The 57142-nt window shown below is 53.5% G+C and carries 55 protein-coding genes, 2 tRNA genes, 1 other RNA gene, 2 pseudogenes and 1 riboswitch (1 of these 61 cut by a window edge); of the genes and pseudogenes, 36 read left to right on the top strand and 24 right to left on the bottom strand.

Going from position 1 to position 57142, the window contains the following annotated elements; translation table 11 throughout:
- Positions 1-471: the 5' portion of a sodium-potassium/proton antiporter ChaA gene (gene chaA, locus WFK85_RS10425; RefSeq protein WP_166873271.1), read on the bottom strand. It extends 633 nt beyond the left edge of the window; the window shows 471 of its 1104 coding nt (coding positions 1-471); it begins with the start codon at positions 469-471; the stop codon falls past the left edge of the window.
- A gap of 572 nt (positions 472-1043) precedes the next feature.
- Here chaA and WFK85_RS10420 point away from each other — a divergent pair.
- Positions 1044-1739, top strand: a complete 696-nt coding sequence (locus tag WFK85_RS10420; RefSeq protein WP_336708131.1) for a gamma-glutamylcyclotransferase — start codon at positions 1044-1046, stop codon at positions 1737-1739.
- A gap of 35 nt (positions 1740-1774) precedes the next feature.
- On the opposite strand, the gene WFK85_RS10415 is transcribed toward WFK85_RS10420, so the two are convergent.
- The 3 genes from WFK85_RS10415 to WFK85_RS10405 all read right to left on the bottom strand — a co-directional run bounded on the left by WFK85_RS10415 (position 1775) and on the right by WFK85_RS10405 (position 4494).
- A complete protein-coding gene (locus tag WFK85_RS10415) occupies positions 1775-2020 on the bottom strand; it encodes a DUF1883 domain-containing protein (protein WP_166991992.1) in 246 nt (81 codons plus the stop codon).
- Between the two features lie 222 nt (positions 2021-2242).
- Entirely contained in the window at positions 2243-4030 is a 1788-nt protein-coding gene (locus WFK85_RS10410; protein WP_336708130.1) for a methyl-accepting chemotaxis protein, read from the bottom strand.
- Between the two features lie 110 nt (positions 4031-4140).
- Positions 4141-4494, bottom strand: coding sequence for a DsrE/DsrF/TusD sulfur relay family protein (locus tag WFK85_RS10405; protein WP_336708128.1), 354 nt, complete (start codon positions 4492-4494; stop codon positions 4141-4143).
- 161 nt (positions 4495-4655) lie between these two features.
- Between WFK85_RS10405 and WFK85_RS10400 the strand changes: the two genes are divergently transcribed.
- Positions 4656-6056 (top strand): YchO/YchP family invasin, encoded by a 1401-nt coding sequence (locus tag WFK85_RS10400; protein WP_166992001.1) that lies wholly within the window; start codon positions 4656-4658, stop codon positions 6054-6056.
- A 6-nt stretch (positions 6057-6062) separates the two neighbouring features.
- On the opposite strand, the gene narL is transcribed toward WFK85_RS10400, so the two are convergent.
- Both narL and narX read right to left on the bottom strand, forming a co-directional pair.
- Positions 6063-6713: a two-component system response regulator NarL gene (narL, locus tag WFK85_RS10395; RefSeq protein WP_008454210.1), complete on the bottom strand. Its 651-nt coding sequence runs from the start codon at positions 6711-6713 to the stop codon at positions 6063-6065.
- Positions 6710-8503: a nitrate/nitrite two-component system sensor histidine kinase NarX gene (narX, locus tag WFK85_RS10390; RefSeq protein WP_166992004.1), complete on the bottom strand. Its 1794-nt coding sequence runs from the start codon at positions 8501-8503 to the stop codon at positions 6710-6712. Before narX ends, narL begins: the two co-directional genes overlap by 4 nt.
- A 307-nt stretch (positions 8504-8810) precedes the next feature.
- Here narX and WFK85_RS10385 point away from each other — a divergent pair, with 307 nt between their 5' ends.
- From WFK85_RS10385 to crcB, 11 genes and pseudogenes are all read left to right on the top strand, one after another.
- Positions 8811-10202, top strand: a complete 1392-nt coding sequence (locus WFK85_RS10385) for a NarK family nitrate/nitrite MFS transporter (RefSeq protein ID WP_166992007.1) — start codon at positions 8811-8813, stop codon at positions 10200-10202.
- Between the two features lie 347 nt (positions 10203-10549).
- Positions 10550-14296, top strand: a complete 3747-nt coding sequence (locus WFK85_RS10380) for a nitrate reductase subunit alpha (RefSeq protein WP_336708127.1) — start codon at positions 10550-10552, stop codon at positions 14294-14296.
- Entirely contained in the window at positions 14293-15831 is a 1539-nt protein-coding gene (narH, locus tag WFK85_RS10375; protein ID WP_336708125.1) for a nitrate reductase subunit beta, read from the top strand. Before WFK85_RS10380 ends, narH begins: the two co-directional genes overlap by 4 nt.
- A complete protein-coding gene (gene narJ, locus WFK85_RS10370; RefSeq protein ID WP_008454216.1) occupies positions 15828-16532 on the top strand; it encodes a nitrate reductase molybdenum cofactor assembly chaperone in 705 nt (234 codons plus the stop codon). Before narH ends, narJ begins: the two co-directional genes overlap by 4 nt.
- On the top strand, positions 16532-17209 hold the full coding sequence (gene narI / locus WFK85_RS10365; protein ID WP_008454218.1) for a respiratory nitrate reductase subunit gamma: 678 nt from the start codon (positions 16532-16534) through the stop codon (positions 17207-17209). Before narJ ends, narI begins: the two co-directional genes overlap by 1 nt.
- A 133-nt stretch (positions 17210-17342) precedes the next feature.
- On the top strand, positions 17343-17684 hold the full coding sequence (locus tag WFK85_RS10360; protein ID WP_166992013.1) for a metalloregulator ArsR/SmtB family transcription factor: 342 nt from the start codon (positions 17343-17345) through the stop codon (positions 17682-17684).
- A gap of 96 nt (positions 17685-17780) precedes the next feature.
- Positions 17781-18059: pseudogene (locus WFK85_RS10355) on the top strand (ArsC/Spx/MgsR family protein); the annotation flags it as partial.
- Positions 18060-18095: 36 nt separating this feature from the next.
- A riboswitch (Fluoride riboswitch) is annotated at positions 18096-18166 on the top strand.
- Positions 18167-18246: 80 nt separating this feature from the next.
- Complete coding sequence (locus WFK85_RS10350; protein ID WP_336708123.1) at positions 18247-19158, top strand: DHH family phosphoesterase; 912 nt, start codon at positions 18247-18249, stop codon at positions 19156-19158.
- Positions 19155-19586, top strand: coding sequence for a universal stress protein (locus WFK85_RS10345; RefSeq protein ID WP_008454225.1), 432 nt, complete (start codon positions 19155-19157; stop codon positions 19584-19586). Before WFK85_RS10350 ends, WFK85_RS10345 begins: the two co-directional genes overlap by 4 nt.
- Before the next feature lie 10 nt (positions 19587-19596).
- Positions 19597-20886, top strand: a complete 1290-nt coding sequence (eno, locus tag WFK85_RS10340) for a phosphopyruvate hydratase (protein WP_336708121.1) — start codon at positions 19597-19599, stop codon at positions 20884-20886.
- Positions 20887-20940: 54 nt separating this feature from the next.
- The gene (gene crcB / locus WFK85_RS10335) at positions 20941-21318 is read left to right on the top strand and encodes a fluoride efflux transporter CrcB (protein ID WP_008454228.1); all 378 of its coding nucleotides are present in this window, start codon (positions 20941-20943) and stop codon (positions 21316-21318) included.
- Positions 21319-21831: 513 nt separating this feature from the next.
- Here crcB and WFK85_RS10330 read toward each other — a convergent pair.
- The 5 genes from WFK85_RS10330 to WFK85_RS10310 all read right to left on the bottom strand — a co-directional run bounded on the left by WFK85_RS10330 (position 21832) and on the right by WFK85_RS10310 (position 23720).
- A tRNA-Tyr gene (locus WFK85_RS10330) sits at positions 21832-21916 on the bottom strand.
- Between the two features lie 26 nt (positions 21917-21942).
- A non-coding RNA gene (locus WFK85_RS10325) (RtT sRNA) lies at positions 21943-22073 on the bottom strand.
- Positions 22074-22116: 43 nt separating this feature from the next.
- Positions 22117-22201 (bottom strand) — tRNA-Tyr (locus tag WFK85_RS10320).
- Between the two features lie 157 nt (positions 22202-22358).
- Positions 22359-23201, bottom strand: a complete 843-nt coding sequence (purU, locus tag WFK85_RS10315) for a formyltetrahydrofolate deformylase (RefSeq protein WP_008454230.1) — start codon at positions 23199-23201, stop codon at positions 22359-22361.
- 63 nt (positions 23202-23264) lie between these two features.
- Positions 23265-23720 (bottom strand): YchJ family metal-binding protein, encoded by a 456-nt coding sequence (locus tag WFK85_RS10310; RefSeq protein WP_166992025.1) that lies wholly within the window; start codon positions 23718-23720, stop codon positions 23265-23267.
- A gap of 113 nt (positions 23721-23833) precedes the next feature.
- On the opposite strand from WFK85_RS10310, the gene rssA reads away from it, so the two are divergent.
- The 4 genes from rssA (at position 23834) to WFK85_RS10290 (ending at position 28313) form a co-directional block, all read left to right on the top strand.
- Positions 23834-24742 carry a patatin-like phospholipase RssA gene (gene rssA, locus WFK85_RS10305; protein ID WP_336709743.1) on the top strand — a complete coding sequence of 303 codons (909 nt, stop codon included), beginning with the start codon at positions 23834-23836 and terminating at the stop codon, positions 24740-24742.
- Positions 24743-24823: 81 nt separating this feature from the next.
- Positions 24824-25837, top strand: coding sequence for a two-component system response regulator RssB (gene rssB, locus WFK85_RS10300; RefSeq protein ID WP_008454235.1), 1014 nt, complete (start codon positions 24824-24826; stop codon positions 25835-25837).
- A 202-nt stretch (positions 25838-26039) separates the two neighbouring features.
- Complete coding sequence (galU, locus tag WFK85_RS10295) at positions 26040-26948, top strand: UTP--glucose-1-phosphate uridylyltransferase GalU (protein WP_008454237.1); 909 nt, start codon at positions 26040-26042, stop codon at positions 26946-26948.
- Positions 26949-26972: 24 nt separating this feature from the next.
- Entirely contained in the window at positions 26973-28313 is a 1341-nt protein-coding gene (locus tag WFK85_RS10290) for a UDP-glucose dehydrogenase family protein (protein ID WP_336709742.1), read from the top strand.
- A 756-nt stretch (positions 28314-29069) separates the two neighbouring features.
- On the opposite strand, the gene hns is transcribed toward WFK85_RS10290, so the two are convergent.
- Positions 29070-29477: a histone-like nucleoid-structuring protein H-NS gene (gene hns, locus WFK85_RS10285; protein ID WP_008454242.1), complete on the bottom strand. Its 408-nt coding sequence runs from the start codon at positions 29475-29477 to the stop codon at positions 29070-29072.
- 554 nt (positions 29478-30031) lie between these two features.
- On the opposite strand from hns, the gene tdk reads away from it, so the two are divergent.
- Positions 30032-30637, top strand: a complete 606-nt coding sequence (gene tdk / locus WFK85_RS10280; RefSeq protein ID WP_039303730.1) for a thymidine kinase — start codon at positions 30032-30034, stop codon at positions 30635-30637.
- A 119-nt stretch (positions 30638-30756) separates the two neighbouring features.
- Here tdk and adhE read toward each other — a convergent pair whose 3' ends face one another.
- Positions 30757-33429: a bifunctional acetaldehyde-CoA/alcohol dehydrogenase gene (gene adhE / locus WFK85_RS10275; RefSeq protein ID WP_166992030.1), complete on the bottom strand. Its 2673-nt coding sequence runs from the start codon at positions 33427-33429 to the stop codon at positions 30757-30759.
- A 476-nt stretch (positions 33430-33905) separates the two neighbouring features.
- Here adhE and WFK85_RS10270 point away from each other — a divergent pair, with 476 nt between their 5' ends.
- The 7 genes from WFK85_RS10270 to WFK85_RS10240 all read left to right on the top strand — a co-directional run bounded on the left by WFK85_RS10270 (position 33906) and on the right by WFK85_RS10240 (position 41860).
- Positions 33906-34553 carry a YchE family NAAT transporter gene (locus WFK85_RS10270; RefSeq protein ID WP_008454247.1) on the top strand — a complete coding sequence of 216 codons (648 nt, stop codon included), beginning with the start codon at positions 33906-33908 and terminating at the stop codon, positions 34551-34553.
- A gap of 802 nt (positions 34554-35355) precedes the next feature.
- Complete coding sequence (gene oppA / locus WFK85_RS10265) at positions 35356-36987, top strand: oligopeptide ABC transporter substrate-binding protein OppA (RefSeq protein ID WP_008454249.1); 1632 nt, start codon at positions 35356-35358, stop codon at positions 36985-36987.
- A 108-nt stretch (positions 36988-37095) separates the two neighbouring features.
- Positions 37096-38016, top strand: coding sequence for an oligopeptide ABC transporter permease OppB (gene oppB / locus WFK85_RS10260; protein WP_008454251.1), 921 nt, complete (start codon positions 37096-37098; stop codon positions 38014-38016).
- 12 nt (positions 38017-38028) lie between these two features.
- On the top strand, positions 38029-38937 hold the full coding sequence (gene oppC / locus WFK85_RS10255; RefSeq protein ID WP_034807489.1) for an oligopeptide ABC transporter permease OppC: 909 nt from the start codon (positions 38029-38031) through the stop codon (positions 38935-38937).
- A gap of 11 nt (positions 38938-38948) precedes the next feature.
- Positions 38949-39962, top strand: a complete 1014-nt coding sequence (locus WFK85_RS10250) for an ABC transporter ATP-binding protein (protein ID WP_039303721.1) — start codon at positions 38949-38951, stop codon at positions 39960-39962.
- Positions 39959-40963: a murein tripeptide/oligopeptide ABC transporter ATP binding protein OppF gene (oppF, locus tag WFK85_RS10245; RefSeq protein WP_166992036.1), complete on the top strand. Its 1005-nt coding sequence runs from the start codon at positions 39959-39961 to the stop codon at positions 40961-40963. The genes WFK85_RS10250 and oppF overlap by 4 nt, the downstream gene beginning before the upstream one ends.
- 51 nt (positions 40964-41014) lie before the next feature.
- Positions 41015-41860, top strand: coding sequence for an ion transporter (locus WFK85_RS10240; RefSeq protein ID WP_008454256.1), 846 nt, complete (start codon positions 41015-41017; stop codon positions 41858-41860).
- A 33-nt stretch (positions 41861-41893) separates the two neighbouring features.
- Here WFK85_RS10240 and WFK85_RS10235 read toward each other — a convergent pair whose 3' ends face one another.
- Positions 41894-42223 carry an HI1450 family dsDNA-mimic protein gene (locus WFK85_RS10235; RefSeq protein ID WP_008454257.1) on the bottom strand — a complete coding sequence of 110 codons (330 nt, stop codon included), beginning with the start codon at positions 42221-42223 and terminating at the stop codon, positions 41894-41896.
- Positions 42224-42260: 37 nt separating this feature from the next.
- The gene (gene cls / locus WFK85_RS10230) at positions 42261-43721 is read right to left on the bottom strand and encodes a cardiolipin synthase (RefSeq protein WP_336709740.1); all 1461 of its coding nucleotides are present in this window, start codon (positions 43719-43721) and stop codon (positions 42261-42263) included.
- A 146-nt stretch (positions 43722-43867) separates the two neighbouring features.
- On the opposite strand from cls, the gene WFK85_RS10225 reads away from it, so the two are divergent.
- The 4 genes from WFK85_RS10225 to WFK85_RS10210 all read left to right on the top strand — a co-directional run bounded on the left by WFK85_RS10225 (position 43868) and on the right by WFK85_RS10210 (position 47985).
- Positions 43868-44047 carry a YciY family protein gene (locus WFK85_RS10225; protein ID WP_008454259.1) on the top strand — a complete coding sequence of 60 codons (180 nt, stop codon included), beginning with the start codon at positions 43868-43870 and terminating at the stop codon, positions 44045-44047.
- A 179-nt stretch (positions 44048-44226) separates the two neighbouring features.
- On the top strand, positions 44227-45756 hold the full coding sequence (locus tag WFK85_RS10220) for a sensor domain-containing diguanylate cyclase (protein ID WP_336709738.1): 1530 nt from the start codon (positions 44227-44229) through the stop codon (positions 45754-45756).
- A gap of 26 nt (positions 45757-45782) precedes the next feature.
- Positions 45783-46544 carry an EAL domain-containing protein gene (locus tag WFK85_RS10215; protein WP_336709737.1) on the top strand — a complete coding sequence of 254 codons (762 nt, stop codon included), beginning with the start codon at positions 45783-45785 and terminating at the stop codon, positions 46542-46544.
- A 247-nt stretch (positions 46545-46791) separates the two neighbouring features.
- The gene (locus WFK85_RS10210; RefSeq protein ID WP_336709736.1) at positions 46792-47985 is read left to right on the top strand and encodes a tyrosine-type recombinase/integrase; all 1194 of its coding nucleotides are present in this window, start codon (positions 46792-46794) and stop codon (positions 47983-47985) included.
- A gap of 234 nt (positions 47986-48219) precedes the next feature.
- Here the strand turns inward: WFK85_RS10210 and WFK85_RS10205 are convergent, their stop codons facing one another.
- The 9 genes from WFK85_RS10205 to WFK85_RS10165 all read right to left on the bottom strand — a co-directional run bounded on the left by WFK85_RS10205 (position 48220) and on the right by WFK85_RS10165 (position 53008).
- Positions 48220-48837 carry an MT-A70 family methyltransferase gene (locus WFK85_RS10205; protein ID WP_336709735.1) on the bottom strand — a complete coding sequence of 206 codons (618 nt, stop codon included), beginning with the start codon at positions 48835-48837 and terminating at the stop codon, positions 48220-48222.
- Positions 48830-49078: a hypothetical protein gene (locus tag WFK85_RS10200; RefSeq protein WP_336710402.1), complete on the bottom strand. Its 249-nt coding sequence runs from the start codon at positions 49076-49078 to the stop codon at positions 48830-48832. The genes WFK85_RS10205 and WFK85_RS10200 overlap by 8 nt, the downstream gene beginning before the upstream one ends.
- A gap of 50 nt (positions 49079-49128) precedes the next feature.
- A complete protein-coding gene (locus WFK85_RS10195; RefSeq protein ID WP_442892340.1) occupies positions 49129-49422 on the bottom strand; it encodes a PerC family transcriptional regulator in 294 nt (97 codons plus the stop codon).
- A gap of 121 nt (positions 49423-49543) precedes the next feature.
- Positions 49544-49891 (bottom strand): hypothetical protein, encoded by a 348-nt coding sequence (locus WFK85_RS10190; protein WP_336709730.1) that lies wholly within the window; start codon positions 49889-49891, stop codon positions 49544-49546.
- 65 nt (positions 49892-49956) lie between these two features.
- Positions 49957-50907 carry a RecT family recombinase gene (locus WFK85_RS10185; protein WP_336709744.1) on the bottom strand — a complete coding sequence of 317 codons (951 nt, stop codon included), beginning with the start codon at positions 50905-50907 and terminating at the stop codon, positions 49957-49959.
- The gene (locus WFK85_RS10180) at positions 50904-51725 is read right to left on the bottom strand and encodes a PD-(D/E)XK nuclease-like domain-containing protein (RefSeq protein ID WP_336709728.1); all 822 of its coding nucleotides are present in this window, start codon (positions 51723-51725) and stop codon (positions 50904-50906) included. The genes WFK85_RS10185 and WFK85_RS10180 overlap by 4 nt, the downstream gene beginning before the upstream one ends.
- Entirely contained in the window at positions 51722-52021 is a 300-nt protein-coding gene (locus WFK85_RS10175) for a hypothetical protein (RefSeq protein WP_336709726.1), read from the bottom strand. Before WFK85_RS10175 ends, WFK85_RS10180 begins: the two co-directional genes overlap by 4 nt.
- Positions 52018-52170 (bottom strand): hypothetical protein, encoded by a 153-nt coding sequence (locus tag WFK85_RS10170; protein WP_336709725.1) that lies wholly within the window; start codon positions 52168-52170, stop codon positions 52018-52020. The genes WFK85_RS10175 and WFK85_RS10170 overlap by 4 nt, the downstream gene beginning before the upstream one ends.
- 253 nt (positions 52171-52423) lie before the next feature.
- Entirely contained in the window at positions 52424-53008 is a 585-nt protein-coding gene (locus tag WFK85_RS10165; protein WP_336709724.1) for a helix-turn-helix transcriptional regulator, read from the bottom strand.
- A 154-nt stretch (positions 53009-53162) separates the two neighbouring features.
- Between WFK85_RS10165 and WFK85_RS10160 the strand changes: the two genes are divergently transcribed.
- The 7 genes and pseudogenes from WFK85_RS10160 to WFK85_RS10130 all read left to right on the top strand — a co-directional run.
- On the top strand, positions 53163-53381 hold the full coding sequence (locus WFK85_RS10160) for a hypothetical protein (protein WP_336709723.1): 219 nt from the start codon (positions 53163-53165) through the stop codon (positions 53379-53381).
- A gap of 151 nt (positions 53382-53532) precedes the next feature.
- Positions 53533-53727 carry a hypothetical protein gene (locus tag WFK85_RS10155; protein ID WP_336709722.1) on the top strand — a complete coding sequence of 65 codons (195 nt, stop codon included), beginning with the start codon at positions 53533-53535 and terminating at the stop codon, positions 53725-53727.
- Positions 53724-54818 carry a DNA cytosine methyltransferase gene (locus WFK85_RS10150; protein ID WP_336709720.1) on the top strand — a complete coding sequence of 365 codons (1095 nt, stop codon included), beginning with the start codon at positions 53724-53726 and terminating at the stop codon, positions 54816-54818. The genes WFK85_RS10155 and WFK85_RS10150 overlap by 4 nt, the downstream gene beginning before the upstream one ends.
- Positions 54796-55731, top strand: coding sequence for a DnaT-like ssDNA-binding domain-containing protein (locus WFK85_RS10145; RefSeq protein ID WP_336709718.1), 936 nt, complete (start codon positions 54796-54798; stop codon positions 55729-55731). The genes WFK85_RS10150 and WFK85_RS10145 overlap by 23 nt, the downstream gene beginning before the upstream one ends.
- Positions 55688-56176 (top strand): replication protein P, encoded by a 489-nt coding sequence (locus WFK85_RS10140; protein WP_336709717.1) that lies wholly within the window; start codon positions 55688-55690, stop codon positions 56174-56176. Before WFK85_RS10145 ends, WFK85_RS10140 begins: the two co-directional genes overlap by 44 nt.
- A 197-nt stretch (positions 56177-56373) precedes the next feature.
- Complete coding sequence (locus tag WFK85_RS10135; protein ID WP_336709715.1) at positions 56374-56718, top strand: DUF1064 domain-containing protein; 345 nt, start codon at positions 56374-56376, stop codon at positions 56716-56718.
- 54 nt (positions 56719-56772) lie between these two features.
- Positions 56773-57142, top strand: a pseudogene (locus WFK85_RS10130) (hypothetical protein); the annotation flags it as partial.

The raw sequence follows: 57142 nt of genomic DNA, 5'->3' as shown, positions 1-57142 counted from the left end.
CACCAGCACGATCACCGCCAGCGGGAAGAGCGCGATCAGGTACTGTTTAATACCAAACAGGTTCATGTACTGCGTGGCAAATTTGCGGCCGCCCATCAACAGGGAGAAGCCCACAAGGCCGCCGGTCACAATCATGATGATGGAATAGAGCGTGTCGCGCATCAGCGTTGGGGCTGCATCGCCGGTGGCCATCAGCGCGGAAATCAGACTAACTTCAAGAATAACGACCGACAGGCTCAGAATCAGTGAGCCGTAGGGTTCACCCAGACGGTGCGCCAGCACGTCCGCGTGGCGAACAACGCTAAAGGCACTGCCCAGAATGGCGACCAGCGCCAAAATATTGATGCCGACAACCACCGGCAGGGACTGGCTTGACCCCCACATCGCCAGTACCGCCAGTGCCAGTACCGGGAAAATGAGAGAACTCTCCTTGTGGCGGGTTTTTACCGCCTCATGTTGTGTTTTTGTCATTCAACTTCTCCATCTCTGCAGGCGATAACCTGTTTTGATCATTATAGTCAGGTTTTTGAAGTCATATAAACTAGCAAAAAACCGTTACTTTTAGTTAAAAATTTACTTATTTTTACGGCATTTATTTGAATTTAAGTCTGGCGCACCGAAATGGCGTGTATTCTTTATTTAATTTAAATAAAACATATTGATATGAATTGCATTCATTCAAATAACCACTGTTTTTGACGGTGTTAGTCCCGGGTATTGGCATAAAAATCACAACCTGGGCGCGAAATCAGTATGTTAGCGATAGAGTAACGGGCGAGTGCATTGTTTACAAAAAGAAGTGTTATGAAAATTAACCCTCCATTATGTGTGACTAATTTATTGGCGACAGGGTAACACACATCAGTCTGGCAAGAAAAAATGACAATTTATCTGTTTTGTGATCGCTATCATGCTTGCCAGCGCGCGGTGAATTGCTTATGGTCTTGATATATTGCTCTATTAGTAGGCAAAAGTTGTCAATAAATGCCGGGAAGGCGCAGCGTGTGCAGTCGCACGGAAGCAAGCAGTGGCGGAGGTATATCGTGTTAACGCGTGATTTCTTAATGAAAGCGGATTGTAAGACGGCTTTTGGTGCCATTGAGGAATCGTTACTGTGGTCCCCTGAGCAGCGTTCGGCGTCTCTTGCCGCCACGCTCGCTTGTCGCCCAGACCAAAGTCCGGTATGGCTCTTTGGTTACGGTTCACTGATGTGGAACCCGGCTTTTGAATTTGAAGAGTCAGCCCCCGGCATGCTGGTGGGCTGGCATCGTGCATTTTGCCTGCGGTTGACGGCGGGGCGTGGAACCGCCTGCCGCCCTGGACGTATGCTCGCGCTTAAAGAGGGCGGCAGAACGACCGGGCTGGCTTACCGGTTGCCGGAGGCTTGCCTGGAAGACGAGCTGACGCTGGTCTGGAAGCGGGAGATGATTACCGGCTGCTATTTGCCAACCTGGTGCAAACTCGAGTTGGACGATGGGCGAACGGTCAACGCGGTGGTGTTCATTATGGACCCGCGTCACCCGCTTTATGAGGCGGATACCCGGGCAGAAACCATCGCGCCGCTGATCGCTTCTGCCAGCGGGCCGCTGGGCACCAATGCTCAGTATCTTTTTTCGCTCGAGCAGGAAATGAAAAAGCACGGGATGAAGGACGATTGTATGTCCGAACTGGCAAACCAGGTGCGGGCCTGGCTGAGCGGGCATGAGGATAACAGCGGGCTGCAGCCTGGTTTTGCATAGTAAGAAAAAGGCCACCGAAAGGTGGCCTCAGTGTTTTATGCCGGAACAAAACTGATGGAGTGCTCCAGCGACTGGGTATGACTGTCGATCAGCACCTTCCAGGTCCCGCTGTAGGGCACGGCGATATAGGCCGACTGGCGATTTTGTACGCTTAGCACGTCGGCCTCCGAGCTACCGCGCCTGTCTGAGTCGCACATCAAATGGATATGACAGTTATTCGAACAGCGAACCACCACGGTATCGCCACCAAAAAGTTTTAGACTGGCTTTTACTACTGGCATTTTTCACTCCACTTCCGCATCAAACATGGCCTGCTGGCCCCCAAAGGTGCTGTCCTGGTTCGTGATGTTGTTCACAAATCACTCGTGGCATCACACCAGAGCCGAGAGGGGTAAATGCTGATGTTGATCAAAAAATGCCGCAACGATTAAACAATAATCATATTGTGCCTGAAACCTTTCAGCTGGCGGGCGTTTCGTTGGCAAACGTCCGCCCGCGCATCATTAAATACGGAAATGCCCCGCGGTTTCCGCTAACTCTCCAGCCTGGCTTTGCAATGCACCCGCCGCCGCCGCAGATTCCACTACCAGTTCAGCATTCTGCTGTACCATATTGTCCAGATGGGTCACCGCGTGATTAATCTCCTGAATCCCTTTCATCTGTTCGTCGGTTGAGAGGGTTATCTCGCGCATGATGACCAAAACGCTGCCGACGCTTTGTTCTATTTTGTCCATCGCCTCACCGGCCTGGCGCACGTAAAGCGAGCCATCGGCAACGCTTGCGGTGGTGGAGTCGATCAGGCTTTTGATCTCCTTCGCCGCCTGTGCGCTGCGGCTGGCGAGGTTGCGCACTTCGCCAGCGACTACGGCAAATCCCCGGCCTTGTTCACCGGCGCGGGCAGCCTCAACGGCGGCATTTAGCGCCAGGATGTTGGTCTGGAAAGCGATGCTGTCAATGACGCCGGTAATATCGCCAATCTTGCCGGAGGCCAGCTCAATGGCCTGCATGGTGGTAATAACCTTCGAGACCACTTCACCCCCGCGTTCAGCGGCTTCACCGGCGCTGTGGGCTTGAGCGTTGGCCTGAGCGGCAGAAGCGGTAGAATTTGCGACAGAGGCGGTGATCTGCTCTACGGCGCTGGCTGTTTCTCGCAGGCTGGAGGCGGCCCGCTCGGTGCGGGCAGAAAGCTCCTGATTGCCTGCAGCAATTTCGTTGGCGGCGACTTTCACCGAGGCGCTTGAATCCCTGAGCTGGGTCATGACTACGCCCAACTTGTCGCTGAAGGCGTTAAAGGCGTGGGCGATTTCCGTCACTTCATCGTGACCCGTTTCCGGCAACCGCTGAGATAGATCATTTGTGCCGTTGCTGATGGCGCGCATCCCGTCGCGAATTGTCCCGAGGCGGCTCATCACCTTACCGATCAGCAGATGCACAATTGCACCAGAAATCAGCACCAACACCAGCAGGGCGATGGCGGAAGCCTTCAGTAAAGCGCGCATCCCGGAGGTGGCATCATGCTCGTCGAGGGCCACGACCAGATACCAATGCGTGCCGCTAATCGGCGTAGCCATCAGCTGTTTACTTTGCCCGCTGATTATGCCGACGGCGCGATGTGTATCGCCGAGTAGCTGAGGTAAATCAGCCTGTTGAACGGCATCAGAAAAGGCTTTCAGCGTCAGGGTCGGATCCTGAGCGGCAATCAATGTCCCATCGCTGTTGATTAGCAGCCCGCTGCTGGCGGGCGTTGGGTGAATGCTGCGCACGTTCGCCACCACGCTGTCCATCGCCACATCCCCCGCGACGACGGCTTTAAGGCTGCCATTTTGCTTAATGGGCACGGCAAAAGTCACGACCAGCTTACCGGTACCGGCATCCACGTAAGGAGCGGTGACGACGGGAGCGTCGTCTTTCACCACCTGCTGATACCACGGTCGCCGGGTGGGGTCGAAGTCGGCCGGTACCCCCGTTGGGTCAGAAAATTTTGCGGTTTTATTCGCATAACCGACGTAGATATTGGTGAAGCCGCCGGCTTTGGCCAGTTGAGTGAAGACCGGGATGGGATCTTCGCTCAGCGCGGTGTTTTCCAGGGAGCTAACGATCGCCATTTTACCGCTGACCCAGTCGCCGATAGCGACGGAATGGCTCAGGCTGGTGCTGGTTAGTGTGTCGGTGATGGCACGTTGGTTATCGCGGCTGGTGACGGCGTAATTAATGAAGGTGTTGAGACATAGAGCTGAGACCAGGCAAATTGCCGTGACTAAAAGAAGACGTGTACGAAGAGATTTAACCATAATTATTATCCTGCTGCTGTGTTGTCCTAAGCAAAATATCGGCAACAAATGCAGGTAACTTGATGGCGCGGGAGAGGGTATAAGCAAATAATATTCCCGCGCTGAAATAATTAGAAAGTGAGGATTTTGTCCGACGCTAACGTCCATTCGGCAAGTTCAACGAGCGTGCCGATGGCAACGCCTTCAATGAGCGGCAGGCTGGTGATCCCGCGCCCGTCGGTACAGGTTTTACAGAGCTTCACCAGCACACCTTGCGCGGTGAGAATCTCGAGCATCTGCTGAATGTTGTATCCCTCGGCGGGCTTCTGGCCGCGCAGGCCAGCGGTCACCGCATCGGACATCAGGAACAGTTTTACTTCTGGCTGCGGCTCCTGGTCGCGCAGGGCGATGGCCAGCCGCAAACTGTTAAAAAGCGATTCGCTGCCGTACGCCGCCCCGTTGGCAATAATGACTATCTTCTGCATGGGTTTCTCCTTGATGATAACGTTGAGCGTGAGAAGCAGTGTATCGCCCTGAGTTATCGCTGGGTATGATTTGTGCCCGGAAAAGCAGGATTAATCCTGGAGTCGTACATGCAAGTCTCCCCGGTGGGTTAAGAGCAAAACCAGTGTGTTATCATTAATCAATGCGTAGATTTGCCGTTCCGCTTTTAACCTTGTGTTGTTTGCTCCCTCGTCCGGGAGGGGCAATGAGTACCTCAAACAACGTTGTTCCCGCGGCCCAAAACCCTTTCTCTTCTCCCGCTGATGACCTGCCGAACATGGGCCTCGCGCCTGAAACCGATGCTGCCGCGCGCAGGATTGCCGCAGTGGCGAAGAAGTTTGGCGAAGACAGCATGGTGGACAACGGGCTGGATACCGGCGAGCAGGCGCGACTGTTCGCTTTTACCAGCCTGAGAGATTTACTGGCCGACAAAGTGACCGATGAAACCCAGGCTTTGCTTTCGCCCTGGGGCAAAGCCAGCGTCAATTTGCGGGTGGATGAACACGGGAGCTGGAAGGGCAGCAATGGTTCGCTTTTCACGCCCTGGCAGGACAACAGCCGCTATCTGACCTGGAGCCAGCTCGGCTTTAGCCAGCAAAAATACGGCACCACCGGTAACCTCGGGCTGGGGCAGCGCTGGGTCGCCGGAAGCTGGCTACTGGGCTACAACTCGTTCTACGATAATCAGCTGACTACGCAGCTACAGCGGGCGGGATTTGGCGCCGAAGCCTGGGGCGAATACCTGCGGCTTTCGGCCAATTATTACCAGCCGCTGAACGGCTGGCGCGGGCAAACCGACACGCTTGAGCAGCGCCTGGCCCGGGGCTATGACGTCACGGCGCAGGCCTGGCTGCCGTTTTATCGGCATATTGCGACCAGTCTTAGCTTCGAACAATACTTTGGTGACAACGTCACGCTCTTCGACAGCGATAGCGGATATCGAAACCCAGTCGCGGTGACGATGGGCATTAACTATACGCCCGTGCCGCTGATCACGCTCACGGCCCAGCACAAGCAGGGTGAAAGCGGCGTCGCGCAGGAAAATCTGGGGCTCAAGCTGAATTATCGTTTCGGGGTGCCGCTGCAGAAGCAGCTCTCGGCGGACGAAGTGGCCGCGACCAGCTCCCTGCGCGGCAGCCGCTACGATAGCGTTGAGCGCGAGTCCGCCCCGGTGATGCAGTTCCGTCAGCGTAAAACGTTGTCAGTATTCCTGGCCACGCCGCCGTGGCAGCTGCAGCCGGGAGAAACGGTTTTGCTTAAGCTGCAGGTGAAAGCGACGCATGGCATCCGGCGGCTGGTATGGCAGGGAGATACCCAGGTGCTCAGCCTGACGCCGCCGGCACGGCCGCTCAGCACCGACGGCTGGAGCATTATTTTGCCTGCGTGGCAGGCAGGTGCCGCAAATGAATATCACCTGTCGGTCACCGTGGAAGACGAAAAGGGGCAGCGCGTCTCGTCGAATGAGATTGTGCTCCAGCCTGCCGCACCGCTGCTGATTGCCCCCGAAAGTGACCCGCGTTACTCCTTGCTGCCGGAGGAGTAACCGGCGCTAAAAAATACGATCCTGGTGAACCCAAACGGCCGCTTCCACTCGGGACTTGAGCTTCATTTTCTTCAGCAGATGTTTGACGTGCACTTTCACCGTACTTTCGGTGATGTCCAGGCGACGGGCGATCATCTTGTTCGGCAGCCCCTGGGCTATCAGCTTCAGGATATCGCGTTCCCGCGGAGTAAGCTGATTGACGTCACGATCTGAGGTTGCACGGTTGGCCCGCAGGCTGGCCGCCAGCACGGGGGTCAGCGCTTCGCTGAGTACCATTTCTCCCGCTGCGGCCTGCTGCAGGGCTTTGAGCAAATCTTCCGGCTCCATGTCTTTCAGCAAATAGCCATCCGCACCGCGCTTAAGGGCGGTGACCACATCTTCTTCATGGTTCGAAACGGTAAACACCACAATGCGTCCTGACAGCGCTTTTTCGCGCAGGCAGTCGAGCGTTTCCAGCCCGTTCATGCCCGGCATGTTCAGGTCGAGCAGGATCAGGTCTGGATCGAGCGCTTCGGCAAGCTGCACGCCCTGTTCGCCGCTGCCGGCCTCTCCGACGACGGCCAGCTCTGGCGCCATGCTGATCAGCTGCTTAACGCCGGTACGCATCATGGGGTGATCGTCTATCAGCAAAATGGTTGCTGCTTCCTGATGACTCATTCTTCGCTCCTTATTACGGAAGAAAGCGGTGCTTCGGGGATAAAATTGACGACCACTTCGGTGCCGCCGCAGGGACGGGGGCGAACCTGGCAGTCACCCTGCAAGGTTTGGGCGCGGTCGCGCATGATAATAAGGCCGTAATGGTTGCTGCGCTCGCCGCTGCCGGAAATACCGCGCCCGTTGTCCCACACCGCAAGGCGTACCTGATTTCCGTGACGGGTAACGCTGATACCGCAGGCGCTGGCTTCCGCGTGTTTCAGGCTGTTGTTCAGCGCCTCACGCGCAATCTGCACCAAATGAATGGCCTGATGAGAAGGCACTAAGCGCGGCGGGAGCTGGTAGTCCAGCATCACCGGGAAGCCAAGTTTGTCGCTGAACTCCTGGCAACTGGCCTCAAGCGCCGGGCGCAAACCAGGCTCGGTGAGCTTAAGGCGGAAGGTGGTCAGCAATTCTCTCAACTGCCGCCAGGAGGTGTTCAACTCGCCGCGTATTTGCTCCAGCAGCGTCCGGCTCTCCTCCGGCAGCGTTTTGCCCTGCATTTGCAGGCAGCTGACCTGCATCTTCATACAGGAAAGTGACTGGGCGATGGAGTCATGCAATTCCCTGGCAATGGCAGATCGCTCCTCCATCACCACTAACTGCTGCTGGTGTTCATACTGACGCTCCATGGCGAGCGTGGCGGTGAGCTGCTCCATTAGCGTGGCAATAAGCTGCAGCTGGTCTTCGGTCAGCGTTTTGCCCAACGGAAGCTGGGCCAGCACCAGACCGTAATGAAGATGGTTATCGGTGAGGCGCCATTTCAGCGTCGTGGTGTCCTGCGGTAGCGCTGCCCCGGCATCCGGGCACAGCTGGCAGCCCCGGGCATCGCAGTGCGCGTCCGGCTGGAACGTGTATTCCTGATAATTCTCTTCATCTTCGTACTCGTACACCCGGAGCACGATGCCCAGCAGCGGGGTTAAAATCTGGAGTTCGCTCAGTACAGGGGAAATACGCTGGCACAGCGGAGCCTGCGCGTGCAGGCGGCGGTTAGCCTCGTAGAGGAAGGTGAGCATCTGGTTTTTTTGCTCAAGCCCGGCGGTTTTCTCCCGGACCCGCCGCTCGAGCACGGCGTAGCTTTGCGCCAGTTCGCTGGACATGCTGTTTAGCGCGCTCCCAAGCGTGGCCATTTCGTCGCGGCCGCGAAAATTCACCCGTTGGGTGAAGTCTCGCTGACCAATGGCGGTGGCCATCGCCAGTAGCTGACGCCACGGGCGGAGTAATCTTTTGCGTAACCAAATCAGGGTAAAGACGATCAACAGCCCGAGTAACACCGCCATACCCTGCTGCAGCAAAATCACGTGATGCAGACGCATCTCGGTGGTGCGGTCGAAGGAGCTGACCAGTTCATCAATGCTGGCGACAAAATGGGCGACGGCGGGTTTTACCTGCTGCGGCGTTTGGGCGGCAATCAGCGCGGGTTCAAGCGTGCTGCGCCAGTAATCTTGTAGCTGTTGAAGCCTGGCCTGCTGCCCGTCGCGCTCGGCGGCAAGGCGGAGATCGTCGCTCCATGTGGTTTGCTCCATTTCTCGCAGCAGCATCTTGTCCTGCTCCGTCAGCGGAATGGCTGCCAGCAGGCGGTAGCTCTGCATGCGCATGGAGCCCGTTTTGTTGATCGCGTGGGCATTGCCCGAAATCCCCTGGGCCAGCCAGCCGGCCATCGCCATTCCCACCACGCTTAACATCGCCAGCAGCATGACAACCAGCGCGAGCTGATTGACCAGCGAAAGGGGAGAAAACAGGCGTTTTAGCATTGGCAAACGGGCTCCTGAGTGGGAAAAGTGACGAGTGGCGCTATTTTCAGTCAACAGCTGGAGTATACCCATACCTCCAAAGGATTACCCCCAAATTGCCAGAGGAGGCAGGGCAATGGGAGCGGTCAGCAGCAAGTCCCGCAGGGGTGTGATAAATCACGTTATTTTTTTGCCAGAAGATTACTCACAAAGAATGAGGGGGCTTTTTTGCCCGCCGGAGAGATAGATTATCCCTTGATTTACATCAACTAATCTCGACACAGGAACCCTAAGGTTGCGGCATTTACTCACACGAAATGAGGTGTTTATGTCACAGTCTCCCGTTCCCGAGAAGCCGTCGGGCGCACTGATTACCGACTGGCGGCCGGAAGATCCACAGTTCTGGCAGCAAAAAGGTCATCGGATCGCCAGCCGCAACCTGTGGATTTCCGTCCCAAGCCTGCTGCTGGCCTTCTGCGTCTGGATGCTGTTCAGCGCGGTGGCGGTGAATTTGAATAAGGTCGGCTTTACCTTCACCACCGATCAGCTGTTTATGCTCACGGCGTTACCTTCCGTTTCCGGCGCGCTGCTGCGCGTCCCGTATTCGTTCATGGTGCCGGTCTTTGGCGGCCGCCGCTGGACGGCGTTCAGCACGGGGATCTTGATTATTCCGTGCGTCTGGCTGGGCTTTGCCGTGCAGGATACCAGCACCTCGTTTAACACCTTCATCTGTATCTCTCTGCTGTGCGGCTTTGCCGGGGCGAACTTTGCCTCCAGCATGGCAAACATCAGCTTCTTCTTCCCGAAGGCAAAGCAGGGCGGCGCGCTGGGGATTAACGGCGGGCTGGGGAATATGGGCGTGAGCGTGATGCAGCTGGTGGCCCCGCTGGCTATCTCCCTGTCGATGTTTGCCATTTTTGGCGGCAAAGGCGTGGCACAGGGCGACGGCACGATGCTGTTCCTGGAAAATGCCGCGTGGATCTGGGTGCCGTTTCTGGCGGTATTCACCTTAGCGGCCTGGTTCGGAATGAACGATCTCTCGGCGTCGAAAGCCTCCCTGCGTGAGCAGCTGCCGGTGCTTAAGCGCGGCCATCTCTGGATTCTGGGGCTGCTCTACCTGGCGACATTTGGCTCGTTCATCGGCTTTTCTGCCGGGTTTGCGATGCTGTCTAAAACCCAGTTCCCGGACGTCAACATTCTGCATTTTGCCTTCTTTGGCCCGCTGTTTGGCGCCCTGGCACGTTCTGCAGGTGGGGCGATTTCCGACCGCTGGGGCGGCACCCGAGTTTCGCTGTATAACTTCATGCTGATGGCCATTTTCAGCGCGCTGCTGTTCACCACGCTGCCAACGAACGGACAGGGCGGGAACTTCATCGCCTTCTTCGGGGTGTTCCTGATGCTTTTCCTGACGGCGGGGCTGGGCAGTGGCTCGACCTTCCAGATGATTTCCGTGATTTTCCGTAAGCTGACAATGGACAGAGTAAAAGCCGCCGGTGGCAGCGATGAAGTCGCCCTGCGCGAGGCCGCCACGGATACCGCCGCAGCGCTGGGCTTTATTTCGGCCATTGGCGCCATCGGGGGGTTCTTTATCCCTAAAGCCTTCGGCACTTCCCTGGCGTTGACCGGCTCGCCTGCCGGGGCGATGAAGCTGTTCCTCGTCTTTTACATTGTATGTGTGGTTATTACCTGGGCCGTTTATGGCCGGAAATCCTCTCGCTAATGCATTGACCTTTTTGGTTATCCCTTTGCGCGGCTTCGTCCGCGCTTTTTTTTGCCCGCTACGCTTTCAGCGCTGGTTAATTCGCCGCCTACCCCTTAATACCCAAACCCGGCTTGCCGCTACCCCTTCCCCGATGGGTTTTGATTTTTTTGTATTTATATTCAGTTGGTTAGTGATTGTTAAGGTCTTACACTTTGGTGGTAGTGGCCGCCGGGCGCCCAAAAACCACACCAGAAGCAGTTGATCGTTATCAAAAATCCCCAGCTTTCGAGGCGTTACCGTCTCGGGCATCAAGCAATGTCGATTTCACCAGAAGAGCCACCAGGCTCCACATCAGGAGTATCCCGATGAGCAAGTTCCTCGACCGGTTTCGTTATTTCAGGCAGAAGGGAGAAACCTTCGCCAATGGACACGGCCAGCTACTCGATACCAATCGCGACTGGGAAGAAGGGTATCGCCAGCGCTGGCAGCATGACAAAGTGGTGCGCTCCACGCACGGCGTGAACTGTACCGGCTCCTGCAGCTGGAAGATTTATGTCAAAAGCGGCCTGGTGACCTGGGAAACCCAGCAAACGGACTACCCTCGTACCCGCCCGGATATGCCGAACCACGAACCTCGCGGCTGCCCGCGCGGGGCAAGCTACTCATGGTATCTCTACAGCGCCAACCGTTTGAAGTACCCTCAGATGCGTAAACGTCTGATCAAGCTTTGGCGCGAAGCGAAAACGCAGTATAACGATCCGGTTGAAGCCTGGGCATCGATCATTAACGATCCCGACAAAGCCAAAAGTTACAAACAGGCGCGTGGCCGCGGGGGATTTGTTCGTTCGACCTGGGAAGAGGTTAACGAGCTGATCGCGGCGGCGAACGTCTATACCGCAAAAACCTACGGTCCGGACCGCATCACCGGCTTCTCGCCGATCCCGGCCATGTCGATGGTTTCTTACGCCGCAGGCACCCGCTATCTGTCGCTTATCGGCGGCACCTGCATGAGCTTCTACGACTGGTACTGCGACCTGCCGCCAGCGTCTCCGCAAACCTGGGGCGAGCAGACTGACGTACCGGAGTCCGCGGACTGGTACAACGCCGGTTACATCATCGCCTGGGGCTCTAACGTCCCGCAGACGCGTACCCCGGACGCCCACTTCTTCACCGAAGTCCGCTACAAAGGCACCAAAACGGTTGCCGTCACGCCGGACTATGCGGAAATCTCCAAGCTGTGCGACCAGTGGCTGGCGCCGAAGCAGGGGACGGATGCCGCGATGGCGATGGCAATGGGCCACGTTATGCTGCGGGAATTCCATCTCGACAAACCAAGCCAGTACTTCACCGACTACGTTCGTCGCTACACCGATATGCCGATGCTGGTGACGCTGGAAGCCCGTGACGGCTTCTATGCCCCAGCGAATTTGCTGCGTGCGGCAGACCTGGTCGACAGTCTCGGCCAGGAAAATAATCCGCAGTGGAAAACCGTTGCGCTGGCTGATCAGTCCGGCGAGCTGGTTGCACCTAACGGATCCATTGGCTTCCGCTGGGGTGAAAAAGGCAAGTGGAACCTCGAGCAGCGTGACGGCAGCACCGGGGAAGAAACCGCGCTGCGCCTGAGCCTGCTGGGCAGCCACGATGAAGTTGCCGAGGTGGGGTTCCCGTACTTTGGCGGTGAGAGCACCGAGCATTTCGACAACGTCAAACTGAAAGACGTACTGCTGCATAAGCTGCCGGTTAAACGCCTGCAGCTGGCGGACGGCTCAAGCGTGCTGGTGGCAACGGTCTACGATCTCACCCTGGCTAACTACGGTCTGGATCGCGGCCTGAACGATGATAACTGCGCCAGCAGCTACGATGAAATGAAGGCTTATACACCAGCCTGGGCCGAGCAGATCACCGGTGTGCCTCGCCAGGATATCGTGCGCATTGCCCGTGAGTTCGCGGATAACGCGGACAAAACCCACGGCCGCTCGATGATTATCGTTGGCGCAGGCGTGAACCACTGGTTCCATATGGATATGGCCTACCGTGGGCTTATCAATATGCTGATCTTCTGCGGCAGCATCGGGCAGAGCGGCGGCGGCTGGGGCCACTACGTCGGTCAGGAAAAACTGCGTCCGCAGACCGGCTGGATGCCGCTGGCGTTTGCCCTCGACTGGCAGCGCCCGCCGCGCCACATGAACAGCACCTCCTACTTCTATAACCACTCCAGCCAGTGGCGCTATGAGACGGTGACGGCGGATGAGTTCCTGTCCCCGCTGGCGGATAAGTCCCGCTACACCGGCCACCTGATCGACTTCAACGTGCGCGCCGAACGCATGGGCTGGCTGCCTTCTGCACCGCAGCTTGGCACTAACCCGCTGCGCATTGCTGACCGGGCGAAAGGGGCCGGAATGTCGCCGGTGGATTACACCGTTGAACAACTTAAATCCGGCGGCATCCGCTTTGCGGCGGAGCAGCCGGACTCCGGCTATAACCACCCGCGCAACATGTTTATCTGGCGTTCGAACCTGCTGGGCTCTTCCGGGAAGGGGCATGAATTTATGCTCAAATACCTGCTGGGCACCGAGCACGGCATTCAGGGGAAAGATCTGGGCCAGGAAGGTGGGCTGATGCCGGAGGAGGTGGAATGGGTCGATAACGGCCTGGACGGCAAGCTGGATCTGGTGGTCACCCTGGACTTCCGCCTGTCTAGCACCTGCCTGTATTCCGACATTGTGCTGCCGACCGCCACCTGGTATGAGAAAGAAGATCTGAACACTTCGGATATGCATCCGTTTATTCACCCGTTCTCCGCCGCCGTGGATCCTTGCTGGGAATCGAAAAGCGACTGGGAAATCTACAAAAGCATCGCGAAGAAGTTCTCCGAAGTTTGCGTTGGCCACCTCGGTAAAGAGACCGATGTTGTGACGCTGCCGATTCAGCACGACTCGGCCGCCGAACTGGCTCAGCCGTATGGCGTGATGGACTGGAAGAAAGGCGAATGTGACCTGATCCCAGGCAAAACCGCGCCGCACATTATTGCCGTTGAGCGCGACTATCCGGCGACGTACGAACGCTTTACCTCCGTCGGACCGCTGTTGGAGAAAATGGGCAACGGCGGGAAAGGCATTAGCTGGAATACCGAAAAAGAAGTCGAGTTCCTGCGCAAGCTCAACTACGTGAAGACCGACGGCCCGGCTAAAGGCCAGCCTATGATCAACACGGCCATTGATGCCGCCGAGGTTGTGCTCAGCCTGGCGCCGGAAACCAACGGCCAGGTGGCGGTGAAAGCCTGGGCCGCGCTCGGTGAATTTACCGGTCGCGATCACACGCACCTCGCATTGCCGAAAGAAGAAGAGAAGATTCGCTTCCGCGACATTCAGGTTCAGCCGCGCAAAATCATCTCCAGCCCGACCTGGTCCGGGCTGGAGGACGAACATGTCTCTTATAACGCGGGCTATACCAACGTACACGAGCTGATCCCGTGGCGCACACTGTCTGGCCGCCAGCAGCTTTATCAGGATCACCAGTGGATGCGCGACTTTGGCGAGAGCCTAGTGGTGTACCGTCCGCCGATTGATACCCGTTCCGTGGACGGCATGATGGGCCACAAGTCTAACGGCAACCCGGAAAAAGCGCTTAACTTCCTGACCCCGCATCAGAAGTGGGGCATCCACTCCACCTACAGCGACAACCTGTTGATGCTGACGCTGGGGCGCGGGGGGCCAATTATCTGGCTGTGTGAAGCAGACGCCAAAGAAATCGGCATCGCCGATAACGACTGGGTTGAAGTGTTTAACAAAAACGGGGCGCTGACGGCGCGCGCGGTAGTGAGCCAGCGCGTTCCGGCCGGGATGACGATGATGTACCACGCGCAGGAACGCATCATGAACCTGCCGGGCTCTGAAATCACCGGCCAGCGCGGCGGCATTCATAACTCGGTGACCCGCATCACGCTGAAGCCAACCCACATGATTGGCGGCTACGCCCAGCTGGCCTACAGCTTTAACTATTACGGTACGGTCGGCTCTAACCGCGATGAGTTCGTGGTGGTTCGCAAAATGAAAGAGATTAACTGGTTAGACGGCGAAGGCAATGACCAGGTACAGGAGAGCGTAAAATGAAAATTCGTTCACAAATTGGCATGGTGCTGAATCTGGACAAATGCATCGGCTGCCATACCTGCTCGGTGACCTGCAAAAACGTCTGGACCAGCCGCGAAGGAACGGAATACGCGTGGTTTAACAACGTGGAAACCAAGCCTGGCCTGGGCTACCCAAACGACTGGGAAAACCAGGACAAATGGAAGGGGGGCTGGATCCGCAAAATCAACGGCAAGCTGCAGCCCCGCATGGGCAACCGCGCGATGCTGCTGGGTAAAATCTTCGCTAACCCGCATTTACCGGGGATCGATGATTATTACGAGCCGTTTGACTACGACTACCAGAACCTGCACACCGCGCCGGAGGGCAGCAAAGCGCAGCCCGTGGCCCGGCCTCGCTCGCTGATTACCGGCCAGCGGATGAACAAAATCGAAGCTGGCCCGAACTGGGAAGAGCTGCTTGGCGGCGAATTTGAAAAACGCGCGCAGGACCAGAATTTCGTCAATATGCAAAAGGCGATGTACGGTCAGTTCGAAAACACCTTCATGATGTACCTGCCGCGCCTGTGCGAGCACTGCCTGAACCCGGCCTGCGTCGCCACCTGTCCGAGCGGGGCCATCTACAAGCGCGAAGAAGACGGCATTGTGCTGATTGATCAGGATAAATGCCGCGGCTGGCGGATGTGCATCACCGGCTGCCCGTACAAAAAAATCTACTTCAACTGGAAAAGTGGCAAGTCCGAGAAGTGCATCTTCTGCTACCCGCGCATTGAAGCGGGGATGCCGACGGTCTGCTCAGAAACCTGCGTAGGACGTATTCGCTATCTCGGCGTGCTGCTGTATGACGCCGATGCGATTGAGCAGGCGGCCAGCACGGAAAACGAGAAAGATCTGTATCAGCGCCAGCTGGACGTATTCCTGGATCCGAACGATCCGGCAGTCATTGCGCAAGCGCTGAAAGACGGTATCCCGCAGGGAGTGATTACGGCGGCTCAGCAGTCGCCGGTGTACAAAATGGCGATGGACTGGAAGCTGGCTCTGCCGCTGCACCCGGAATATCGCACGCTGCCGATGGTCTGGTACGTGCCGCCGCTGTCGCCGATTCAGTCCGCGAGCGATGCGGGCCAGCTGCCGCACACCGGTATTCTGCCTGATGTCGAAAGCCTGCGTATTCCGGTGGAGTACCTGGCCAACCTGCTGACCGCCGGGGACACCGCGCCGGTGCTGCGGGCGCTGAAGCGCATGATGGCGATGCGTCACTACAAACGTGCTGAAACCGTTGAAGGCGTGATCGACACGCGTGCGCTGGAAGAGGTGGGGCTAACCGAAGCTCAGGCGCAGGAAATGTACCACTACCTGGCTATCGCTAACTACGAAGATCGTTTTGTGGTGCCGACCAGCCATCGCGAACTGGCCGAGAACTCTTTCCCTGAGCACAGCGGCTGCGGCTTTAGCTTTGGCGACGGCTGTCACGGCAGCGACACCAAATTCAATCTGTTCAACAGCCGTCGGATTGACGCTATCGACGTCTCGAGCAAAACGGAGCCGCATCCATGATTGAACTACTGATTATCTCCCGCCTGCTGGAGTACCCGGATGCTGCCCTGTGGCAGCATCATCAGGAGCTGCATGAGGCGCTGGCCCAAAGCGAGACATTGACGAAAATGCAGCGCGCCAGTCTGGATGGGTTTATCGACTCACTCTGCCAGCGGGAGCTGCTGGACGCGCAATCCAGCTACAGCGAGCTATTCGACCGGGGCAGAGCCACTTCGCTGTTGCTCTTCGAGCACGTTCACGGTGAATCGCGCGATCGGGGCCAGGCGATGGTTAACCTGATGAACCAGTATCAACAGGCCGGGCTGGAAATTGACAGCCGCGAGCTGCCGGACCATCTGCCGCTTTATCTGGAATACCTGTCCCAGCGCACGCGGGCAGAAGCGCAGGGCGGGCTGCAGGACATCGCGCCGATCCTGGCTTTGCTCAGCGCGCGTCTGAAACAGCGTGAGAGCGACTATGCGCTACTCTTCGACCTGCTGATTGCTCTGGCTGAAAGCGACGTCAGCGTCGAAACGGTCCGCCAGCAAATTGCCAACGAAGCGCGCGACGACACGCCTCAGGCGCTGGATGCGGTGTGGGAAGAGGAGCAGGTGAAATTCATGGCCGATGACAGCTGCGGAGAGACCGACATTACCGCACACCAGCGCCGTTTTGCCGGGGCGGTGGCTCCACAGTACCTGAATATAGCAGGAGGGAAATAATGCATTTTCTCAACGTCTTCTTCTTTGATATCTACCCGTACCTTTGCGGTGCCGTGTTCCTGATTGGCAGCTGGCTGCGCTATGACTACGGGCAGTACACCTGGCGTGCAGCGTCCAGCCAGATGCTGGATCGCAAGGGCATGAACCTGGCCTCAAACCTGTTTCATTTCGGTATTCTTGGGATCTTTGCCGGACACTTCCTTGGCATGCTGACGCCGCACTGGATGTACGAGGCGTTTTTGCCGCTAGAAATTAAACAGAAAATGGCCATGTTTGCCGGGGGAGCCAGCGGCGTGATGACGCTGGTGGGCGGCCTGCTGCTGCTGAAGCGTCGCCTGTTCAGCCCACGCGTGCGCGCCACCACCACTGGGGCCGATATCCTGATCCTTAGCCTGCTGATGCTCCAGTGTGCGCTGGGCCTCGGCACTATTCCGTTCTCCGCCCAGCATATGGACGGCAGCGAAATGATGAAGCTGGTGAACTGGGCGCAGCACGTGGTCACCTTCCGCGGTGGCGCATCTGACTACCTCGACGGCGTGGCGTTTATTTTCCGCGTTCATCTGGTGCTGGGCATGACGCTGTTCCTGCTGTTCCCGTTCTCGCGCCTCGTGCATATCTGGAGCGCGCCGGTGGAATATCTGACACGCAAATACCAGATTGTTCGCGCTCGCCGCTAGTCTGCATGAACGATCACAAGCCCGGTATATGCCGGGCTTTTTACACAATAAACAAATTCGTTTTTCCGGATATGAACGTTGACTTTAACGCCGTGAGCTTTACTATGGCAGCGTCTATTCAAGAGATCTCACCATGACTGCCCTGGCGCCTTTACAGCTTTTTAAACATTTGTCGGAAGAAACCCGGCTGGCTATCACTCTGCTGCTAAGAGCGAAAAGCGAGCTTTGCGTCTGCGAACTAACTGCTGTGCTGGATCTGCCGCAGCCTAAGGTCTCCCGGCATTTGGCGATGCTGCGCGAGGGCGGTTTGCTGCAGGACAGAAGAGAGGGGAAATGGGTTTATTATCGCCTTTCACCCCACATGCCCGCGTGGGCGGCGGCGGTCATTGAGCAGGCCTGGCAAAGCCAGGGCCATGAAGTGCTGGAGCGCTTGAAACGCATCGAGGCGAGTGGGGCTATGGCGCTTTGCCAGTAAAAAAATTTAACTTAACACATTCGTTTTTTCAGATATGATGGCGTTGTTTTACTGAAGTGGGAGTGAACATGTTTTTAGCAGGAACGCTATTTCTTCATGGCAATCGGCGCCCGTGAACTGCTGCGCAAAAACGTTGAGCCTTATGAAGTTTTAGGGCTGGAGAAAGGGCAATTCAGCGAGGAGCGACTCATTGAGTTGATGGTGCAGTACCCGCTGTTAATTAACCGCCCGATTGTGGTGACTGAGCGGGGGACGAGATTTTGCCGCCCTTCGGAACGCGTGCTGGATATCCTGCCTGAAGGGCAGCAGGGTGCGTTCAGTAAAGAGGACGGCGAGCCGGTTGTGGATGAGCAGGGCCAGCGCTTGAAACCGTAAAACCCGCTTGAAACCCTGAGGGGAAGGGTTCACAATACTTCGCAAGGTGATGGCGTTCCACCTTCCCCCAACCGCCTCGTTCAGAGGCTGATGACGCCTGGTATGACTCTTTTAATCCAAGAGGCATGTCAGGCTGGTCAACGTTTACCCCCCGGCTCTGCATGCTTCCCTTAACGGGGCTCGAGCCATGATACATGTTATTGGTCACCTTCATCCCGACAGCGATGCCGTTTGCAGCGCCGTGATGGTTGCTCGCTGGTTAACGCTGCGGGGCCGCACGGCACAGGCGTGGCGCTGCGGCGAGGTTAACCGTGAAACTGAACTGATTTTCTCCCGTGCCGCTCTTCCTCTGCCCGGGCTTCTCTCGTCTTCTCTGAGCAACAAAGACATCTGGCTGGTGGATTTTAACGAGCCGGGGCAAGGGCCAGACTCGCTTATCACCGGCAATATTGTTGGGATCATCGATCATCACCGTTTGGGCGGGCTGATTACCCGGTTGCCGCCGGAGGTGTGCATCAAACCCGTAGGCAGCACGGCCACGGTGATCTGGCAGCTTATGGACGCCCGACTTCGGGCCGGGATCTCTGCCAGCGAGGCTATTTTGCTCCTGGGCGCGCTGCTCAGTGACACCGTCGCGCTACGTTCGCCCACGACCACACCTGAGGATAGGCTGGCGGCGGATGAGCTGGCCGGGCGCATCGGTATCGATTATGAAGAGTTTATTGCCGACCTGCTCACGGCCAAGACCTCTGTGGCCGGGCAGAGCGCGAGGGAACTGCTGCACAAAGATCTCAAGCGTTTTGACATCAACGGTGTTCGGCTAAAAATTGCGCAGCTGGAACTCTACTCTCTAACGCAACTTGCTCCTCAACTGGATGCTCTGCTGGAAGAAATGAATCTGCATGCGGCCGACGCCGATGTCGATCTTGTCGTGTTGATGGTGACCGATATTAATGCTTGTGAATCTGAACTCTATTTCTCCACCTCTTCATTGATGCCTGGGGCGCAGCCCCGCGTGATGCCGGGCATGATGAGTCGCAAAAAACAGCTTCTCCCCTGGCTGCAAAGCCAGCTCAATCCCGCCAGGAGCCCGCTATGAACCTCTACTCCCACGTTCTCGTACTTATTCAGGGCAAGACCGACGGGCAGGTGCTGATTCAACATGCCGCTCGCCTTGCCGGGGCGCTGCCCGTCCAAATCACCCTCGTCCACATCAGCGAAGACTACCGGGAGATGAATTACGTCTCCGATGCGCGAATGGATGACAACGTTTCTGCCGACCTGATTCAGGCGAAAGCGTTGTTTAGCGAGCTGGTGCGCTCGGTCAACGTGCCGGTAAAAACGCGGGAGCTGGTGACGTTGAACCGCTTTGAAGACGTTGAAAAATGCATTTCTTCACTGGATGTGGACCTGGTGCTGGCCGGGCACCGCAACCGCTGGCTGGGGCAGATCGCTTCTGACTCGATGGAATACGTTAATCATCTGAATGTTGACGTGCTGATTAAACATATCGATGGCAAACAATGAGGTAATCACCATGAATTTTACGCTGGATAAAATAGTTGCTCGTGAAATTTTGGATTCTCGTGGGAACCCAACCGTTGAAGTTGATGCTTATACCACAGAGGGGGTTATGGCCCGGGCCTCGGTTCCGTCCGGTGCCAGCACGGGTTCAAGGGAGGCCATAGAGCGACGGGATGGCGATAAACAGCGCTACAACGGTAAGGGGGTGCAGAACGCAGTGCATTCGATCAATACCGAGATTCATCAGGCACTTGTGGGCGTTGATGGCCGTGAACAGCGGCGGGTGGATGATATTCTGCTGGCGCTGGACGGCACGGAAAACAAGGCACGGTTGGGGGCTAACGCCATTCTCGGTGTTTCTTTGGCCGTCGCGCGGCTTGCAGCTCAGGTAACCGGCCAGCCGCTGTTTCGCTATCTCGGTGGGCTGAGGGCGAACCTGCTGCCGGTTCCCTGCATGAATATTGTTAACGGCGGGGTGCATGCCCGGGGGCAGGGAGCGGATTTTCAGGAGTTTATGATTGCGCCACATGGTGCGGCCAGCCTGACCGAAGCCGTGCGCCAGGGGAGCGAAGTCTACCAGGCGCTTCGCCAGATCCTGCTGGATAACAATCTTTCTACAGCCGTGGGTGATGAAGGCGGATTTGCCCCGGCGGTGTCCTCTAATAAACAACCTTTGCAGTTTATCGTGCAGGCGATTGAGAAAGCGGGCTACCGGCCAGGGGAAGATATCAGCATCTGTATCGATCCCGCTTCCAGCGAATTCTATACCGAGGGTAAATACCACCTAAGAACGGAAAAAAGCACGCTTAGCGCCGAAGAGATGACGGGCAATTATGCCGATCTGCTGGGCCAGTTTCCTATTGTGCTGCTTGAAGATGGGCTGGCCGAGAATGACTGGGCAGGCTGGAAGCACCTGAACCAAAAATTGGGCAACAGGGTCGAGCTGGTGGGCGACGATCTCTTCGTGACTAACGTGAAATACATCCGACGTGGCATAGAAGAGAACCTGGCTAACGCGGCGCTGATCAAGCTGAACCAGATAGGCACCCTGAGCGAAACCTTCGACGCGGTGGCACTTTGCCAGCAGCACGGCTGGGGAACGTTTATTTCTCACCGCAGCGGTGAAACGACGGACAGCTTTATTGCGGACATGACGGTTGCCCTGCGTGCGGGGCACCTGAAAACCGGCGCGCCTTGTCGGGGCGAAAGGGTAGAAAAATATAATCAGTTGATGCGAATTGAACAGGCGCTAGGCGCAGATGCACATTTTGCCGGACGTAGCGCTTTTATTCATAAAAGCTAAAAGCAAAGTTCTTATTTAACAACACCGTATCGTTTAGATCTTTTTGAGGGAAATATGGTTAAACCACTGTTTGCAGTTATTGTTGGCGGCTCGGCTGGGTGTGTTATTCGCTGGCTCCTTGCGTTACGTCTGAATGGCCTTTTCCCTCATTTGCCCCTCGGTACGCTGGCGGTCAACCTGTTGGCTGGGTTGATTATCGGTGGCGCAATGGCTTTCTTTCTGCGTCAGCCGCAGCTCGATCCCGGCTGGAAGTTGTTGATTACCACCGGCCTGTGCGGCGGCATGAGTACTTTTTCAACGTTCTCTGTTGAGCTGTTTTCGCTGCTGCAGGGGGGGAATTATGCCTGGGCGATGGCGTCCGTTTTCGCTCACGTACTGGGTTCACTGTTAATGACTGCGGTCGGTTTCTTTGTCATAAATGCAGTGATGTAATAGGGCTGTGCAACCGGCGGGCCTGAGTTTGGCTCGCCTTTTTTATTCTTAGAGAACAACAGCGAAAGGCGTTTTATAAGAGTATTAGCCCTAGTGCCAGGAATAGGGAGGCGGGGGAAGGATGACCGCGCAAGCGCGTTCTCACTGCCGTGAGTCGAACCTTAATCGAAGCTTCTCATCCTTCCCCAATGGGAATCTGGATGATTGTGCGAGTTCTGAAGTTGGGATTTGTTCTGGAAGATGGTGGCGGGGGAAGGATGACCGCGCAAGCGCGTTCTCACTGACGTGAGTCGAACCTTAATCGAAGCTTCTCGTCCTTCCCCAACGGGAATCTGGATGATTGTGCAAGTTCTTAAGTTGGGGTTTGTTCTGGAAGATGGTGGCGGGGGAAGGATGACCGCGCAAGCGCGTTCTCACTGACGTGAGTCGAACCTTAATCGAAGCTTCTCGTCCTTCCCCAACGGGAATCTGGATGATTGTGCAAGTTCTTAAGTTGGGGTTTGTTCTGGAATATGGTGGCGGGGGAAGGATTCGAACCTTCGAAGTCGATGACGGCAGATTTACAGTCTGCTCCCTTTGGCCGCTCGGGAACCCCGCCAGGGGTTAATGCTTTGAATTTTTAGATGGTGGTGGGGGAAGGATTATTCGTCGCTTCACTCCTCACCCTTCGGGCCGCTGCTTTAGCAGCGTTATTTCGCTTTCGCTCGATTCGAACCTTGGTCGAAGATTCTCACCCTTCCCGATAAGCGAAAACTTTGTCTCATCTCATCGGTATTACCACATCACTGTGGTGAATAATGGTGGTGGGGGAAGGATTCGAACCTTCGAAGTCGATGACGGCAGATTTACAGTCTGCTCCCTTTGGCCGCTCGGGAACCCCACCACGGGGTAATGCTTGTTACTGGCCTGCTTCGCTGTGGAAGCGGGGCGCATCATATCAAATGAAGCGCCGCTGTAAAGCATTCACTTGAGGAAAATGAATCGTTTGCCGCTTTTTTACGCTGAGCGCCGCAAAGCTAACCAATTCATTTTCTGAGTGATTAGAGAATAATCGTACGGTTGCCGTAAACGAAGACTCGCTGGGCCAACACTTCGTAGAGCGCCCGGCTTAGCACATTTTTCTCTACGTCACGCCCGGCACGCATCATGTCGTCGGCGGTGTAGGTGTGATCGACGTGGATCACGTCCTGCATGATGATCGGGCCTTCGTCCAGATTATCATTAACATAATGCGCGGTGGCGCCGATAATCTTCACGCCGCGTTCGTAGGCCTGGTGGTAAGGGCGTGCGCCGATAAACGCCGGCAGGAACGAGTGATGGATGTTGATTATCTGGTTCGGGAAGCGGGCGACAAACTCAGGCGTCAATACGCGCATGTATTTGGCCAGCACGACGTAGTCTGGTTTATGTGCTTCGATAGCATCGGCCATTTGCATGTCGTGCTCTTCGCGCGTCATCCCTTCGTGGCTGACTAACTGGAACGGAATGTCGAAACGCTCCACTAAGGTACGTAGGGTTTCGTGATTGCCGATGACGGCAGCGATTTCTACGTCCAGGCCGCCATAGGTGGATTTCATCAGCAAATCGCCGAGGCAATGGGCTTCTTTGGTGACCAGAATAACAATGCGACGGCGGCCCGCAGGCGTCAATTCACGAATTGAGCCTTCCGGCAGCGCGCTGTCCAGGTCGGCCATCAGCGTAGTGTCGTTAAAAATGCCTTCAAGCTCGGTACGCATAAAGAAGCGGCCGGTACGATGATCGACAAATTCGTTGTTCTGAACAATATTGAGTTCGTGTTTGTAGCAAATGTTAGTGATTCGCGCGATGAGACCCTTCTGATCGGGGCAGATTGTGCGGAGAACTTTACGTTGTAATGCCTGCATGAAGAGATAAATCCTGTTGAACGGTGTTTGCGAAACAATAATGCTGTTATGCAGCGAAGGCTATCATCCGCAGCATTTTTTATATTTTTTTCCAGAACCGCAAGGGCAGGGGTCATTACGACCGAACTGCGGGCGGAGGCCGTCGATATAGTACCATTGACCGCTTTCCCTGACGAAACGAGAGCGTTCGATTATCGCGCTTTGCTTGCCGTTTTCCTGAAAACGGGCCACAAAGCTGACAAATCCTTCGTTGACATCTTTGCCTTCGGCTTCTTCATATATCGTCAGGCCGAGCCATTCCGTGTCGCCGAAGCCGCTGGATATTTCTGATTTTAACGACGGACGGCGGCAGCTCTCATGCCAGCTTGCAACAAGATAATCAGCATCCTGCTTCACAAAAGCGGTGTAACGAGAGCGCATAAGCTGTGACGGGCGTTGCGGATGCTGGGCCGCGCTTAGGTAAGGCTGGCAACATAAGCTATACTCCAAACCGCTGCCACAGGGACAAAGTTGCAACATAATATCTCCAGGAAAAATAAACGACGCCAATAATACGACGGCAGCACTTATGTTAACTGAGCGGTGGCGTTGGCGTCACGGAGTGATTACCGGGGAAGATTGACCGAGGCGTGATGAGACAGGTAAAGATCGGCCTGGCATTAGGGTCGGGTGCGGCCAAAGGATGGGCGCACATTGGCGTTATCAATGCGTTAAAAAAAGCAGGGATTCAGATTGATATCGTGGCAGGGTGTTCCGTCGGCGCGCTGGTCGGTGCCGCCTGTGCCAGCCAGCGGTTGCCGGTGATGGAGCGATGGGTGCGATCATTCAGCTACTGGGATGTCCTGCGTCTGATGGATCTTTCCTGGCGTCGCGGCGGGCTGCTCCGCGGTGAACGCGTGTTTAACAATATTCGCAAAATCATTCCAGAAACCGCTATTGAGGGCTGTGGCATGAGATTTGGTGCCGTGGCCACCAACCTGAGTACCGGGCGAGAGCTGTGGTTTACCGACGGCGACCTCCATCAGGCTATTCGCGCCTCCTGCAGCATGCCGGGGCTGCTGTCTCCCGTTGCACACAACGGTTACTGGCTGGTGGATGGCGCAATTGTCAATCCGGTGCCGATCTCGCTCACTCGTGCGCTGGGGGCGGATATCGTCATTGCGGTGGACTTGCAGCACGATGCGCACCTGATGCAGCAGGATCTGCTGTCGGTGAATATGACGCCTGCCGGGGAGGAGAATCTGGCGCAGCCTGCGTCCTGGCGCAGTCGTTTACGGGAGCGTTTGGGAAAAATGACCCACCGCCGGGCCACTGTTACGCCGACGGCGATGGAAATTATGACGACCTCGATTCAGGTGCTGGAAAACCGCCTCAAGCGTAACCGCATGGCGGGCGATCCTCCCGATATTCTTCTGCAGCCCTTTTGCCCGCAAATTTCCACCCTCGACTTTCATCGTGCGTCCGAAGCTATCGCGGCAGGCTACCTTGCGGTTGAGAAAAAAATGGATGAGCTACTGCCGCTGGTTCGTACTCATGATTAAGTTAATACTTAACCCGTTTCTGACAGGCGCTCGTTGCGATACCGTGCCACTATTGAAATATTGCCAGGCAGAGGAAAGCGCATGAGTTACCCGCTGGAAGGAAAGCAGATCCTCATTGTTGAAGACGAGCCCGTTTTCCGCTCTCTGCTGGACAGCTATTTGACGTCGCTTGGCGCGGGCACGCTGCTTGCCTGGGACGGCATGGATGCGCTTGAGAAGCTGGGGCAATTTACGCCGGATCTGCTGATTTGTGACCTGGCGATGCCACGAATGAATGGTCTTGAACTGGTGGAACATATCCGTAACGAAGGTAATCAAACGCCCATTTTAGTTATTTCAGCGACGGAAAATATGTCTGACATAGCCCAGGCTTTACGGCTCGGTGTGCAGGATGTGTTGCTGAAACCCATTAAAGATCTTAATCGATTAAAAGAGACCGTATTGTCCTGTATCTACCCCACAATGTTTAATTCCCGGGTAGAAGAGGAGGAGCGGCTGTTTCAGGATTGGGATGCGCTGGCACGGGATCCTCAGGCTGCATCCAAGCTGCTGCAAGAACTGCAACCGCCGGTCCAGCAGGTTATGTCGCGCTGCCGAATAAATTATCGCCAGTTAATTGCGGTCGATCAGCCTGGTCTGGTGCTCGATATTGCGCCACTTTCAGATAATGATCTGGCTTTTTATTGTTTAGACGTTACCCGTGCTGGCGATAACGGTGTATTAGCCGCGCTGTTGCTCAGAGCGTTATTCAACGGATTATTACAGGAACAACTTTCGCATCAGGGCCAGCGTTTACCTGAACTGGGTAATTTACTAAAACAGGTCAATCAACTATTGCGTCAGGCAAACCTGAACGGACAATTTCCGCTCATTGTGGGTTATTATCACAGCGGATTAAAAAACCTCATTCTGGTCTCCGCCGGGCTTAATGCCACATTAAATACCGGCGAGCACCAAATCCAGGTCAGCAACGGCGTGCCGTTGGGGACGCTGGGCAATGCCTACCTCAATCAAATCAGCCAGCGGTGCGAAGCCTGGCAATGCCAGGTGTGGGGCTCCGGTGGGCGTTTACGGCTGATGTTGTCTGCAGAATAAACAACGGAACAACTGATTACATTTAGCTTTTTTCCTGGAACCCGGGCGGTGGTAATATCGCGTCCAACCTAATCGTATTTGTCTTAAATTAGCCGCTGCCGGAGTAAACGGGGGGCGGTTTTCGTTTTTAAGCTGATATACTCAACCGCGTTTTTAAATTGACGACAAGTGTGAAACTTGAACAGTCCTGGAGGTTTTTTCAATGGCTGCCATTAATTCTAAAGTAAGAAAAGCTGTTATCCCGGTTGCGGGGTTGGGAACGCGTATGTTGCCGGCAACAAAGGCAATTCCAAAAGAGATGCTGCCGCTGGTTGATAAACCGCTGATTCAGTATGTCGTTAATGAGTGTATCGCTGCCGGTATTACCGAGATTGTACTGGTTACCCACTCTTCTAAAAATTCCATCGAGAACCACTTCGACACCAGTTTTGAACTGGAAGCCATGCTTGAGAAGCGCGTTAAGCGTCAGCTTCTGGAAGAAGTGCAGTCTATTTGCCCGCCGCACGTCACCATTATGCAGGTGCGTCAGGGGCTGGCGAAAGGGCTGGGCCACGCCGTGATGTGTGCGCATCCTGTCGTCGGTGATGAGCCGGTTGCGGTGATCCTGCCGGACGTGATTCTGGATGAGTTCGAATCCGACCTTTCTCAGGACAACCTGGCCGAAATGATCCGCCGCTTTGACGAAACCGGACACAGCCAAATCATGGTTGAACCTGTTGCGGATGTAACCGCTTATGGCGTGGTTGACTGCAAAGGCGCTGCGCTTTCTGCGGGCGACAGCGTGCCAATGGTCGGGATTGTTGAGAAACCTAAAGCTGACGTTGCGCCATCCAATCTGGCCGTTGTCGGACGCTATGTGCTGAGCGCGGATATCTGGCCGCTGCTGGCGAAAACCCCTCCAGGTGCCGGGGATGAAATTCAGCTCACCGATTCTATCGCAATGCTGATGGAAAAAGAGACCGTTGAAGCCTACCACATGAAAGGCGTGAGCCACGACTGCGGCAACAAGCTGGGCTATATGCAGGCGTTTGTTGAGTACGGTATTCGTCATAACACGCTGGGTGCAGACTTTAAAACCTGGCTTGAAGCCACCGTTGGCGCGAAGAAATAAGTTAATTCAACGCAGGATGGTAAGATGAAAGTTACCGTATTTGGTATTGGCTACGTTGGTTTAGTCCAGGCCGCCGTGCTCGCTGATGTTGGGCATGACGTCATGTGCATCGACGTAGACGCAAAGAAAGTGGAAAACCTGAAAAAAGGTGAAATCCCTATCTTTGAGCCAGGCCTTGCGCCGTTGGTGAAGAAAAATTATGAAGAAGGGCGCCTGCAGTTCAGCACCAATGCTGAAGAGGGCGTCAACCATGGCGAAATGCACTATATCGCCGTGGGGACTCCGCCGGATGAAGACGGTTCCGCTGACCTGAAATACGTGACTTCCGTTGCGCGTACCATTGCGCAGTACATGGATTCACATAAAGTCGTCATCGACAAGTCAACGGTACCCGTTGGCACGGCAGACAAAGTCCGTGCGGTGATGGAAGAAACCCTGAAATCTCGCGGTCTGGAGATTAACTTTGATGTGGTTTCTAACCCCGAGTTCCTGAAAGAAGGTGCCGCGGTTACCGACTGCATGCGCCCTGAGCGTATCGTCATCGGGACGGATAACGAAGAGGTTATTGACCTGCTTCGTGAGCTGTACGAGCCGTTCAACCGTAATCACGATCGCATGATTCTGATGGATATCCGCAGCGCCGAGCTGACTAAATACGCCGCTAACTGCATGCTGGCGACCAAAATCAGCTTCATGAACGAGATTGCTAACCTGGCCGAACGTCTCGGGGCTGACATCGAGAAAGTGCGAATGGGTATCGGGTCCGATTCCCGGATTGGCTACAGTTTCATTTATCCAGGCTGCGGCTACGGTGGCTCCTGCTTCCCGAAAGATGTTCAGGCGCTGATTCGCACCGCAGAGCAGATTGGCTACACGCCAAAAATTCTGCAGGCGGTCGAAGAGGTTAACTATGCTCAGAAGCAAAAACTGCCTGAATTCGTGACCCGCCACTTTGGCCAGGATCTGAAAGGCAAAACCTTTGCGCTTTGGGGACTGTCTTTCAAGCCTAATACAGACGATATGCGTGAAGCCTCCAGCCGGGTGCTGATTGAGGCACTGTGGGAACGAGGCGCAGAGATTCAGGCTTTCGATCCAGAAGCCATGGATGAAACTCAGCGTATTTACGGCCACCGCAGTGATTTAAGGCTGATGGGAACCAAAGAAGCGGCCCTGCAGGGCGCTGATGCGCTTGTGGTTTGTACCGAGTGGCAGAGCTTTAAGGCTCCGGATTTCGATCTGATGAAGAAATCCCTGAAGCAGCCGGTCATCTTCGATGGTCGTAATCTGTATGATCCAGAAAGACTGAATAAGCGTGGTTTTGTTTATTACGCAATCGGCCGCGGTGCTTCCATTAATATTGTTTAAATAACGCCCGTCTGTTGTTATTTATCGTGACCGGCACGACAGCGCACCAGAGAGCCTGTACGCTGCCGGTCACGTTCTCCTTCTTCGCACCACTCCTAAGATTTTAAATCCCCGCTATTAGGCTCCTACAGGGCTTTTCAGCCGTGTTCCTGCAATATTCTGCCGTGCTCGACGGACAAAACCTTTATAGGGGTTAAGGTAAAGGGTTGTGTTCGTTATTTGAACATCAGGGTGCATTTGAAGCAGAAAGATAAGCGAGCGACTAAACGCTGATAACAATGGGCCGTGTAAATATGAGCGATAAAAGTGGCAGTAATATACTTCACGGCGCGTATGTGGGGCGAACCAGTCTCGGCGTCAGCGAGATAAATGCAACGTATGGGATACTCAATAATCTCTCGGCATGAGATCTTCAGGCAGGATTCCCCACTTTGTTCAGGCAAGGATTCAACTCTATGTAGTAACGCCACATTTTTAGTTGATAACGCTTATGGAGTATATCAACCCGAGAAATGGATTACCTTAACGCCAGATAAATCTGCGTCAGGCTTAACCTGATGATTAGCGGGAGAAATTAACTGTACTAAAGGACAGGTATTGTATCTAAAGATATTAAATACGATTCATTAATAAAGAAACGTAAGCTGTTATAGGATTGTTTTACTAAAGTGGTTCATGCCGGGGGCATTAAAATGAAGTGCGTCACAAATAAAAAATCCCGCCGGAGCGGGATCTTAATAAGCAGCACTGAGGGGATTACAGCAGGAAGTCTTCCAGTTTCTTACCTTGCTCATCCATTGCTTTCTTGATAACTGCTGGCGTACGGCCCTGGCCAGTCCAGGTTTTAGTTTCGCCGTTTTCGTCGATGTACTGGTATTTAGCAGGACGCGCAGCGCGTTTCGCTTTACCTGCAGATTTAACAGCAGCAATGCTGTTCAGCAGTTCGTTAGGGTCGATGCCGTCAGCAATCAGCATTTCACGGTATTGCTGCAGTTTACGAGTGCGCTCTTCAACTTCAGCCGCCGCCGCGTTTTCTTCTTCACGACGTTCGTTAACGACAACTTCTAATTTCTCCAGCATCTCTTCCAGAGTTTCCAGGGTGCATTCTCTTGCCTGGGCACGAAGAGTACGGATGTTGTTCAGAATTTTAAGTGCTTCGCTCATTGTAGTAATCTCAAACTTATTATTGGGGGGTGACGTTTGAGCTAATAATAGAGCGTTATATTAGGTTCTGCAATAGCCGTGAATGTAAGTAATTCAAAATTTGCTGATATATAAGTGGCAGTTTAAATACTGTTAACTTAATTCCTGGCCGCTAAACCACGTGAAATGGCACTTCAAGACTCAATTTTTAGACAACAACCCTGCCATCAAAAGGGTTTGTCATGATGAGGGAAAGATAAAAATTTCGCATTAATCATCAAATATCAAGCGCGGGTATTTAGGCATAGGATGGATAGCGGTCGTTTACAATTTATAATAATTGAGCAGGTGAAGCATTTCATTAGAGGCGATAACCCATCTGGATCGGCGATCCGTCATAGCTGTTTCATGTATCCGGCGTACCGCTATTACTCAATGTATAAGCGTGATTTATTAATATATCGGATACAATTAACCTTGATGTTTAGCGAGGTAATCCGCCATCCACCGCACGTTACAGTGTGGTACAATCCGCCGAAACATAATTTACACTTTTGATTCAGGCAACGGGTGCAATGGCTCAACTCTATTTTTACTACTCAGCAATGAATGCGGGAAAATCGACGGCGCTACTTCAGTCATCCTGGAATTACCAGGAAAGAGGGATGCGTACGCTGGTCTACACCGCCGAAATTGATAATCGCTTTGGTGTGGGTAAGGTCAGTTCGCGTATTGGTCTGTCTTCCCCGGCCCGGCTTTATAATCCGACAACGGACCTGCTGGCCGACATCCGCGCCGAACAGCAATCTGCCCCGATACACTGCGTTCTGGTGGACGAAAGCCAATTTTTATCTAAAGAGCAGGTTTATGCTTTATCTGATGTTGTCGATGAGCTGGATATTCCTGTTTTATGCTACGGGCTGCGAACGGATTTTCGCGGGGAGTTATTCAGCGGAAGTCAGTACCTGCTGGCGCTGTCAGACAAATTGGTTGAGCTGAAAACGATTTGTTTCTGTGGCCGTAAAGCCAGTATGGTGCTGCGTCTCGATCAGGAAGGTCGGCCTTATAATGAGGGTGAACAGGTGGTGATAGGCGGGAATGAGCGCTATGTTTCGGTCTGCCGTAAGCATTACAAAGAAGCATTGCTTAAAGGCTCTCTACAGGCCATTCAGGGCAACTGATTCACCGACCATAACTTCCTGTGACGTTTCTACATTAAACATGCTGTGCAGGCCTGAGTGACGTATTCAGACAGAAAAAACCCGCCAAAAGGCGGGTTTTGCATTTTAAGGGCTAACGATTAAGCCGTTTTCTTGGCTTTTTTGTCAGCTTTTGCCGCTGGTGCAGCTTCTTTAGCCGCAGCACCTTCAACAAACGGACGGCCGTAGTAGGTATCCAGCAGAATCTGTTTCAGTTCAGAAATCAGCGGATAGCGTGGGTTAGCGCCGGTGCACTGGTCATCAAAGGCATCTTCGGACAGTTTATCCACGTGGGCCAGGAAGTCTGCTTCCTGCACGCCTGCTTCGCGGATGGACTTAGGAATACCCAGTTCAGCTTTGATTGATTCCAGCCATGCCAGCAGTTTCTCAATCTTAGCCGCGGTACGGTCGCCCGCTGCGGTCAGACCCAGATGGTCGGCGATTTCAGCGTAGCGGCGACGAGCCTGTGGGCGGTCGTACTGGCTGAAAGCCGTCTGCTTGGTTGGGTTGTCGTTCGCGTTATAGCGAATAACGTTGGAGATCAGCAGGGCGTTCGCCAGACCGTGAGGAATGTGGAACTGAGAACCCAGTTTGTGAGCCATGGAGTGGCACACGCCCAGGAAGGCGTTAGCAAACGCGATACCGGCGATAGTCGCTGCGTTGTGAACACGTTCACGTGCAACCGGATTTTTAGACCCTTCATTATAGGAAGCTGGCAGGTTTTCTTTCAGCAGTTTGAGTGCCTGCAGAGCCTGGCCGTCAGAGAATTCGCTTGCCAGGACGGAAACGTAAGCTTCTAGCGCGTGGGTCACGGCATCCAGACCACCAAAGGCGCAGAGCGACTTAGGCATATCCATCACCAGGTTAGCATCAACAATTGCCATGTCCGGGGTCAGCGCGTAGTCAGCCAGCGGGTATTTCTGGCCGGTTGCATCGTCGGTAACAACCGCAAACGGTGTAACTTCAGAACCGGTACCGGACGTGGTAGTGACCGCAATCATCTTCGCTTTCACGCCCATTTTCGGGAACTTGTAGATACGTTTACGGATATCCATAAAGCGCAGCGCCAGTTCTTCGAAGTGGGTTTCTGGGTGTTCGTACATGACCCACATGATTTTGGCTGCATCCATTGGGGAGCCGCCGCCCAGCGCAATGATCACGTCTGGTTTGAAGGAGTTTGCCAGTTCAGCACCCTTGCGAACAACGGTCAGCGTAGGGTCAGCTTCAACTTCGAAGAAGACTTCGGTTTCTACGCCAGCGGCTTTCAGCACGGAGGTGATTTGATCGGCATAGCCATTATTGAACAGGAAACGGTCGGTCACAATCAGCGCACGTTTGTGGCCATCAGTAATCACTTCATCCAGCGCAATTGGCAGAGAGCCACGGCGGAAGTAGATAGATTTCGGAAGTTTATGCCACAGCATGTTCTCAGCTCGCTTAGCAACGGTTTTCTTGTTGATCAGGTGCTTAGGACCCACGTTTTCGGAGATGGAGTTACCGCCCCATGAACCACAACCCAGCGTCAGAGACGGCGCAAGTTTGAAGTTATACAGGTCACCGATACCCCCCTGAGAAGCCGGAGTGTTAATCAGGATACGTGCGGTCTTCATTTTGTCGCCGAAGAACTTAACGCGCGCAGGCTGGTTGTCCTGGTCGGTATAAAGGCAAGAGGTATGGCCGATACCGCCCATCTCAACCAGTTTTTCTGCTTTTACTACCGCGTCTTCAAAGTTTTTAGCGCGGTACATGGCAAGGGTAGGGGACAGTTTTTCATGAGCAAACGGCTCGGACTCATCGACTACGGACACTTCACCGATCAGGATTTTGGTGTCTGCTGGTACGGTGAAGCCTGCCAGTTCTGCAATTTTGGCTGCCGGCTGGCCCACAATCGCGGCGTTAAGCGCGCCATTCTTCAGGATGATGTCCTGAACGGCTTTCAGCTCTTTGCCCTGCAGCAGGTAACCGCCGTGGCTGGCGAAACGTTCGCGAACGGCGTTGTATACAGAATCAACAACGATGACGGACTGTTCAGACGCACAGATAACGCCGTTGTCGAAGGTTTTTGACATCAAAATAGACGCGACAGCACGTTTAACGTCGGCAGTTTCGTCTACCACTACAGGTGTGTTACCTGCGCCTACGCCGATAGCCGGTTTACCGGAGCTGTAAGCCGCTTTAACCATGCCAGGGCCACCGGTCGCCAGAATCATGTTGATGTCCGGGTGGTGCATCAGGGCGTTAGACAGCTCGACGGAAGGTTGATCAATCCAGCCGATCAGATCTTTTGGTGCGCCCGCCGCGATTGCAGCCTGCAGAACAATGTCCGCTGCTTTGTTGGTTGCATCTTTAGCGCGTGGGTGCGGGGAGAAGATGATCGCGTTACGGGTTTTCAGGCTGATCAGCGATTTGAAAATGGCGGTTGAAGTTGGGTTAGTGGTTGGCACGATACCGCAGATGATACCGACAGGTTCGGCAATCGTGATGGTACCGAAGGTGTCGTCTTCAGACAGCACACCGCAGGTTTTCTCATCTTTATAAGCGTTATAGATATATTCAGAAGCGAAGTGGTTTTTAATCACTTTATCTTCGACGATACCCATACCGGATTCAGCGACGGCTAATTTAGCCAGGGGGATTCGAGCGTCGGCAGCGGCCAGGGCGGCAGCACGGAAAATCTTATCGACTTGCTCTTGAGTAAAGTTGGCATATTCACGCTGGGCTTTCTTTACGCGCTCTACGAGGGCGTTCAGTTCCGCGACATTAGTTACAGCCATAATGCTCTCCTGATAATGTTAAACTCTTTTAGTAAATAAGCTGCGCGAGTCGACAGTATAGCCAGCAGCCACCGAATGCGTGTTTAAGACAAAAAACTGTCATAAAAATGACCTGGATTCATGCGCTGATTTACTAAAAGAGCCTCATCTGAATAAGCCGTGTTAGTGGAGAAACCTGCTTTTCAGATGTGTCCAAGAGTACTCACTTCTGAGTAGGTTTTTCGTGATCTAAATCACAACTAATCGATGCTGACACCATTCAGCAGGCGGTATCCAGGTGATTGATAAATCTTTAAAAATTTAGTCACAGCAATGTCAAAACAAAGTATCACAAATTCAACATTCGGGTAACAGTTCGCCATGATGCTAAAATAAGTTGTTGCAGGCATCGATTAAGCAGGGAAATAGCGTAGCGGCAGGGGTGTTTTTCCATTACATTACGCCTGCTTTTGCTTTGTTCATTTGCGGAGTTTTGTGTGGCTCAATCCTTTTTCGACCTGCCAACCTATATTAAGTTTTTTATCGGGATGTTTGCTCTGGTCAACCCGGTAGGGATCATTCCCGTATTTATTAGTATGACCAGTTACCAGAGTGCCGCAGCAAGAAATAAAACCAACCTCACGGCCAACCTCTCGGTGGCGATTATTCTCTGGACCTCACTTTTTTTGGGTGACGGTATTTTGCAAGTTTTTGGTATTTCAATTGATTCATTCCGCATTGCCGGCGGCATTCTTGTTGTGACCATTGCTATGTCAATGATCAGCGGCAAGCTGGGTGAAGATAAACAGAATAAGCAAGAGAAATCGGAGAGCGCGATACGCGAAAGCGTGGGGGTTGTTCCCCTGGCATTGCCGTTGATGGCGGGGCCGGGTGCCATCAGTTCAACGATTGTCTGGGGAAGTCGCTATCACAGCTGGGGGCACCTGCTGGGATTCTCCCTGGCCATTGCGCTGTTTGCATTTTGCTGTTGGCTGCTGTTCCGCATTGCACCGTGGCTGGTGCGCATACTGGGGCAAACCGGGATCAACGTGATTACCCGTATTATGGGCCTGCTTCTGATGTCTCTGGGGATCGAATTTATTGTCACCGGGGTCAGGGCTATCTTCCCGGGCCTGACAAGTTAATTTCGCTGCCGCTTTCAAATGAAAAAGCAGAATCTCTATTCTGCTTTTTTTCTTTCCGTAGAAGAAAATTTTACCTGCCCGCTATCCCCATTATTGCAAAAGTAAATGCGAATCTTTCATAAGAAAATGCTTTGGAAAACCGTGTATTAGAGGTTGACGTTGTAACAAGCTGTACAGAAAAGTGGCGATCGAAATGATATTTAGCATCCGTTATGCAATCAGGCTTGCTGCGGGTTTATTGAGATGATATTAGTAATTCATGCCTTCCCGCAGAGGAATGTGCTAAAAAATAATCAATTGTTAATTTTTTGTGAGTGATGAAGCAGGCGATAAACCGACCTCCTCTCTAATGCAGTGATAGTATACTAACCCCATGATAATAAAGATTATGATTGGGTTTTTATAAACATCCTTCCTGCATGACGCTCCCCACAATCTCTCCATAAAAGAGAAATGGTTAACAAATTTGCAAATTGTATTGGCGGGTATCTGAAGCTTTTGATACTTTCCGGGCAAAACAATTCGCTGAAAAATGTTTCTTTTCTAGATGAGAATGATTTCGCAGCGTAATCATGTCCTGCGAACCACTAAATCATGGCCGTCGACCACGCAATCGGCGGCAAAAGAATCGACGTAATGAGGTCGCCGAATCGAGCGGCCCGAAAATAAAGTCGGTGATAGCGAAGTAGTAAGGAAAGCAGTATCCCGTACGGACGTTTAACGCTCCTGCGCTGTAAGGGACCCCTGAGGGGAAGAGGCCGACTTTCGGGTCGGTAATTATAATGAGTGGAGTACCAACACAATGACAAATATCACTAAAAAAAGCCTGATTGCAGCGGGCATTTTAACTGCGCTGATTGCTGGCAATGTCGCGATGGCGGCAGATGTTCCGGCGGGTGTGCAATTGGCAGAGAAACAAGATCTGGTTCGTAACAACGGCTCAGAACCTCAATCTCTTGATCCGCACAAAATCGAAGGCGTGCCAGAGTCCAATATCAGCCGAGACCTGTTCGAAGGTCTGCTGGTAAGCGATCTGCAGGGCCACCCGTCTCCGGGTGTCGCAGAGTCCTGGGACAATAAAGATTTTAAAGTCTGGACTTTCCACCTGCGTAAAGACGCGAAATGGTCCAACGGCGAACCTGTCACCGCGCAGGACTTTGTTTACAGCTGGCAGCGCCTGGCTGACCCGAAAACCGCCTCTCCTTATTCCAGCTACCTGCAATACGGTCACCTGACCAATATCGACGATATCATTGCCGGTAAAAAGCCGACCAGCGATCTGGGCGTGAAAGCCATCGATGACCACACTCTGGAAGTCACCCTGAGCGAGCCGGTGCCGTACTTCTACAAGCTGCTGGTTCACCCATCCGTTTCTCCGGTACCGAAAGCGACCGTTGAGAAATTCGGCGACAAGTGGACCCAGCCTGCCAACATCGTGACCAACGGTGCTTACAAATTAAAAGATTGGGTGGTGAACGAGCGTATCGTTCTGGTGCGTAACACCAACTACTGGAATAACGCGAAAACCGTGATTAACCAGGTGACCTACCTGCCAATCTCTTCTGAAGTAACAGACGTTAACCGCTACCGCAGCGGTGAAATCGACATGACGTATAACAACCTGCCGATTGAGCTGTTCCAGAAACTGAAAAAAGAAATTCCAACTGAAGTTCACGCCGATCCGTACCTGTGTACTTATTACTACGAGATCAACAACCAGAAAGCACCATTTACCGATCCTCGCGTTCGTGCGGCGCTGAAACTGGGCCTGGATCGCGACATCATCGTGAACAAAGTGAAAAACCAGGGCGATCTGCCGGCTTATGGTTATACCCCGCCGTATACCGATGGCGCGAAACTGACCCCGCCAGAGTGGTTCACCTGGTCTCAGGACAAGCGTAACGAAGAAGCCAAAAAACTGCTGGCTGAAGCAGGTTACACCAAAGACAAGCCGCTGACCTTCAACCTGCTGTACAACACCTCCGATCTGCACAAGAAGCTGGCTATCGCCGTGGCGTCTATCTGGCAGAAAAACCTGGGCGTGAACGTCAAGCTGGAGAACCAGGAGTGGAAAACCTTCCTGGATACCCGTCATCAGGGGACCTTCGACGTGGCGCGTGCGGGCTGGTGTGCGGACTATAACGAACCGACTTCCTTCCTGAACACTATGCTGTCCGACAGCTCTAACAACACCGCGCACTATAAGAGCCCGGCGTTCGACAAGATTATTGCCGACACCCTGAAAGTGACCGACGAAGCCCAGCGTACCGCGCTGTATGAGAAAGCTGAGCAGCAGCTTGATAAAGACTCAGCCATCGTCCCGGTTTACTACTACGTTAACGCCCGTCTGGTTAAGCCGTGGGTGGGTGGTTACACCGGTAAAGACCCGATGGATAATGTCTACGTAAGAGACTTGTACATTATCAAACATTAATGGCAATTCGTGGGGCAGGACCCACCGGTTTCGGCCGGTGGATAGATTCTGCCCCATCGTGTCTTATTTACATCGCACTGCAAAGGCACAGGCCAGAAGGTACGGGCAATGTTGAAATTTATTCTACGTCGTTGTCTGGAAGCAATTCCGACACTCTTTATTCTTATCACTATTTCCTTCTTTATGATGCGTCTCGCACCGGGGAGTCCTTTTACCGGCGAACGTACGCTGCCGCCAGAAGTCATGGCGAACATCGAAGCGAAGTATCACCTTAACGATCCGATCACCACGCAGTATTTCAGCTATTTAAAACAGCTGGCGCATGGGGATTTTGGGCCGTCATTTAAATACAAAGACTATTCGGTCAATGACCTGGTGGCCTCCAGCTTCCCGGTATCCGCAAAATTAGGTGCAGCGGCTTTCATCTTTGCCATTGTGCTGGGTGTGACGGCGGGCGTGGTTGCGGCGCTGAATCAAAACACCAAATGGGATTACACGGTAATGGGCTTTGCCATGACGGGGGTGGTTATCCCCAGCTTCGTGGTGGCGCCGTTGCTGGTACTGATCTTCGCTATCACCCTTAAATGGCTGCCCGGTGGCGGCTGGAACGGGGGAGCGCCGAAGTACATGATACTGCCGATGATAGCCCTGTCTTTGGCGTACATCGCGAGCATCGCGCGTATTACCCGCGGCTCAATGATTGAAGTCCTGCACTCTAACTTTATCCGCACCGCACGTGCCAAAGGCCTGCCGATGCGTCGTATCGTGCTGCGCCATGCCCTGAAACCTGCGCTGCTGCCGGTCCTGTCATACCTCGGACCAGCGTTTGTGGGCATCATCACGGGCTCCATGGTGATTGAAACAATTTATGGCCTGCCGGGCATCGGTCAGCTGTTTGTTAACGGGGCGCTGAACCGTGACTACTCACTGGTTCTCAGCCTGACCATTCTGGTCGGCGCGCTGACGATTCTGTTCAACGCGGTCGTTGACGTGCTGTATGCCGTTATCGACCCGAAAATCCGTTACTAAGCTGGAGTGGCCATAATGTTGACTAAGAAAAACAGCGAGGCGCTGGAAAACTTCAGTGAAAAACTGGAAGTTGAAGGTCGCAGCCTGTGGCAGGATGCGCGTCGCCGTTTTATCCATAACCGCGCGGCGATCACCAGCCTGTTTGTCCTGGCTCTGATTGCGCTGTTCGTGGCTTTTGCGCCAGTTCTGTCGCAGTTTACCTACTTTGATACCGACTGGGGCATGATGTCGGCGGCCCCTGATATGGCATCCGGTCACTATTTCGGGACCGATTCGTCCGGTCGCGATCTGCTGGTGCGTGTTGCCATTGGGGGACGTATCTCCCTTATGGTGGGTATTTCTGCTGCGCTGGTGGCGGTTATTGTTGGGACGCTGTACGGCTGCCTGGCGGGCTATCTCGGCGGCAAAATCGACTCCGTGATGATGCGTCTGCTGGAGATCCTGAACTCCTTCCCGTTCATGTTCTTCGTGATCCTGCTGGTGACCTTCTTCGGGCAAAACATCCTGCTGATCTTCGTGGCTATCGGCATGGTGTCCTGGCTGGACATGGCGCGTATCGTGCGCGGCCAGACCCTGAGCCTGAAACGCAAAGAGTTCATCGAAGCGGCACACGTAGGCGGTGTTTCGACCATTAACATCGTTCTGCGCCATATTGTGCCGAACGTGTTGGGCGTGGTGGTGGTTTACGCCTCACTGCTGGTACCTAGCATGATCCTGTTCGAATCTTTCCTGAGTTTCCTGGGCCTCGGCACGCAGGAGCCTCTGAGCAGCTGGGGAGCGCTGTTAAGCGACGGTGCAAACTCCATGGAGGTATCACCGTGGCTTCTGCTGTTCCCGGCAGGCTTCCTGGTGGTTACGCTGTTCTGTTTTAACTTTATCGGCGATGGCCTGCGTGATGCCCTCGACCCGAAAGATCGTTAAGGAGTCGCTCCATGAGTACTATTGAAACCTCTCCGGTGGCCGCTCCACTGAACAAATCTGAGGTCCTGCTGGACGTTAAAGACCTGCGTGTGACCTTTGGCACACCCGACGGCGACGTCACGGCAGTAAACGACCTCAACTTTAGCCTGCGTGCCGGTGAAACCCTCGGCATTGTCGGTGAGTCCGGCTCGGGCAAATCCCAAACGGCCTTCGCGCTGATGGGCCTGCTGGCGGCCAATGGTCGTATCGGCGGCTCTGCAAAATTCAACGGCAAAGAGATCCTGAACCTGCCGGAGTCGCAGCTTAACCGCCTGCGCGCCGAGCAAATCTCGATGATTTTCCAGGATCCGATGACCTCGCTGAACCCGTACATGCGTGTGGGCGATCAGCTGATGGAAGTGCTGATGCTGCACAAAAAACTCGGTAAGGCGGAAGCGTTTGAAGAGTCTGTGCGGATGCTGGATGCGGTAAAAATGCCGGAAGCGCGGAAGCGTATGCGCATGTTCCCGCACGAGTTCTCCGGCGGGATGCGCCAGCGCGTGATGATTGCCATGGCGCTGCTGTGTCGGCCAAAACTGCTGATTGCTGACGAACCGACTACCGCACTGGACGTTACCGTTCAGGCGCAGATCATGACGCTGCTGAACGAGCTGAAGCGTGAGTTCAACACGGCGATCATCATGATCACCCACGACCTGGGTGTTGTGGCCGGGATCTGCGACAAAGTGCTGGTGATGTACGCCGGGCGTACGATGGAATACGGCAACGCGCGCGACGTCTTCTACAAGCCGGTACACCCGTACTCAATCGGCCTGTTGAACGCGGTACCGCGTCTGGATGCGGAAGGTGAATCTCTGCTGACCATTCCAGGCAACCCGCCGAACCTGCTGCGCCTGCCGCAGGGGTGTCCGTTCCAGCCTCGCTGCCAGTTTGCGATGGAAGCGTGTAATAGTGCTCCGCCACTGGAGCAGTTTGGTGATGGCCGCCTGCGTGCCTGCTTTAGACCGGTGGAGGAATTAGCATGAGCACCGTTGCAGAAGAGAGAAAAGTTCTGTTAGAAATCGCTGACCTGAAGGTGCATTTTGACATCAAAGATGGCAAACAGTGGTTCTGGCAGCCTTCCAAAACCCTGAAAGCCGTGGATGGCGTGACGCTGCGCCTGTACGAAGGGGAAACCCTCGGCGTGGTGGGCGAGTCCGGCTGCGGTAAATCGACCTTTGCCCGCGCCATCATTGGCCTGGTGAAAGCGACCGATGGCCGAGTAGCGTGGCTGGGGAAAGATCTTCTGGGCATGAAACAGGAAGAGTGGCGCGATGTGCGCAGCGATATTCAGATGATTTTCCAGGATCCTCTGGCATCGCTGAACCCGCGGATGAACATCGGCGATATCATCGCCGAGCCGCTGCTGACCTATCATCCAAAAATGCCTAAGCAGGAAGTTCGCGACCGCGTGAAGGCGATGATGATGAAGGTCGGCCTGCTGCCAAACCTGGTCAACCGCTACCCGCATGAGTTCTCCGGCGGCCAGTGCCAGCGTATCGGTATCGCACGCGCGCTGATTCTTGAGCCAAAACTCATCATCTGTGATGAGCCGGTCTCCGCGCTGGACGTGTCCATTCAGGCGCAGGTGGTTAACCTGCTACAGAAACTGCAGCGCGAAATGGGGCTGTCGTTAATCTTCATCGCCCACGATCTCGCGGTGGTGAAGCACATCTCCGATCGCGTGCTGGTCATGTATCTGGGCCATGCGGTGGAGCTGGGCACCTACGATGAGGTGTACCACAATCCTCTGCACCCTTATACCAAAGCGCTGATGTCGGCGGTGCCGATCCCCGATCCGGATCTGGAGAAGAACAAAACTATCCAGCTGCTGGAAGGGGAGCTGCCGTCGCCCATCAATCCGCCATCAGGCTGCGTGTTCCGCACCCGCTGCCCGATTGCCGGCCCGGAATGCGCCAAAACGCGTCCGGTGCTGGAAGGCAGTTTCCGCCATGCGGTTTCCTGTCTGAAGATTGACCCGCTATAATCTCGCCTGGGGCCAGCACCGCGCTGGCCCTTTCTTTTTGCGAGGATCACCGTGCCAGGCAACATTTCATCACTTCGTGCGCTGCTTTACCGCTTTCTGTTCGATCAAAATACCCGCTCAGGGCGCCGGTTCGAGGCGTTTTGCGGCCTGCTGGCGCTGCTCAGCGTGGCCGTTGTTTTTACCGAATCCAGCGTCGGGAGCGATCCCCGGCTAACCTACGGCGAATGGCAGCTGTTTATCTGGCTGGAAATCATCTTCACGCTGCTGTTCACCTGTGAATATCTGCTGCGAGTGCTAACGTGGCCGCAGCCCATCCGCTACGTGTTTAGCTTCTGGGGCATTATTGACCTGGCGACCATGCTGCCGCTGTATGTCCTGTGGCTTTGGCCTGAGTTTGCTATTCACTACTATTTTGCCTGGCGGGCAATGCGCGCCATTCGCGTGCTGCGTATCCTCAAACTTCTGCGCTACATGCCCGCGCTCAAAAGTCTGTGGCGCAGCCTGATTAACGCCAGCAATCAGCTGATCCTGTTCTATTCGTTTATTGCCATCGTAATGGTCGCGGCGGGAGCGCTGATGTACGGCATAGAAGGGAAGGCCAACGGCTTTACCAGCCTTGGCGTAGCGGTTTACTGGGCGGTTGTAACGGTCACCACTGTCGGCTATGGCGACATTGTGCCGCATACTGCGCTGGGGCGTTTCGTGGCCTCGCTGCTGATCCTGATTGGTTATTCGGTGATAGCCATCCCCACCGGGATTTTAACGGCGCAAATGTCGCAGGATATGCAAAGAAGGCGGTCAGTAAGGGAATGTACGCGCTGTCATCAGCAGGATCATGCCAGCAACGCGCATTACTGCAAAACCTGCGGGGAGCATCTCCCGCCCAATGAGAAGTAGTTACAGCGCGGCCTGAGGGCCGCACAGGGAGGATTACTCACGCCACAGGATGTGGCACAGCTTGTGGTCTTTCTCGCGGCACAGCAGGACGCGAGCGAAGATATCGTTCAGCTCGCCGCCGTCGGTATCCGCCAGCCCGATAACGACTTCTGCAAAGAAGTCAGGGTTCAGGTCGAAATCGACGTGCTCCTGCCAGTCTTCGGCCGGGTCAAACAGCTCCGCACCGCCGCGCTCCTCGAACTGCAGATTGAAAAGAATAATGTCAGCAGGATCGAGATTATCGCCCGCCAGCTCGAGAAAAATATCGTACGCCTGTTCTAAAGTCTCGTCTTCGGTCAGGCGGTTATTCAGATCCATTTCCATCTCTACATCCACTTATCGAGTGCTGATGCGCCACGTTTTACAGCAACGGACTAAAGAAGTAAAACAGTCGCTCGGTCATTCGCTGCCAGAGCGGGCGTTTTAACCATAAATGCGCGTCCAGCAGCCGCGAGCGGGAGATATAGTCGTCCTGCACCGCAGCTAAATCACCGGCAAAACCTTCATCATCGATGACCAGCGTAATCTCAAAATTCAGCCACAGGCTGCGCATGTCCAGGTTAACCGTGCCGACCAGGCTGAGTTGCCCATCGACCAGCACGCTTTTGGTGTGCAGCAGCCCGCCTTCAAACTGGTAAATTTTCACACCAGCGGCAAGCAGTTCAGTGAAGAACGCGCGGCTTGCCCAGCCCACCAGTAAAGAATCGTTTTTACGCGGCACGATGATACTCACGTCCACGCCGCGCTGCGCTGCCGTGCAAATGGCGTGGAGCAAATCATCGCTCGGTACGAAGTAGGGGGTCGTCATGATCAGGTATTCACGTGCGGCATAAACGGAGGTCAGCAACGCCTGATGAATCAGATCTTCCGGGAACCCTGGCCCTGAAGCGATAGTATGAATGGTGTGGCCGCTGGCCTCTTCGAACGGCATGATATTCTCATCCGGCGGCGGCGGAAGAATACGTTTCCCGGTCTCTATCTCCCAGTCGCAGGAGTATACGATGCCCATTGCGGTGGCGACCGGGCCTTCCATACGCGCCATCAAATCGACCCACTGACCCACATTCGCATCCTGCTTGAAGAAACGGGGGTCAACCATGTTCATGCTACCGGTAAAGGCAATATAGTTATCGATCATCACCATCTTACGGTGCTGGCGCAGGTCCATTCGACGCAGGAAAACACGCATCAGGTTAACCTTCAGCGCTTCGACTACTTCGATGCCCGCGTTACGCATCATATTGGCCCACGGGCTGCGGAAGAAGGCGACGCTACCCGCGGAGTCGAGCATCAAACGGCAATGAATGCCGCGTCGCGCTGCCGCCATCAATGATTCTGCCACCTGGTCGGCCATGCCGCCGGGTTGCCAGATATAAAACACCATCTCGATGTTATGGCGTGCCAGTTGGATATCGCGGATCAGCGCCTGCATGGTGTCATCCGAACTGGTTAGCAGCTGGAGCTGATTGCCCTTCACGCCGGCAATCCCCTGGCGGCGCTCGCAAAGCTGGAACAGCGAGCTGGCGACCTCGCTGGTTTCTGAGGCAAAAATATGCTTACAGTTTTTCAGCTCTTTAAGCCACTTAGCGGTAGAAGGCCACATGGCGCGCGCGCGCTCTGCCCGGCGTTTACCGAGATGCAGTTCTCCCACGGAGAGATAGGCAATAATCCCGACCAGCGGCAGAATATAGATGATCAATAGCCAGGCCATTGCCGAAGGGACGGCGCGGCGTTTCATCAATATACGCAGCGTAACGCCGGCGATAAGCAGCCAGTAGCCGAGAATGACCAGCCAGCTCACCACGGTATAGAAGGTTGTCATGCCTTAAAAATCCTTTTGAAACCGAAGAGTTGAGAGTGTACGCAGAACTTTCACTGCTTAACACTAAAAGTATACGCAAAACGGATGGTTTGCCCGGCAGAAGGTTCTATAATGGCGCGTCTTTTTTAGGAAATTGAGTCGTAGACATGAGACGTAGCAGAACGGAAGTTGGGCGTTGGCGTATGCAGCGTCAAACGCAGAAGCGCAGGGCGCGTTGGCTGGAAAGCCAGTCACGGCGCAATATGCGCATTCATGCTATTCGTAAGTGCCTGGTTAACCAGCAGCGTAATTCATTGCTGTTTGCCATCCACGATCGCTGGGCATAAGATCCGGGCACCGCGTGCGGTGCCCATTAAATCCATTAGGAAATAAACCTTCCCTTTACCCTGAATTTATATTTCCAAAGGGCGGAAGTTTGTTTTTAAAATGATCGCGATCATCATTTTAATTAAAATAGACGGCATAATTCACGGAATTTTCTTACCTTGACAGGGTGCCGCAATAAGTGATTAGCGATTTAATTAAAAAGGATTTTTCTTATACCAGGAGAATAAATTTTCTGTTTGTCATTATTCTTGCCGTGCTGGTGATGTTTAGCTCGGTGCTGGCCTGGATAAACTATAATCATCAAAAAAACACGTTGGATGATGAAAGCGAAGGTTTTGTTCATAATATTGCGATGTTCTATATCGAGCAGCAGCTGAAAACTTTAGAGAATGCATTGTGGCAAAGCGCTACCCTATTAAATAATAAAAACGTTGATGCTCTGGTTAATGCTGAAAATGAAGTTTTGGAGAAACAGCTCACAACATCTATTGCGGTGTTGCCAGCTATTTCAGGTTATATCATTGCCACACGTGATGGAAAGTATAATAGCATACCAAATTCCTATGTTGATAATCGCCTGGACCTGTCAGGACGAAACTGGTACGAAAGCCTCAGCGTAAAAAGTTCTTTTGTGAACTATTCGAATATTTATGCTAATGCAGTTGATAAATCACCGGTAGTGACCATTGCCAAACTGCTGCACGACGATAAAGGCGAGCGGTACGGGATGTTCGCCATGGATCTGAATTTGATCAATATGAGCTATCCGCTACGACAGTTGGAGAGTCCGAATCCAGGGCACTTCTCGATTGTTGACCGTCAGGGAAGAGCGGTGCTTGATGCAGACAGCGATGCTATCGGCACGGAGGTTGTCTCGCCGGCGGTGGTGCAATGTATGACAAATGGCCTGGGGTCATTTCACGATAAAGCAAGTCACAGGCAGTATTACTACTACTCCTTTTCAAACCCGGACTGGTTTGTTGTTTATGCTGTAAAAGACAGAATCATTGATGATGCCGTTTTATATTATATCTGGATCATTTTGGGCGGATTTGTTTTTTGCCTGACAATTTATCTATTATTATGGTTCTTTATGCATCAATCGATAAAGTCGATGGTGATTGATATTATTTCGATGATGCGTTTTGGCCGTCTGGATATGAAAGGCGGCGTCGATAAACAAATTATGAATGAAATAAACGCAAGCAGTCAGCAAATAAAAAGTGCAAAAAATGCTTCGCTAACGGATGGTCTAACAGGGTTGCTTAATCGCCGTAGCTTTGATAATGACATTAATTACATATTAGCCCGGGAAGCACCTTTTAGTCTTGGCATCATTGATATTGATAACTTTAAAAAAATAAACGATCACTACGGGCATCTGGTCGGTGACACGGTGCTAAAGGTCATTGCCGATATGGGCATGGGTTTACTGGACGATCGCGCCAAGCTTTATCGCTACGGTGGAGAGGAAATTGCCTTTATTTATTTTTCCGACAATCAGGTTAAAGCTATGGAAATTATGGAAGGCTGGCGTAAAGCGGTCGAAAGTAAACTCTGGCGTGAACAAGGATTAGTCGTCACCTTTAGCGGCGGTGTTTGCCCATGGCGAGGTGAGGATTATGAAGCGCTGATTGAGAAAGCCGACAGGTTGCTCTACAAGGCGAAATCCAGCGGAAAAAATAAAGTCGTGATCTCGACCAGCTAAGGAAGCCTGCCAAAAGGAGTAGTTACATGGAGAAAAGCGTTGAGTTCATCGTTAATCGGGTGATGAAGAATAACTTCGGCATGGCTTTTGAGTCGTTACTGCAGCCGATTTTCGACACATCAGGTTTTACCTGTGTCGGCGCCGAGATGCTCATTAGAGGCGTGCATCGGCGGGCACTCGTCTCCCCAGACGTGTTTATTAATCGACTGGAAGAAAACGGAGGGATTGTGTCGCTGGGCGAACATGTTATCTCCTCGGCATTTAGCTATATGACGGACGTCATCGTGCCGCATAACGGGAGTTATTTATTGCACCTCAATCTTTCGCCAGTTCAATTGAATGATGCTGGTTTTGCCGATCGGATAGTCGAGCTGGTGGCTCAGCGCCCTGTGCCAGTGCAACGCATTGTCTTTGAGATAACCGACAACAACATTCTGCTAGATGATACCGGGCGCGAAAACGCCACTCGCCTTCGTGACGCCGGTTTTTTACTTGCGTGGGATGATATTCACAGCGTTGAACAGCTTCAAAGCCGACTGGCTCAGCTAGAAACAGACTTCATAAAGCTAGACCGTGCCTGCTTCAGGGCCACATCCGGCGAAGAAACGCTCAATATTATCCGCCGTGCTCAGGAGAAAGAGGTGGATGTTATTGCGGAAGGGGTAGAAACCTTTTCGCAGATGCAAGTGCTGTTCAATAGCAATGTCAGGCTGGCGCAAGGTTATCTTTTCTCACGGCCCCTGAATCAGGACAGTTTTCGCCAGAAGCATTTACAGCTGACAGAGTAACACGCTAATGAGCCTGCAGCCTGCAGGCTCGTCTGAAGGCAAATCAGAATACTTTCTTGTATGGTTAATTGTGCCGTTTCGATGAATTTCTCTCTGAAACCTACCGTTACCTTTCGCGCCTGACCAGTAAGGCTACTCAGCCATTAACAGAGACAATCTGATTCGAATTGTTACCTTTTGGGTATCTTTGAGGATTGTACTTTGTGTACACTTTTGTGTACCAAAACAAAAAATGTGTACTCAGCTCATGCTCACAGATACAAAACTAAAAAAGGCCCTCGGTAAACGCCGCGATGAAATAGAGGTGATCGCCGATACTCATGGACTGAATGCAAGAATAAGCCAGGCGGGGAAAGTCACTTTCTTCTATCGGTACCGTTGGGATAATAAAGCTGTGAAGCTCAACGTCGGAGAATACCCGGCTATGAGTATCGCCCAGGCCCGTGAGAGAAGGCAACAATTTCGTGCCTGGCTGGTAGATGGTTTTGATCCCAGAGAACGCATAAAGCTGGAAAGAGTTGAGTTGGTCGAATCCCTGACAACCACAGAAGCTTTCATGTACTGGATCGAAAGATACTGCATCCCTAACGGCCTTGCTAAAACCGAATATTATCTGCAGGTATTTAACAAACATGTGGCGCCGGAACTTGGCGATGTGAAAATAGACAGCACAACCCGCAAGCACTGGGTTAGTGTTTTTGATTCCATCGATAGCCGCGTTATGTCTCACTACATGGTTTCGTTATGCAAAAGGGCATTCAGGTTCTGCCTTAACAGAGATGCGATAAAATCAAACCCGCTGGAAGGGGTGCTGCCGTCTGATGTGGGAAGCAAACCAAAGCGAAAGGATCGAGTCCTGAGCAGCGATGAATTAAAGGCTATCCACGAATGGCTTAAATTCAGGCAAACGCCAGAAGCGAGGCTGCTCATAAAATTTGTTATGCTTACCGGATGCCGGACTGCGGAAATACGTCAGGCAAAATGGAGCTGGTTTAACTTTGAAGAAATGACCTGGACCATACCGGAAAAATATTACAAAACCCGGAAGGCTGTCAGAAGGGCGCTTCCCGCAGCTGCAGTTCGCCTGCTCCAGGCGCACAGTGCCAGGGTGAATACTCAGCACGTTTTGACATCACCAAAAAAGATAAAAGGCAAGGCTGGTGACGAACCAATTCAGGCCGCTGTAGCGGCGAATTTTGCGCGCACTGCGAGAGATGGCGCAAAGATGGATGACTGGTCACTGCATGATTTCCGCCGGACGCTAGCAACCACTCTATCAGGGCTTGGCTGCCCGCCGCATGTTGTAGAAAAAATCCTCGGTCACCAGATGGTCGGGGTTATGGCTCACTATAACCTTCACGACTATCTGGACGACCAGAGGCACTGGATTGATATATGGGACAAACATCTTGAATCGGTGTTTGGTGAGCCAATGGTCTAATGCTCCCTGCTTCTGTCCTCCCACTCCTTCACGGAAGATAGTTTCCAGCGGTTGGGGTTGCCCGGGAAGTCAGGGGAGGGGAACGGCCTGGCGAACCCCTTGGGCATTGTTTCGTGGCTCTGCCACTTCCACAGCGTCTTACGCGAGATGTGGTAGTGTTCAGTCAGATCTCGCGTAACAAGTATTTTTTTGTCCATAGAATTACCTATTGATTGATTGATGGATGGACGAAAATCAGTAACTCTCAGGCGCATTGCCAAAGGCTGTTGTCAGCATTTTTAAATCAAGGACGCGGCCAGGCAGCATTTTCACCGATTGTATTTCGCTCTCGTTACCCCATACGTCGAAACCGTGAGAAGACTGACGGGCGAATAGTTCAATACGTGGAACATCGCCCAGCAATTGCACAAGTTTTTCCCGCACATGGTCTGGTTTTCGCGAGTGCTCCAGGCGCGGTGCAGTGAATGACTGTACGATCCCGGCGTTCATGCGCTGTGGCAAATTTCCCTTGTAGGCGAACAGGCAATCTTCACTGTTGGCCCGCGTCATGTGGCCCATTCCTAACACCAACTTGTCAGCCTGTCGCTTCCCGCATTTATTCCAGGTGAACCCCTTCATCGTCATAAACTTGAAGCCCCAGGCATCAACCACTTTCAGCGCCTCGGCGGGCTGAGTCGGCACCCACCACATAGCCAGCAGGCAGTTATCGGCAGCCAGTTCCCACACAGGTAAGCGGCAGATATCTTGCACGCTCATCACCGGGTATTTGAACCCGGCGCCGCGGTCGCCGTCGGCAGCTTTGTCGCGGTAAGACCAAGGAGGATCGGCATAGATAAGAGAGTATTTACCCATTGATATCACCATTCTCTTCAGCCCAGATGATGTCACCTTGAATATGGAATTTCAGGCCCTGCTCTTTCAGCTTTTCCTGAACGCTGAGGTGACAGATGTTGTATCCCTGATCGGAATAGTCGGTCTCTATATCGCTGATGGGGGGAAGCTCAACAACGAGCTCTGCTCTGCTGGCCTTCCAGAAATGCCAGCAAATTCTTTTGATTCCTTCAAGGTCATGCCTTCCTACATCTCTGGTCATTGTCAGAACCCACTCGGTTTCAAATTGCTTCCTTGACTCATCCGATCTGCTCACCCGATAAACCTCCCGGCCATCTCGTAGCCAGCCTCTGCGAATCGGCGCGTATTGCTCAGCGTGATGCACTGATCCCGGCGCATTGCGATGCGGGCGCGTTCTACATCACCCAGAGCCGCATCGAATACCGCCAGCCACTGGCGGGCTGCCAGGCGGAACTTACCGCTGATTTCCAACTCTCTCGCCCTGGCCTCAAGTTTCAGTGCTTCTGGCGATGTGGCCACAATCGCCGACTGCCTGCGGGAAACGTAGTTTTCGTGATACTTCTCAAGCTTGGTTTTCAGGCTCATTGTCATTTCAGCCAACCTTCTGTTGTCAGTACCGCAGCCAGCAGAGCCAGCCAGGCGGCCACCGCGCCGAGGAATATTATCCACCCGGCGCATTTACTTAATCTGTTCCTGATGGCGGCTATCATGCCGCCATACCTGCAGGAGTTGGACGGAACCGGCGCTTATCCCCAGATAACTTGCAGTCCGACACTTTGATTTCTTTTCTGGCCGCGTGCTTCATATCAAGCCAGTATTTTGGCTTGCCAGCTGCTTGCTCGACACGTCGCGCAGATGTGTTTCCGACCGTTCTGTTTCCTTTTACCCAGCGGCTGATCACACTTGCCTGAACATTCATGGTTTCGGCCAGCCTGGTTTGGTTGTCGTCAAAGTAACGGCGGATCACTTCAAGAAGGTTTTCGCGCCTAATGTCTGAAATACCGTAAAACTGGCTTGGCAAAGCCTCTGCCTGCTCCGGTGTGCTAACGCTCATGGCTCCTTTCATGATTACCTCTCTCGTTCTTATTTCACTGCGGCGCCGCAGCGCCGCGCAGGTGATTACATAGGGACTTCGTTTAATTCGTCGCGGCGGATGCTGTAGACGTCGGTGGCCATTTCCAGCCATTTATCGGTTAGCGCATCACAGGCCCCGGGGCGCTTTTTACCGTCTGGCCAGGTGCCACCGTTAAAGATGAGATCCAGCGTCTCAACGCTTTCCGCGTTGCCAGCCGCATCTGTAAAGCTGGCAAGAATGTCTTCCTGTGATCGAGCTGGTGGCTTGTCTTCTTGTTTCTCAGGTTTAGCATTAATCAGCGAATTCATTCCTGCGGCAGTGTTAGCTGGTGGGGTAACATCGCGTTCTACACGCGGCTGTGATTCCTGCAGCTCATCAGGGGTGTAAACGCCAAGAATTACGTCAGGGCAGTAAAGTCGCGCCCAGCGCTTAACGCCAAGGTAAGCAAGCTGTTGCTTTGGATCGCTACCCCACAGCGTTGAGTTACGAACCTGTGCCTGTGTTAACAGAAGTTCAAGCACTCGAGGCTCGCCTTCTCCTTTCAAAGTGGCCCAAACCTTTACGCCGCATCCCTTTTCGTCATTGAGTGTCCAGTCAGGAGAAAGGTATTTTTTCCCCTTGTCGGAAGTTTTTTCCTTGAACTTGCCGATCACATTTTCCCATGGCCCAAACCATTCAAAATGAACGCGGTCTTTAGTCGGCGCCATGGCGGTAATGGCAGCATTAACCAACTGAGCCTCATAGCCCAAGGCGCCGTTGATAACGTGTGTTTTCTGGGCCACAGCGAAAGGGTTCATTCCCCACTGCGTAGCCTGCATAGCAACGGCCAGGCAATCAGCTGGCTTTCCTGCAAGATGAGCAGGAACGGTGACTCTGCTGTCAGCCATCAGAGTTGCAAAACGGACCAGCTGGTTCATGCCTTCCGGGCTGAAAATTGCCGCTGCGGTGCCGACAGTTGCGCCAGGTTGAGAGGTGATTGTGATGTCATTTCTCATAGATATTGATCCTGTTTGCGTGCCCATTCCGGGCGTTTAATGGTTTCCACGCCGCCCCAGTCATCACTGATACGGCACTGGTGGTATGTGCTAAGGTCACGGCGGAAGAGTGCATGCCCTGTGTTTACGTCGTCGGCATCAAGCTCAAATACACGAACGGGATAGCGGCCGCAGTCGATGGTTTCGCTAACTGACAGGAAGAAAAAACCAGGAGCTTCACCAGTGACTTGCTTAAAGCCTTCCCGGTACATGGCGTCCTGAACGTGATAGCGAAAATCTTCAACGTGTCGCGCAAAGCGATCCATATCGGCGACTTTTTTCACGTCCAGGATTACCGGATGTTTTTTCAGGTATCGATCAGGGCGAGTGCGGCAAAGCTCTCCAGTTTCTTCGTCATTCCAGTAGAAAGAGGATTCGGCGTGGCCTTCTGCCTCCAGTAGCCATCGCGCCGCCGGGTGTGCCATTGCGCTGTCGCGCATAAGCTGAAGTTTCCGGCCTTGTTCAGCATCCATAACCGTCATACCCATGCCTTCCACATCGCGCAGGAATGCTGCTTCGTCTTCTTTCCCCTGGTTTGTGCGGCGATTAAACTGCGGCGCCACGATGAAGCGCTTATCGAATTCCTCAGGCTCCAGCAGGATGCAGTGCAGGGCACTACCCATATCGAGGGCTTTCAGTTTTTCGGTATCAACCGGTGCTGATTTCTGCCACTTAAGCAGGGCCGGGCTCATGGCCACCATATCCAGTTGCGACTTACTCACGCCGTTCCCGGCGTGGTAATCCTCATTGCTGATGTCGTGATAAATTCCTGGTTTCATGCTGCATGCCTCGCGCTATCGATCTGGTCTGCGACGTCGTAGCGGGCAACAATGCCGGTTAATTCACGGATCATTGCTGCTGCCGTTTCCTGAAACTCCATGTCATCCATCGCGGCTTCAATCACTTCATGACGAATGCCGAGGGATTCAAGCGCTGCGAAAAGAGGTAAAACCTTTCGCAGCGGGATCGCGTTATCCAGTTCGTCGTGACGGGAAAGAACCTGCTCAGACAGTCGATAGTCAGCATCAAACTGCCGCATAATTTTTTTAAGATTCGCTACCTGTTTGATATTCATGTTGCTGCCCCGTCCATCTCATCGGCCACGTCGCGGGCCTCTTTGGTTATGAATGCCCACTCGATACCGTCATGCAGGCTATGAAACTTCCAGCTCATCAGGCCGGAAATGGTGACTCGGTACATGCCGTCTACCAGCTGCCACTTCATGGCTTCACCTCACAATAAACACCAAAATGGTACTTGTTGGTTTGATTAAAAAGCCGCAATGCGGCTGGTTTTGGTGTCGGCCAATGGCTGCTGTGTGCGGCATGGCGTTTACCAATGTGGTAATAATTATCCGTATTAGATTTTTAGTCAATAGTCATTGAGAGATAAAATTACCAAAAAGGTACTTTTATGAGGGCCGGCGGATTGAGAGTGGCGGCAGGGTGATAGTGTATTGGTTATTTAAATCAGTTGGTTACTTGTTTTGCTGCAAGATGAATTCGATGAATGCGCGTATCTTCTCTTTGTCTGCCTCAGGCAGAGCGGCGAAGCGTGCGTGGTCATACTTGATGAAACCAGGGTGCTCTTTCGGAACAAGCAGTTCGTAAGCCTGGCGGCCAAATGCGTCAGCGATAGCTGCCAGAGTGCCGATCGTCGTACTGGCTTCTTTGCTCAGCATGCGTTGCACCGTAGCCTGGGCGATGCCAGCTTTCTCCCCAACGCGCTGCTGCGAGTTGAGAACGGAGTCACCGAGCATCCAGCGGCGCAGGTTCTCTGCTGCAACTTCCCCTATGTAGCTTCTGGCCTCATATTCCTGTGGTTCCCGGATCTCGCTCAGGGAAAGAATGTGGTCGGTATCCAGCCAGTATTTGGTACGACCGGAAACTTCCTCAATTTTACGGGCTGATGAATTACCGACATTACGATGACCCTTTACCCAGCGACTTATCACGCTCTGCTGGACGCCCATTCTTTCCGCCAGGCGCGTCTGGTTATCGTCAAAATACCGACGAATAACCTCGATAAGGTTCTCTCGTCTGATGTCAGAGATACTTTTCATTGTGCCGTAAAACCCTTAAAGGAATGGATAATTACCTAAATTTAAAGCGTTATTACCGAAAAGGTAAAGACACCAAATTGGTAATAGTTGTTGCTTTTATCTACCTTTGCGGTAATTATTTGTGGATAGAAATAGCTATCGGGAACCAAAAAATATGCCATTTAATTTTAAAAAATTTTGGCTGGACATGAACAAAGACGAGCGCGAGGCTTTCGCCAGCGACGCCGGGACAACCAGCCACTACATTCAGACGCACCTCACCGGCAAGCGCAGGGTTCCAGCTAAGAAGTTGATGGAAGGGCTTTTTAAGGCATGTAAATCCCGCCAGGCTGTTGCCTCTAAATCTGAGTTGGTTGATTTCTTCTACTCCTGATCCCCGCGCTACACCTCCGCAAACGGGCCGCCACTGAGCGGCCTTTTTTATGCTCGCCAGAAAATGGTAATTAAAATCCGTTTAAGGTTGATCTTTGCGTGCTGTAGTGCAAAATAAGCTGTAACAAAAACACAAAACCAAGGGGTGAGGCTTGAAAATTATTACTCGAGTCGAGGCAGCAAAGCTCGGCCTCAACAAGTTCTATACCGGAAAGGTGTGCAAGTACGGCCATGACAGCGAGCGGTGGGTGGCGAACGGCGGCTGTGTTGAATGCACCGTTGCACGTGTGTACCGCCACCGTAATGAACTCATCCAGACGATGAAGGCAGCTCAGGGGGCGGCATGAGCAGCGCTTACTACAACGAGATAGACCCGTTCGCCGCGCAGTGGCTGCGGAACCTGATCGCCGGCGGTCATATCGCCCCTGGCGAAGTCGATGAAAGGAGCATTGAAGATGTTACACCAAACGATTTGCGAGGATTTACCCAGTGCCATTTCTTTGCCGGAATTGGCGTCTGGTCACATTCTCTGCGTCTGGCCGGATGGCCGGATAACAAGCCGGTCTGGACAGGAAGTTGCCCGTGCCAGCCTTTCAGCGCGGCAGGTAAGGGCGCTGGATTTGCTGACGAGCGGCACTTATGGCCAGCCTTCAACCACCTTATCAGCGAGTGCCGACCTCAGCACGTCTTTGGCGAACAGGTTGCAGCTGGTAACGCAAATGAATGGTTCGACCTTGTACAAGCAGACCTGGAAGGAGTGGGTTACGCCTTCGGGCTTACGCCGTTTACGTCAGCGAGCATCGGTGCGCCGCACATCAGAGAGCGAGCTTACTGGGTGGCCAACGCCAGTAGCAAATACGAATCCGCAGCCGGAAACGAAGCGGGGGTTACAGCATGTCTCCGGAGCGGCGCGATTGACGGGATGGCCCACACCAGCAGCGAACGAGTTCGAGCCCAGGGACCTGCAGGCGCTAATAGCAAGAAGGGAGAGGTGCAAGAAAGTGCATGGGAACGGGAATGGATTTGGGTTAACCCTGGGGCAGGCAGCGCCTCTATTTGCGGCCTGGGTAACTCCAACATCACGCGACTGGAAAGACACATCAGGGATGGTAGCCCAGCGGGATGGGAAAGAGCGACTGGATCAGTTACCGCGGCAGGCGTACACAGCAGGCCCCTTGAGGTTAACGGTTTTTGGCGAGATGCGGACTGGCTCTTATGTCGAGATGGCCAATGGCGTCCAGTTGAATCCGGCACATTCCCGCTGGTTGCAAGGTTTGCCAAAAGCCTGGGACATAGCAAGTCCTCATTACGAGCAATGGCAGGCCGCAACCGCACAGGCCGACTTAAGGGTTATGGCAACGCTATAAATGCCGAAGCTGCCGCTGCATTCATCAGTGCTTATATGGAGGTGGTCAGTGGCCCGTATCCGCACAATTAAACCTGAGTTCTGGACTGATGAGGATATGGCCGAGGTGTCGGAAGCAGCCTGCCTACTTGCAATCGGGCTGCTCAACTATGCCGATGATGAAGGCTATTTCAACGCCAATCCAAAACTGATTAAAGCCGCAGTATTCCCGATACGGGAGACGTGCAGTCCTATTACCGTACTAATACGGGAGCTGTCCAACCATGGGTATTTGAGCATGTTTTCCACCCAGGATGGCAAGCATTTTGGGCTGATAAATAATTTCGCCAAGCATCAGGTAATTAACAAGCCAAAAGACAGCAAAATCAAATCATTACACCTAATACCGTATGAGTACGGTACTGATACCGCACCAGTACTACCTGGAAAGGATCAGGGATCAGGGAAAGGAAAGGATAAACCCCTCTCTAGCGCGGGTACGCGCGAAAGCGTTTCGCCTAGACCTGCCGCGGCTAACTCGATAATCGACAACCGGCCACCTTCACCGGGCGGATCCGGCATCACCGGAAAGTTCACGATGTACCAGGGCTGGCGCCCGGACGATGACTTTTTGCTGCAAGCCGCGCAATGGGGATGTGTGATGACAGAGCCACCACCAGAAACGGCGCTGGCGGAGTTCGTCACGTACTGGGAGGCAGAGGGTAAGGCATTCCACCACGTTCAGTGGCAACAGAAATTTTCCCAGGCGCTGAAACGCAGAGCTATCGAATCAAAAACAGGAGGCAATGATGTACGAATTCAACAAGCCGGCGCTACCGGGGGAAGGGCAGTCGAGAGAATACGCGCAGCAATCGCTGCTGAGCGCGAGCGAGAAGGCGTACCACCTGTGGGAAATGATGGGGGAGATGTATTCGGATCGATGGGTGGCAAAGAACGGGACAATGCCGTCATTGACCTGGAAAGCGGCGATTGGCGGTCTGAGTGAGCAGCAGCTGTCTGGCGTGATGGATGCATGTATTTCACGTTGTGTTGCAGGGAACTCATGGCCACCAGATCTTGCTGAATTCATATCGATGGTTTCATCGGTATCGGCAGAACACAACGTGCTGGGTATATCCATGCAGGAATTGTCCCAGGAATTCCGTTGGTACTGCCAAGAGCGAGGCATGTACGAAAGCGCTGAGCTATTCCCGTGGACACATCCTGTTATGTATTGGATTTGCACTGATGTGCGTCAACGGATGATCCAGTACCGAATGACAGAAGCTGAAGTTGAGAAGGATCTCAAGCAGCAACTTGAGAAATGGTGCCAGAAGACTTCTGGTGGTGTTCAGGTGCCTAAACCGGTAATGCGATTGGAAGATAAAAAGCGTCCACGACCTGCCTGGATGGACTATTACAAGCCGAAAATAAAACCGAATACGAATTAAGGTTGTGCAAAATCCTGCGCCAGCGGCACCAGTTTTAACGATTGGGTGTCAGGCTGTACGTTTTGATGCAGTAGCATATAAAACGGCTCTGTGAGCTTCTGAGGGCGTTTAAACGGTGGTTGTGATTATCGCTGTTTGCGCATTTTTTATATTGCCAACCATTACCAAATAGGTAATTATTACCAATAAGGTAGGTTATGAAAAAGTCAGTACAAGCCCTTGGCCGGTTAAAGGCCGGGGCCATGAACAAAACCGAGGCGGCGTATTGCCAGTTGCTGGAAATGCGTAAGCGGGCAGGAGAGATAGCCTGGTACCGATTCGAGGGTATCAAGCTGCGACTCGCTGATAATACGTTCTACACGCCGGATTTCGCAGTGATGCTCGCCAGCGGTGAGATCGAGCTGCATGAAACAAAAGGTTTCTGGACTGACGACGCAAGGGTGAAAACCAAAGTGGCCGCAGACCAGTACCCGTTTCGGATCATCGCCATTACCCCAAAGCCGAAAAAGCTCGGCGGTGGGTGGAATGTCGAAGAATTTTAAAACGATTTAGTAATCAATTAAATCAATAAGTTATCAAGGTAAAGAGAGGTAACTATGCACAGCAGTAAACCAACTTACGAAGAGTTAGAAGCCACGGTGGCAAGCCTCACAGCGCAGGTGCAAGGGCTGGCTGCGGAGAATGCGGAGTTAAAAGCGTTTGGCGACAAGCTGAACGAGATGCATAACGACTTAAACGGTACTGGCACAGGAATTCAGGGTGGATATGAAGTCGCCTGCCAGCAGCTTGGACTGGAAGCGGCAATGGAAGAATTTGACGCCATCGAAACCCCTGTCACTGACGCCGCGCTGGCAGAGATACGCGCCCAGGGTGTCGATGCGTTCGCCGCAGACTTAGGTAACGCATATCAGCAACTGAGGGCCGGGAGTCCACAGGCGAAAGCGCTTAAGGCAGTAGTTTTCCGTG

Source organism: Cedecea sp. VD22, from assembly GCF_037150195.1.
Taxonomy (GTDB): domain Bacteria; phylum Pseudomonadota; class Gammaproteobacteria; order Enterobacterales; family Enterobacteriaceae; genus Cedecea.
Note: the sequence above shows the minus strand (reverse complement) of the source record. Positions and strands in the feature narration are given on the sequence as shown.

Bases quoted from the DNA above. Each gene is read 5' to 3' on its own strand.
- WFK85_RS10200 (WP_336710402.1), bottom strand. From the start codon at position 49,078: ATGACCAGAGATGTAGGAAGGCATGACCTTGAAGGAATCAAAAGAATT.
- WFK85_RS10215 (WP_336709737.1), top strand. From the start codon at position 45,783: ATGGAGAAAAGCGTTGAGTTCATCGTTAATCGGGTGATGAAGAATAAC.
- WFK85_RS10165 (WP_336709724.1), bottom strand. From the start codon at position 53,008: ATGAAAAGTATCTCTGACATCAGACGAGAGAACCTTATCGAGGTTATT.
- WFK85_RS10385 (WP_166992007.1), top strand. From the start codon at position 8,811: ATGTCACAGTCTCCCGTTCCCGAGAAGCCGTCGGGCGCACTGATTACC.
- WFK85_RS10205 (WP_336709735.1), bottom strand. From the start codon at position 48,837: ATGGGTAAATACTCTCTTATCTATGCCGATCCTCCTTGGTCTTACCGC.
- WFK85_RS10360 (WP_166992013.1), top strand. From the start codon at position 17,343: ATGACTGCCCTGGCGCCTTTACAGCTTTTTAAACATTTGTCGGAAGAA.
- adhE (WP_166992030.1), bottom strand. From the start codon at position 33,429: ATGGCTGTAACTAATGTCGCGGAACTGAACGCCCTCGTAGAGCGCGTA.
- crcB (WP_008454228.1), top strand. From the start codon at position 20,941: ATGGTTAAACCACTGTTTGCAGTTATTGTTGGCGGCTCGGCTGGGTGT.
- WFK85_RS10160 (WP_336709723.1), top strand. From the start codon at position 53,163: ATGCCATTTAATTTTAAAAAATTTTGGCTGGACATGAACAAAGACGAG.
- WFK85_RS10345 (WP_008454225.1), top strand. From the start codon at position 19,155: ATGAACCTCTACTCCCACGTTCTCGTACTTATTCAGGGCAAGACCGAC.
- WFK85_RS10380 (WP_336708127.1), top strand. From the start codon at position 10,550: ATGAGCAAGTTCCTCGACCGGTTTCGTTATTTCAGGCAGAAGGGAGAA.
- WFK85_RS10190 (WP_336709730.1), bottom strand. From the start codon at position 49,891: ATGAGCGTTAGCACACCGGAGCAGGCAGAGGCTTTGCCAAGCCAGTTT.
- eno (WP_336708121.1), top strand. From the start codon at position 19,597: ATGAATTTTACGCTGGATAAAATAGTTGCTCGTGAAATTTTGGATTCT.
- galU (WP_008454237.1), top strand. From the start codon at position 26,040: ATGGCTGCCATTAATTCTAAAGTAAGAAAAGCTGTTATCCCGGTTGCG.
- WFK85_RS10225 (WP_008454259.1), top strand. From the start codon at position 43,868: ATGAGACGTAGCAGAACGGAAGTTGGGCGTTGGCGTATGCAGCGTCAA.
- WFK85_RS10150 (WP_336709720.1), top strand. From the start codon at position 53,724: ATGAGCAGCGCTTACTACAACGAGATAGACCCGTTCGCCGCGCAGTGG.
- WFK85_RS10405 (WP_336708128.1), bottom strand. From the start codon at position 4,494: ATGCAGAAGATAGTCATTATTGCCAACGGGGCGGCGTACGGCAGCGAA.
- WFK85_RS10410 (WP_336708130.1), bottom strand. From the start codon at position 4,030: ATGGTTAAATCTCTTCGTACACGTCTTCTTTTAGTCACGGCAATTTGC.
- WFK85_RS10350 (WP_336708123.1), top strand. From the start codon at position 18,247: ATGATACATGTTATTGGTCACCTTCATCCCGACAGCGATGCCGTTTGC.
- WFK85_RS10400 (WP_166992001.1), top strand. From the start codon at position 4,656: ATGCGTAGATTTGCCGTTCCGCTTTTAACCTTGTGTTGTTTGCTCCCT.
- WFK85_RS10250 (WP_039303721.1), top strand. From the start codon at position 38,949: ATGAGTACTATTGAAACCTCTCCGGTGGCCGCTCCACTGAACAAATCT.
- WFK85_RS10415 (WP_166991992.1), bottom strand. From the start codon at position 2,020: ATGCCAGTAGTAAAAGCCAGTCTAAAACTTTTTGGTGGCGATACCGTG.
- oppB (WP_008454251.1), top strand. From the start codon at position 37,096: ATGTTGAAATTTATTCTACGTCGTTGTCTGGAAGCAATTCCGACACTC.
- oppF (WP_166992036.1), top strand. From the start codon at position 39,959: ATGAGCACCGTTGCAGAAGAGAGAAAAGTTCTGTTAGAAATCGCTGAC.
- WFK85_RS10290 (WP_336709742.1), top strand. From the start codon at position 26,973: ATGAAAGTTACCGTATTTGGTATTGGCTACGTTGGTTTAGTCCAGGCC.
- hns (WP_008454242.1), bottom strand. From the start codon at position 29,477: ATGAGCGAAGCACTTAAAATTCTGAACAACATCCGTACTCTTCGTGCC.
- narL (WP_008454210.1), bottom strand. From the start codon at position 6,713: ATGAGTCATCAGGAAGCAGCAACCATTTTGCTGATAGACGATCACCCC.
- narI (WP_008454218.1), top strand. From the start codon at position 16,532: ATGCATTTTCTCAACGTCTTCTTCTTTGATATCTACCCGTACCTTTGC.
- narH (WP_336708125.1), top strand. From the start codon at position 14,293: ATGAAAATTCGTTCACAAATTGGCATGGTGCTGAATCTGGACAAATGC.
- oppA (WP_008454249.1), top strand. From the start codon at position 35,356: ATGACAAATATCACTAAAAAAAGCCTGATTGCAGCGGGCATTTTAACT.
- WFK85_RS10170 (WP_336709725.1), bottom strand. From the start codon at position 52,170: ATGAAGTGGCAGCTGGTAGACGGCATGTACCGAGTCACCATTTCCGGC.
- narJ (WP_008454216.1), top strand. From the start codon at position 15,828: ATGATTGAACTACTGATTATCTCCCGCCTGCTGGAGTACCCGGATGCT.
- WFK85_RS10235 (WP_008454257.1), bottom strand. From the start codon at position 42,223: ATGGAAATGGATCTGAATAACCGCCTGACCGAAGACGAGACTTTAGAA.
- rssB (WP_008454235.1), top strand. From the start codon at position 24,824: ATGAGTTACCCGCTGGAAGGAAAGCAGATCCTCATTGTTGAAGACGAG.
- WFK85_RS10310 (WP_166992025.1), bottom strand. From the start codon at position 23,720: ATGTTGCAACTTTGTCCCTGTGGCAGCGGTTTGGAGTATAGCTTATGT.
- WFK85_RS10185 (WP_336709744.1), bottom strand. From the start codon at position 50,907: ATGAGAAATGACATCACAATCACCTCTCAACCTGGCGCAACTGTCGGC.
- narX (WP_166992004.1), bottom strand. From the start codon at position 8,503: ATGCTAAAACGCCTGTTTTCTCCCCTTTCGCTGGTCAATCAGCTCGCG.
- rssA (WP_336709743.1), top strand. From the start codon at position 23,834: ATGAGACAGGTAAAGATCGGCCTGGCATTAGGGTCGGGTGCGGCCAAA.
- WFK85_RS10175 (WP_336709726.1), bottom strand. From the start codon at position 52,021: ATGAATATCAAACAGGTAGCGAATCTTAAAAAAATTATGCGGCAGTTT.
- WFK85_RS10195 (WP_442892340.1), bottom strand. From the start codon at position 49,422: ATGAGCCTGAAAACCAAGCTTGAGAAGTATCACGAAAACTACGTTTCC.
- purU (WP_008454230.1), bottom strand. From the start codon at position 23,201: ATGCAGGCATTACAACGTAAAGTTCTCCGCACAATCTGCCCCGATCAG.
- WFK85_RS10180 (WP_336709728.1), bottom strand. From the start codon at position 51,725: ATGAAACCAGGAATTTATCACGACATCAGCAATGAGGATTACCACGCC.
- cls (WP_336709740.1), bottom strand. From the start codon at position 43,721: ATGACAACCTTCTATACCGTGGTGAGCTGGCTGGTCATTCTCGGCTAC.
- WFK85_RS10210 (WP_336709736.1), top strand. From the start codon at position 46,792: ATGCTCACAGATACAAAACTAAAAAAGGCCCTCGGTAAACGCCGCGAT.
- WFK85_RS10135 (WP_336709715.1), top strand. From the start codon at position 56,374: ATGAAAAAGTCAGTACAAGCCCTTGGCCGGTTAAAGGCCGGGGCCATG.
- WFK85_RS10140 (WP_336709717.1), top strand. From the start codon at position 55,688: ATGCCGTCATTGACCTGGAAAGCGGCGATTGGCGGTCTGAGTGAGCAG.
- tdk (WP_039303730.1), top strand. From the start codon at position 30,032: ATGGCTCAACTCTATTTTTACTACTCAGCAATGAATGCGGGAAAATCG.